This is a genomic window from Streptomyces clavuligerus (assembly GCF_005519465.1).
GTDB lineage: Bacteria > Actinomycetota > Actinomycetes > Streptomycetales > Streptomycetaceae > Streptomyces > Streptomyces clavuligerus.
This window is the reverse complement of sequence record NZ_CP027858.1, coordinates 5,452,510-5,500,000: the sequence shown is the minus strand read 5'-3', so window position 1 is coordinate 5,500,000 and position 47,491 is coordinate 5,452,510. Positions and strand designations below refer to the sequence as shown.

Sequence of the window (47,491 nt, the reverse complement as noted above, 5' to 3'; positions counted from 1 at the left end):
GGGGCACGCGGCAGCAGCTCCCCTTCTACCAGGAGATCGAGTTCTACCCCCCGTCCCAGTACCGGGGGCTGAACCAGGTGGAGCTGACGTTCGTGGCGGACGCCCAGGAGATGGACGTCGTGCTGGAGATGGACAAGCGGGGCGGCCTCTTCAGCGAGGGCAGCGACTCGTTCAAGTCCTTCACGGTCCGGCACCACGACATCGCGTCGACCGACTGGGCCGCCTATCTGAACCAGTGGCTCGCCGAAGTCGGCGGGCGGCGGAACTGGCTGTAGCCCGGAGCCATAGGGTCAGGTCCGGCCGGGCCCATGGGGTTCTCCTGGGGTCCGGTGGGCAGGACTGGCCAGCGAACCGGAGGTTTCGACACGTGACCGAGCTGAAGAGAGCGCCGCTTCCGCACGACTTCCACCCGGAGGTGCCCTCGTTCACCGTGGTGAGCGCGGACATCGCACCCGGGTCGGTGCTGAAGGACGCCCAGGTCCACGCCGAGGGGAACACCTCGCCGCAGCTGCGGTGGGAGGGGTTCCCGGCCGGGACCAAGAGCTTCGCCGTGACCTGCTTCGACCCGGACGCGCCCACGGGCAGCGGCTTCTGGCACTGGGTGCTCTTCGACATCCCGGTGTCGGTGACCGAACTGCCCGCGGGTGCGGGCAGCGAGTCGTTCGCGGGGCTGCCCGCGGGTGCCGTGCACGCCCGTAACGACTACGGCTCGAAGGACTTCGGCGGTGCCGCCCCGCCGGCCGGGGAGAACCACCGCTATGTGTTCACCGTGTACGCGGTGGACAGCGAGAAGCTGGGGCCGGACGCGGACGCCTCCCCCGCCGTCGTCGGGTTCCATCTGCGCTTCCACACCCTCGGCCGCGCCCAGTTGATCGGTGAGTACACGGGGCCGTCCGGGGGCTGAGCCGGGGCGCCACCCCTTCGTTTGTTGTTTGCCCTGCTGTGGTCTTGGAGAGATCAGAGCAGGGCAGTTTTTTGTCTGCGGCCCATGCTCGACCATCCGGAGCGGTGCGGATATTGCGTTGTCCATCGTGACGCGCCCGGCCAGAGTTGATCCACAGCCCGCCAGGGGGCGGGCCAGGCAGACGGAGGTGGGCGACATGCGGGACACGCTGGTACTGAACGCGAGCTTCGAACCCCTGTCGACGGTGTCGCTGCACCGTGCGGTGATCCTCGTGCTTCAGGACAAGGCCGTTGTCGAGCAGGCCCACCCCGGACTCCGTATGCGTGCCGCCGCCGTCGATCTTCCGGTACCTCAGGTGATCCGGCTGTGCCGGTATGTCCGGGTGCCGTTCCGAAGACAGGCACCGTGGTCGCGGCGGGGGGTGCTGGCGCGGGACCAGCACCGGTGCGCGTACTGCGGCAGGCGCGCGACGACCGTGGACCATGTGGTGCCGCGGTCGCACGGGGGCGCGGACAGCTGGCTGAACACGGTGGCCTCCTGTGCGGAGGACAACCACCGCAAGGCGGACCGTACCCCGGAGCAGGCCGGGATGCCGCTGCTGCGGCAGCCGTTCGTCCCGTCCCCGACCGACGCCATGCTGCTGGGGATGCGGGCCGGGGAGCGGTCCGCACTGCCGGAGTGGCTGGTCGCGCGGTCGGCGGCGTGAGGCGGGCCCGCTCCGGCGGGTGCGCACCGGATGTGGCAGCCCGTCTTCGCCGTGGCGGAGGCGGGCTCCGCCGTGCCGGGGCGGTCAGCCGAAGCGGAGCAGCAGGAGCTGGACGACGGCGACGGTGCCGACGGCGACGATGAGCGCGCGGAGCACCCGGGGGGAGAGTCCGCGGCCCCAGGTGGCGCCGATCTGGCCGCCGATGGTGGAGCCGACCGCGATCAGTGCGACGGCGGTCCAGTCGAGTTCGGCGGCGAAGACGAAGAACAGGGCGGCGACGCTGTTGACGACGGCGGCGAGGACGTTCTTGACGGCGTTGATCCGTTGCAGGGTGTCGTCTATCAGCATGCCCATGAGGGCGACGTAGATGATGCCCTGGGCGGCGGTGAAGTAGCCGCCGTAGACGCTGGAGAGCAGGATCGCGGCGAAGAGGAGGGGGCCGCCGTCGCGGTGGGCGGGGGCTCCGTCGCGTTCGCGGCGGCGCTGGACCGCGCGGGCGATGCGTGGCTGGAGGACGACCAGGACGAGGGCGAGGGCCACGAGGACCGGGACGATCGTCTCGAAGGCGTCCGGGGGGAGGGTCAGCAGCAGGGCTGCTCCGGCGACGCCGCCGCACGCGGCGGCGAGGGAGAGCCGCAGCACGCGGCGGCGTTGTCCGGCGAGTTCGGCGCGGTAGCCGATGGCTCCGCTGATGGAGCCGAAGACGAGTCCGAGGGAGTTGGAGACGGTGGCGGTGACCGGGGGGAGGCCGGTGGCGACGAGCACCGGGAAGGTGATCAGCGTGCCGGAGCCGACGATGGTGTTGATGGTGCCCGCGCCGATGCCTGCGGCGAAGACGGCGAGCATCTCCCAGATGGTCACAGTGGACGCCTCCATGATCGGTGCCGAGTGCACCGATCATGCCTGAAGGACGGGGGTTCAGCCGAGGGGGGGCTCTTCACGGCGCTCGATCTTGCCGCTGCCGCCGCTGTTGCCGGTGTTGAAGCCGGGGACGCCGCCGCCGAGGTTGCCGAAGGCTCCGGAGAGCCCCTTGAGGGCGTCGCCGATCTCGCTGGGGACGATCCAGAGCTTGTTGGCGTCGCCTTCGGCGATCTTCGGGAGCATCTGGAGGTACTGGTAGGAGAGCAGCTTCTGGTCCGGGTCCCCGGCGTGGATGGACTCGAAGACGGTGCGGATGGCCTGGGCCTCGCCCTCGGCGCGGAGCGCCGCGGCCTTGGCCTCACCCTCGGCGCGGAGGATCTGGGACTGCTTCTCGCCCTCGGCGGTGAGGATCGCGGCCTGGCGGGTGCCCTCGGCGGTGAGGATCGCGGCGCGCTTGTCGCGGTCGGCGCGCATCTGCTTCTCCATCGAGTCCTGGATGGAGGTGGGCGGCTCGATGGCCTTCAGCTCGACGCGGTTGACACGGATGCCCCACTTGCCGGTGGCCTCGTCGAGGACTCCGCGCAGCGCGGCGTTGATCTCCTCGCGCGAGGTGAGGGTGCGCTCCAGGTCCATGCCGCCGATGATGTTGCGGAGGGTGGTGACGGTGAGCTGCTCGATGGCCTGGATGTAGCTGGCGACCTCGTAGGTGGCGGCCCGGGCGTCGGTGACCTGGTAGTAGATGACGGTGTCGATGTTGACGACCAGGTTGTCCTGGGTGATCACCGGCTGGGGCGGGAAGGGGACGACCTGTTCGCGCAGGTCGATGCGGTTGCGGATGGAGTCGATGAACGGGACGACGATGTTCAGTCCCGCGTTGAGGGTGCGGGTGTAGCGCCCGAAGCGTTCGACGATGGCGGCGCTGGCCTGTGGGATGACCTGGATCGTTTTGATCAGGGCGATGAAGACCAGCACCACCAGAATGATCAGGACGATGATGATCGGTTGCATCGCGTTCCCTGTGCCCTTCGCCGGATGAGTCTGATGGCCGGATGAATCTGATGATCGAGTTTCCCAGACCGGGGGCGTCCGTGGGGGCACTTTCCGCAGGGTTGACTCGGATGGTGGTTGCTCACATGACGACCGCGGTGGCGCCGTCGATCTCCACGACGTCGACCTGCTGGCCCGCTTCGAAGGTCATCTCGCTGTCGAGGGTGCGGGCGGACCAGATCTCGCCCGCCAGCTTGATCCGGCCGCCGCTCGCGCTGACCCGTTCGACGACGACGGCCTGACGGCCCTTCAGCGCGTCGACACCACTGGTGAACTGGGGTCTGCCGGTGCGGTGGCGGTTGGCCAGCGGCCGGACGACGGCGATGAGGGCCACGGAGACCACCACGAAGACGATCACCTGGGCGACGATGCCGCCCCCGAGCGCCGCGACGACGGCTCCGGCGACCGCTCCCGCGGAGAGCATTCCGAACTCGGGCATCGCGGTGAGGACCAGCGGAATGCCCAGTCCGACCGCGCCGATCAGCCACCACACCCACGCGTCGATTTCCACATGGTCATGGTAGGTCCGACGGCCGGGTGAGGACAGGGGGCCGGAAGGGGCGGACCGGACTCCGCCGGCAGCGCGGAGGGGGCCGGGCCACCGCCCGTGGCCGCGGGCGGGCGGCACGGGCGGTACGGGCAGAGGGGCGGCGGCGCGGGGCGCGGCCGGGGGCCGGTCAGCCGAGCGGCAGGCCCTGGGCGGTCCAGCGGTCGCCGACCCGCTCGACGACCAGCGGGAGGCCGAAGCAGTGGGAGAGATTGCGGGAAGTCAGCTCCATCTCGACGGGGCCGGCCGCGAGCACCTTGCCCTGGCGGATCATCAGGACGTGGGTGAAGCCGGGCGGGATCTCCTCGACATGGTGGGTGACCATGATCATGGAGGGGGCGATCGGGTCCCGGGCGAGTCGGCCGAGACGGCGCACCAGGTCCTCGCGTCCGCCGAGGTCGAGTCCGGCGGCGGGCTCGTCCAGGAGGAGGAGTTCGGGGTCGGTCATCAGGGCGCGGGCGATCAGGGTGCGCTTGCGCTCGCCCTCGGAGAGGGTGCCGAACCGGCGGTCGAGGTAGTCGCTCATGCCGAGCCGGTCGAGGAAGGCACGGGCGCGCTCCTCGTCGACCGGGTCGTAGTCCTCGTTCCAGGTGGCGGTCATGCCGTAGGCGGCGGTGAGGACGGTCTGGAGGACGGTCTGGCGGCGGGGGAGCTTCTCCACCATGGCGATTCCGGCCATGCCGATGCGGGGGCGGAGGTCGAAGACATCGACGCCGCCCAGGCGTTCGCCGAGAATCCGTACGGTTCCGGTGCTCGGGAAGAGGTAGCTGGAGGCGAGGTTGAGCAAGGTGGTCTTGCCCGCGCCGTTGGGGCCGAGGATGACCCAGCGCTCCCCTTCCTTGACCGACCAGGAGACGTCGTCCACCAGAGCGCGTCCGTCGCGGACCACGGATACGTCCACCAGCTCCAGTACATCGCTCATGAGCGCGTTGTCTCCCCATGCAATCGTCTTGAGGTGTGCGAGGGGGGCGGCGGGTGCCTCCTGGGCACGGCCCCCAGGGAAAACCTACGCCACTGGCGGGGGCGCTCCGTCCCCCGGCCCGATCCTTAAGGTGGGCGCATGCTTTCGGAACCACGATCTGGACGGTTGGCCGCCTGGGGCAACGCTCTGCTGGCGGGGCTCGTGTCGCCCGATGACGCGGCGCTCACGATCACGGGGGGTGACGCGGTGCACCGGGTGGCACAGGTGCCGGGTGAGCCGGGGCCGGTGGGCCTCACCCTGGCGCTGGGGCGGCTGCGGGCGCTCGGTGTGCGGGGCTGGCGGGTGGCGCTGCCCGCGCCGGGGCATCCGCTGGGGCTGAGCGGTCCGCCGGAGTTCAACGCGCGGGCGCTGGATGCCGGGGAGGCGGTCGTCGGGTACGGGGCCCCGTACGGGCTGGTGCCCGAGGTGTCCGAGGCGGGGGCGGGGCCCGGTGCGGAGGACGTCCATGTGGAGGTCGTCTGGCACTGTCTGCCGGTCCGGGAGGCCCCGCCCGCGGACGTGCCCTCGCTCGGTGAGGCGGAGCGGGAGCTGGCGGAGGGGCTGCGGGAGGCGACGGAGGCGCTGACGCGGCTGGACGTGGCGGCGTCGGGGCCGGTGGCCGAGGCGGCGGTGGACGCGTACCGGGCGCGGGCGGAGCGGGGGCGCCAGGCGCTGGCGCCGGGGTATCCGCCGCGGGCGGTACGGGTGCTGGAGCTGGCGCAGCGGGTGGGGCTGCTGATCTCCGTGGCGCACGGGAGCGGTCACGGCGGTGCGGTGAGCGCGGCGGAGATGGCGGCGCGGGCGCAGGCGCTGCGGCCGGTGGAGCGGGTGGCGCGGCGGGCGCAGGTGGCCGCGTACAACGCCTGGGTGGAGGAGCGGGAGCGGGGGGCGTAGTTCCGCTCGGTGGGGGGTGTGCCCCCGGGGGTGAGGCCGGGCCCGTGCGCAGGGGGAGGCGGCCCGGCCTCACCGGGAGCGTCAGACGTTGGCGGCCTGGTTGGCGAAGGCCGGGTTCAGCACGCCGATGACGTTGACCGTGTTGCCCGACTTGTTGACGGGAACGTGGACGGGGACCTGGACCACGTTGCCCGAGACGATGCCCGGGGAGCCGACGGCCTCGGCGCCGGCGGCGGCGCCGCTGGCGGAGGCGGCACCGGCTCCGGCGGCGAGCAGGCTGCCCGTGATCATGGTGAGGGCGGCGGCCTTCTTCAGGTTCTTCACTTCGTCATTCCTCCTGGCTTCCGCTGCGGCGGTTCACCGCAGCACGCCCTGGAGAACGTCCGGCCGCCCGGGAGGATGCGCCATCCGGGTGACATACACCCGACAGTATGAATCTCGTATCGAACGGGAACCGGATCAAACGACTGTGGTCACCCGGTGAGACCGTGGCGCACGGCCCAGAGGGCGGCCTGGGTGCGGTCGGCGAGGTCCAGTTTCATCAGGATGTTCGAGACATGAGTCTTGACCGTCTTCTCCGAGAGCACCAGCGCCCGGGCGATCTCCCGGTTGGAGCGGCCGTCGGCGATCAGGCCCAGCACCTCGCGCTCGCGCTCGGTGAGGGTGCTGCCGCGGCCGGTGCCGCCGCCCTGCTCCTCCTGTGCGAGGAGGGCTCCGGCGACCTCGGGCTGGAGCAGCACATGGCCCGCGTGGACGGAGCGGATGGCGCCGGCCAGCGCCTCCGGGTCGATGTCCTTGTAGACGTAGCCGGACGCACCCGCGCGCAGGGCGGGGATCACCGTGCGCTGTTCGGTGAAGCTGGTGACGACGAGCACCCGGGCCGGGTTCGCCAGTTCGCGCAGCCGCCGCAGCGCCTCGATGCCGTCGGTGCCGGGCATCTTCACATCCATGAGGACGATGTCGGGCCGCAGCTCCTCGGCGCGGGCGACGCCCTCGGCGCCGTCCCCGGCCTCCCCGACGACCTCGATGTCGTCCTGGACCTCCAGGAAGGTGCGCAGCCCCCGGCGGACCACCTGGTGGTCGTCGACGAGCAGGACTCTGATCCGTGTGTCACCCACAGGGGACCTCCATGTCGATCGTGGTGCCCTCGCCGGGCGCCGAACGGACCCTGAGCCTGCCGCCGACGCCGCCGGCCCGGTCCCGCATGGAGACGAGGCCGAGGTGGCGGCCGGCCCGGCGGACCGCGCTCGGTTCAAAACCCTTGCCGTTGTCGCTGACGCTGAGCAGGACTCCCTGGGGGCGGCGGCTGAGGACGACGTCGACGCGGTCGGCGCCCGAGTGCCGCAGGGCGTTGTGCAGGGCCTCCTGGGCGACCCGGAGCAGGGCTTCCTCCTGGGAGGCGGGCAGGGCCTTGATGCCGCGGGCGTCGAAGGTGACCGTGGCGCTGTGGGCCCGGTCGAGGACCTGGATCTGGGTGCGCAGGGTGTGCACCAGGCCGTCCTCGTCGAGTGCGGCGGGGCGCAGCTCCACCACCGCGGCGCGCAGTTCGTCCGCGGCTTCGGCGGCGAGGGCGGCGACCTGTTGCAGTTCGCCCTTGGCCCGGCCGGGGTCGCGGTCCACGAGGGCGGCGGCGGCCTGGGCGGTGAGCCGCAGCGAGAACAGTTTCTGGCTGACGGCGTCGTGCAGCTCGTGGGCGAGGCGGGAGCGCTCCTCGGCGATGGTCAGCTCGCGGCTGCGCTCGTACAGCCGGGCGTTGGTGAGGGCGATGGCGGCGTGCTGGGCGAGGATCGAGAGGAGTTCCTCGTCGTCCTCGGTGAAGCCGCAGCCGCCCGTGGGGGCGGGGCAGCGCTTGTTGGCGAGGAAGAGGGCGCCGATGGTGTCGTCGCCGTCCTTGATCGGCAGGCCGAGGAAGTCGGACATGTCGGGGTGGGCCTCGGGCCAGCCCTCGAAGCGGGGGTCCTCGCGGACGTCGGCGAGCCGTTCGGTCCTGGCGTCGTGGAGCATCGCGGCGAGGATGCCGTGCTGCCGGGGCAGCGGGCCGATCGCCTTCCACTGGGCGTCGCTGACGCCGTCGACGACGAACTGGGCGAAGCCTCCGTGGTCGTCGGGGACGCCGAGCGCCGCGTACTCCGCGTCCAGCAGCTCCCGGGCGGACGCGACGATCGTCTTGAGGACGTCGCGGACCTGGAGGTGCCTGCTCATGGCGAGCAGCGCGGTGCTCACGGCGGCAAGGCCCGAGCTGGGTGAATGGCTCATGAAATCACCGTACCGGCGGGGTGTGACCGTCCGTATCGGGCCAGGGGCGGCGTGGTGGGTGCGGCCCGGGGACTAGGTCGAAGGGCCCGGTGGGTGGGGTCCCGGGGCGGACGCGGCGGGGGTGGCGCGTTTCTACGGTTGGGGGTGTCGGCTCCGCCTCCCCGGTCCGGCGGGCCCCGGGGAGGCGGAGGAAACGCGAGCACGCGGAAACGCGGGAACGCGAGCACGCGAGCACGCGAGCACGCGGAAACGCATGAAGAGGAGGCGGGCGGTATGCCGGTCGCGGTGATCACGGGTGGTTCGAAGGGGCTGGGGCGCGCGCTGGCGGCGGCGCTCGCGGAGCGTGGCTGGGATCTGGTGCTGGGCGCCAGGAGCGAGGGGGTGCTGCGGCGGGCGGCGGAGTTCGTGGGGGTGCACGGTACGCGGGTGGTGGCGGTCCCGGGCGATGTGCGCGACGCGGCGCACCGGGCCGCCCTGGTGGCGGCGGCGCGGGAGCTGGGCGGTCTCGATCTGCTGGTGAGCAATGCGAGCGTGCTGGGGGCGGAGCCGCTGGTGCGGCTGGACGCTCAGCCGCTGGAGGGGCTGCGGGAGGCGCTGGAGACCAATGTGGTGGCGGCGCTGGGGCTGGTGCAGGAGGCGCTGCCGCTGCTGCGGGAGGCCCCGGCGGGCACGGTGGTCGCGATCAGTTCGGACGCGGCGGCCGAGGCCTACGGGACCTGGGGCGGGTACGGGGCGTCGAAGGCGGCGCTCGACCAGCTCGCGGCGGTGCTGGCGGTCGAGGAGCCGGGGCTGCGGGTGTGGGCGGTGGACCCGGGTGACATGGACACCGATCTGTACAGGGCGGCGGTGCCCGACGTCAGTGAGTACCGGCCGGCGCCGGAGTCCGTCGTCCCCGGTTTTCTGCGGCTGCTGGACGAGCGGCCCGCGAGCGGGCGGTACACGGCTCCCGCCCTGCTGGGGACGGTGTAGTCGCCGGGAGCCGCCGGGAGGAACGGGGAGCCGCCGGGAGAAGCGGTACGGGGCCGTCTGGGCCCCTCCGGGGTCGGCGGCGCGGCGCGGGGGCGTCGGGAACCGGCCGGACGTGCGAGCGGGTGGGGAGAAGGGGTGCGGGTGAGGACGATGGCGGAGAGGGCCGACGCGCCGGTGGCGCTGCGGGTGCCCGACGAGTTGTCGGCAGGGGTGCCGGCGGAGGTGCGGGGTGCGGGGCGGGACGACGTCCGGCTGCTGGTCTCGCGCGGTGAGCGGGTCTCGCACCGGGTCTTCGGGGAGCTGCCGGGGCTGCTGCGGGCCGGGGACGTGCTGGTCGTCAATACGTCGCGGACGCTGCCCGCCGCCGTGAACGGGCGGGTGCAGGGCGAGCCGGTCGTCGTCCACTTCTCGACCCGGGGGGACGACGGCCGGTGGGCGGTGGAGCTGCGGACGCCCGACGGCCGGGGCAGCAGTCTGCCGAGGGCGGGCGGCCCGGTGGGCGCGGTGGTCCGGCTGCCCGGGGGTGAGCGGCTGGTGCAGGAGGCGCCGCTCTCCCCCGGCTCCGGGCGGCTGTGGTGGGCGTGGGTATCCACGCCGGTCCCGGAGCTGCTGGGGCGCTGCGGCAGGCCTATCCGGTACGGGTACACCGCCGGGGACCAGCCGCTCTCCGCGTATCAGACGGTGTTCGCGCGGCGCTCCCCCGACGGCTCGGGCTCGGCGGAGATGCCGAGTGCGGCGCGTCCCTTCACAGAGCGGACGGTGGCGGCGCTGGTGCGCCGGGGGGTGCAGTTCGCCCCGGTCGTCCTGCACACGGGGGTGGCGTCGGCGGAGGCGCACGAGCCTCCGTACCCGGAGCGCTTCGCGGTCCCGGCGGCGTCGGCGTGGCTGGTGAACGCGGCGCGCGCGGGCGGTGGCCGGATCTTGGCGGTGGGGACGACGGCGGTGCGGGCCCTGGAGTCCGCGACGGGGGCGGACGGCGTGGTGCGGGAGGCGTCGGGGTGGACCGATCTGGTGATCGGCCCGAAGCGGGGGGTGCGGGCCGTGGACGGGCTGCTGACCGGGCTGCACGAGCCCGCTGCGTCCCATCTGCTGATGCTGGAGGCCATCGCGGGCAGGCCCGCGCTGAGCCGTGCGTACGACGAGGCGCTGCGGGGGCTCTATCTCTGGCACGAGTTCGGGGACGTCCATCTCGTACTTCCGGATGACTATCCTTACTCATTGAATTGCTGGAGCAACGCATCGTAAGAGTGAAGTGGGGCCGATGTGAGCCCGCACATAGGACGCACATCACTTACGAAGCTGGTTAGTGGCAACATAAGGACCGCGTGAGCGGGGATGAAGCCCCGTTGAACCCTCCAGAGCTGCTCCCTGATCCACTATCCGGCTTCGTACGTCACATCTTTGCCAGGGCATTTTGCGGGCGCTAAGAATTGCCCGGTCGCCGCCCGCCGATGGAGCGCAGCGCCGCTCACGGCCTGATGCGACTTCCCGAAGCAAAGAGGTACGTCTGATGTCCGCGTCCAGCATTCGCAGCACCCGTATGACCAAGGCCCGCCGGGCCTCGATCGCCGGTATCGCCGCCGCAGGCGCCGCAGCCGTCACCCTGACGCTCGTGCCCACCAACGGCGCCACCGAGACCAAGGCCGCCGCCGAGGTCGCCCCGGTCGCCCTCCAGGGCGCCGCCGGAAAGCCCGCCCTGCTCCAGCTCGACTCCCAGAAGTCGGCCATCGAGACCCAGGTCGAGAACGCCGTCAAGGCGGACGCCGAGGTCAAGGCCGAGGCGCAGGCCAAGCTCGACGCCGCCGCCAAGAAGGCCGCCGAGGAGCGGGCCGCCGACGAGGCCCCGGCCAGCCGGACCGTCGCCGCCCGCACCGTGGCCGCCCCGGCCGCGCCCGCCGCCGTCTACCCGAACAACCTGGACGGCTGGATTCGTGAGGCACTGTCCATCATGAAGAAGGAAGGCATCCCGGGCAGCTACAACGGGCTGCACCGCAACATCATGCGGGAGTCCAGCGGCAACCCGATGGCCATCAACAACTGGGACATCAACGCCGTGAACGGCACGCCGTCGAAGGGTCTGCTCCAGGTCATCCAGCCGACCTTCAACGCGTACCACGTCTCGGGCACCCCGTTCGACCTGTACCACCCGGTCGCCAACATCGTGGCCGCGGCCAACTACGCCGCCGACCGCTACGGCTCGATCGACAACGTCTTCGGCGCCTACTGAGCCACGGCTGCTCGTCCCGCCCGCGCGGGAACGGCGCGCTGACGCGCACATCAGACGCGAAGGGCGGCCCGCCCCGGTGAATCCGGGGCGGGCCGCCCTTCGCTTCGTCGACGTCCCCGTCCTGCCGGGGGCGGGGGTCAGGAGCGCATGACCTCGGGCTCGTGGCGGCGCAGCAGCCGGGCCACGGCGACGCCGCAGACCGCTCCGAGCAGCAGCAGTACGGTGAGGTTGATCCCCCACTGCCCCGCCGTGTGCTCCCAGAGCGGGTCGAGGTCGCCCGGCCGGTCCCGGTCCCAGGGCGGCATCAGCCGGCCCAGGTCGAGTGTGGCCCCGGTGCCCGCGACGGCCCAGCGGGAGGGCATCAGCCAGGAGAGCTGTTCGAGTCCGGGGGTGGCGTACACCTTGAAGAGGACACCGGTGAAGACGATCTGGACGATCGCGAACATCACCAGCAGCGGCATGGTCTTCTCGGCCGTGCGCACCAGGGACGAGATCACCAGGCCCGCCATCATCGAGGTGAGGCCCAGGGCGATGATCACCACGCCCAGCTCCACGGCGGGCGGCAGCAGCAGCCCCTCGGCGGGCAGCTCACGCGGGAGGAGGCCGATGGCGCAGAGGACGACGCCCTGGAGGGCCGTGATCGCTCCGAGGACGATCACCTTGGAGAGGAGATAGGCCGAGCGGGAGAGGCCGGTGGCGCGTTCCCGTTCGTAGATCACCCGTTCCTTGATCAGCTCACGGACGGAGTTGGCCGCGCCGGAGAAGCACATACCGATGGCGAGGATCAGCAGGATCGTCCCGGCGTCGCTGTTGAACTCGTCCTTGCCGTCGTCCGGGGCGGTGAGCCCGTACGCGGCCGGGACCACGGCGCTGACCACGCCGAGCACGGCGGGCAGGATCAGCATCAGGGCCAGGAAGCCCCGGTCGGACGCGATGACGGAGACATAGCGGCGTATCAGGGTCCGGAGCTGGGAGCCCCAGCTCTGCGGCTTCGGCGGGCGGACCCGCCGGGCCGGGGGCGGGGGCACGGTCCGGGCGGCGTCGGCGACGGCGTCGATGTCCGCCGCGTACAGCTGGTAGTGCTGTGATCCGCGCCAGCGGCCCGACCAGTCGTAGTCGCGGTAGTTCTCGAACGCGGAGAACACATCGGCCCAGGTGGTGTAGCCGAAGAAGGTGAGCGCCTCGTCCGGGGGCCCGAAGTAGGCGACCGCGCCGCCGGGGGCCATGACCAGCACCCTGTCGCAGAGCTGGAGCTCGGCGACCGAGTGGGTGACCACGAGGACGGTGCGGCCGTCGTCGGCGAGCGAGCGCAGCAGCTGCATCACATCGCGGTCCATGCCCGGGTCGAGGCCGGAAGTGGGCTCGTCGAGGAAGAGCAGTGACGGCTTGGTCAGCAGCTCCAGCGCGACCGAGACCCGCTTGCGCTGGCCGCCGGAGAGGGAGGAGATCTTCTTGCCCTGGTGCGCGTCGAGCTTCAGCTCGCGCAGCACCTCGCCGATGCGGGCCTCGCGCTCGTCCTGGCCGGTGTCGCCGGGGAAACGCAGCTCGGCCGCGTACCTCAGCGCCTTCCGTACGGTCAGCTCCTTGTGCAGGATGTCGTCCTGCGGGACCAGGCCGATACGGCGGCGCAACTCGGCGAACTGCTTGTAGAGGCTGCGGCTGTCGTAGAGGACATCGCCCTCGTCGGCGGGCCGGTAGCCGGTGAGGGCCTTCAGCAGGGTGGACTTGCCGGAGCCCGAGGGGCCGATGACCCCGACGAGGGACTTCTCGGGGACGCCGAAGGAGACATCGCGCAGGATCTGTCGGCCGCCGTCGACGGTGACGGTGAGATGGCGGGCGGAGAAGGTGATCTCGCCCGTGTCGATGAACTCCTCCAGCCGTTCGCCGACGATCCGGAACGTGGAGTGCCCGACGCCGACGATGTCGCCCGGGCCGATGACCGCGGTGGCGGAGGCGGCGATGGGCCGGCCGTTGACATAGGTGCCGTTGTGGGAGCCGAGGTCACGGATCTGGAAGCGGCCGTCGGGGGTGGCCGTGAACTCGGCGTGGTGCCGGGAGACCTGGAGGTCGGCGACGACGAGTTCGTTCTCCAGCGCCCGGCCGATGCGCATGACACGGCCGAGGGAGAGCCGGTGGAACGTGGTGGGGCCGCGTTCGGCCGGGACGGGACCGGTGCCCGGCTGCTGCGGGGACCGCTCGTACGAGGGGGAGGACTGCTGAGGCGCGTAGGGCTGCGGGATCCCGTGCTGCTGGTGGGACTCGTACGGCGGGTGAGACTCATGCTGCTGAAGCGGCTGCGGCTGGTAGTCGTACTGCTGCTCGTACGACTCCTGCGACGGGTACGACGCCTGGGCGGCCGGGCGGGCGGCGGGGGTGCCCACCGGGCCGGAGAGGTTGATCCGGGGGCCGTCGTTGGCGTTGCCCACATGAACGGCGGAGCCGGGGCCCAGCTCCATCCGGTGGATACGGCGTCCCTCGGCATAGGTGCCGTTGGTGCTGCCGTGGTCCTCGATGACCCAGCTCCGGCCGTCCCAGCCGATGGTCGCGTGCCGCCAGGAGACCCTGGCGTCCTCCAGGACCAGATCTCCCTGCGGGTCCCGCCCCAGGGTGTACGACCGCGCCGGATCGAGCGCCCAGGTCCTGCCGTTCAATTCCAGTACGAGTTCCCGCACTCCGTGCCCCACTAGTTGCTCCCCCGAGTGACTCCCGTGACGGGGATTCTAGGGATGGTGAACATCGGGAGGAACTATTTCAGGCTCGGCGACATCCCTGGTACCCGGGCCGCGGAGGCGATCCGTCACCCGGTGGACGCGGTGGCTCCGGAGCGCGCCGGGGCCGCCGACCCGCCCCCGGCACCCGCGGCCGGGCGCCGGTCCGGCAGGCCCCCGGGCAGGGCTTATACCGACACCGGCCCGTCACCCGATCCGGTGTATCCGGCGTTTCCGCAGGTGGAAGCGGTGGTGGTGGATATCCGGCCGTTCGGGTCGCACAGGTGTCCGCCTGTCGGGACGATGCGTCTCGCCGTAACATTCGCCGGTTACGGTGGAGAAACCATGAGCGCTTCGCAGAACTCCGACGTCCGTACTCTCCTTGTGAAGATCTTCGGGAAGGACCGTCCCGGGATCACCGCCGGGCTCTTCGACACCCTCGCGGCCTACTCCGTCGACGTCGTCGACATCGAGCAGGTCGTCTCCCGTGGGCGCCTGGTCCTGTGCGCCCTGGTCACCGCACCCACCGTGGCCGGGGCCGACGAGGGGGAGCTGCGGGCCACCGTGCACAGCTGGGCCGACTCCCTCAAGCTCCAGGCCGAGATCATCTCCGGGACCGGCGACAACCGTCCGCGCGGCATCGGCCGCTCCCATGTCACGGTGCTCGGGCACCCCCTCACCGCCGAGGCCACGGCGGCCATAACCGCGAGGATCACCTCGCTGGGCGGCAATATCGACCGGATGTTCCGGCTGGCCAAGTATCCGGTGACGGCCGTGGAGTTCGCGGTCTCCGGAGCGGAGACGGAGGCACTGCGCACGGCGCTGGCCACCGAGTCCGCCGAGGTCGGCGTCGATGTGGCCGTGGTCTCCGCCGGGCTGCACCGCCGGGCGCAGCGGCTGGTCGTGATGGACGTGGACTCGACCCTGATCCAGGACGAGGTCATCGAGCTGTTCGCCGCGCACGCCGGGTGCGAGGACGAGGTCGCGAAGATCACCGCGGCGGCGATGCGGGGTGAGCTGGACTTCGAGCAGTCCCTGCACGCCCGGGTGGCGCTGCTGGAGGGTCTGGACGCCTCCGTCGTGGACAAGGTCCGCTCCGAGGTGCGGATGACGCCGGGCGCGCGCACCCTGATCCGCACACTGAAGCGGCTCGGCTTCCAGGTGGGCGTGGTATCGGGCGGCTTCACCCAGGTCACCGATGATCTGATGGAACGGCTCGGGCTGGACTTCGCCTCGGCGAACACGCTGGAGATAGTCGATGGGAAGCTCACCGGCCGGGTGACCGGGGAGATCGTGGACCGGGCGGGCAAGGCGCGGCTGCTGCGCCGGTTCGCCGCCGAGGCGGGCGTTCCGCTGGCGCAGACGGTGGCCATCGGCGACGGCGCGAACGATCTCGACATGCTGAACGCGGCCGGTCTGGGGGTGGCCTTCAACGCCAAGCCCGTGGTTCGCGAGGCGGCGCACACGGCGGTGAACGTGCCCTTCCTCGACACGGTGCTCTATCTGCTGGGCATCACCCGGGAAGAGGTGGAGGCGGCGGACGGCGCGGACGCCGAGCACTGACCGGCCCCTTTCCTCCCGTCTCCCTCCGCTCCGCTGCTGCCCCGGCCGGGCCGGGACGTCCCGGTGGATGTCCCGGCCCGGCCCCGTCGGCGGGAGTCCGTCGTGCCGGGGCGGCTCCGTCGTGCGGAGGCCTCACCGCCGTACAGCGGTCTTCGCCGTACAGCGGTCCCCCTCGTGCGGAGGTCCCCCTCGTGCAGAGGGCTCAGTCGTGCGGAGAGCTCAGTCGTGCGGGGTCCAGAAGCCGGTGAGCCTGCCGACTCCGTGCTCCACGGCCTTCCAGGAGCCGGTGAACTCGATCACCGCGAAGGCGGAGGTGGGGAATCCGCTGCGGCTCATCCGGGCGAGCAGATCGCCCTCGACCTCGCCCGCGAGTGCGTCGGCGGTGCCGTGCACCCCGGGGTTGTGCCCGATGACCAGCAACTCGCGCACATCGTCCGGGGTCTCGTTGAGCAGCGCGATGATCTCGCCGAGCGATGCCTCGTACAGCCGGTCCTCGTAGACCGTACGGGGACGCTGGGGCAGTTCGGAGACGGCGAGCTTCCAGGTCTCGCGGGTCCTGCTCGCGGTGGAGCACAGGGCCTGGTCGAAGGAGAACCCCGAACGGGCGAGCATCCGGCCCACCGCGGGGGCGTCCTTGCGGCCCCGCTCGGCCAGCGGACGGTCATGGTCGGACGTATCGGACCAGTCGGCCTTCGCATGGCGGAGGAGAACGATCCTGCGGGCGTGGGAGGGGCCGGAGGCTGTCCCCCCGGACGGTGTGGCGACGCTCATGTCCCCCAGCTTCGCATGAAACCCGCCAGCGGGCGCGGGGTGTTGAGGGGCGGGGCCATCAGGAGATCAGCAGCCGGTGCAGGTACTCGACGAGCAGGCGGACGGCCGATCCCTCCTGTGCCGTCCCGGCCTCGGCCGGGTCCGCCATCAGCCCCAGCAGAACGGTGAACGCGAGTATCGGCAGGGCCAGCGACCACCAGCTCAGACGGGCGCCGGAACGCCCCGTCCCGGCGGGAACGGCGGAAGGGGTCCGGGCCGGCATGGTCGCCTCCGTCAGCGGTGGTCCGTGGGGTGTGCGTGCGATGTCTCGACGCTACGGGCCACCGGCGGGTGGGCCCATCCGGTAGACCACCCACATCCCCCTGAGTCCAGCCCCCTAGGGGACGGTGGTGCCAACCCCACCCCCGGCCCCGGGGCGCGGGCCGGTCAGGAGGGTGAGGCGATGGTCGCGATGATCCCGACCACGACAAAGAAGCCGATCATGATGCCGAAGATGAGCAGAAGCTTCTTCTGGCCGTTCTGGGGGTGCGGGTCGAGCAGGGGCATGGCCTCAGTGTCGCATCCCGCTCTCGTCCTCGATCGTCCGGTCCCGGCCCGCGAGGACCCCGCAGACGATCTGCGGGACGAGCAGCCCGGCCATGAGGCCCACCGGCAGCCCCCAGCCGCCGCTGTGCTGATAGAGGACGCCCACCAGCAGCGGCCCGGGAATGGAGATCAGATAGCCGGTGGACTGGGCGAAGGCCGAGAGCCGCACCACTCCGGCGCTGCTGCGCGACCGCATGCCGATCATGGTGAGCGCGAGCGGGAAGGCGCAGTTGGAGATGCCCAGCAGCACCGCCCAGAGCCAGGCTCCCGCCGCCGGGGCGAGCGCGAGTCCCGCGTAACCGGTGAGCCCGGCCAGCCCGAGGACGACGACGATGGGGCCCTGGTTCCGCAGCCGGGCGGCCAGCCGGGGGATGACGAAGGCGAGCGGCACGCCCATGGCCATCGTCACCGCGAGCAGCACCCCGGCCGTGGTGGCCGGGACCCCGGCGTCACGGAAGATCTGCGGCATCCAGCCCATGGTGATGTACGCGCCGGTGGCCTGGAGGCCGAAGAAGCAGGCGAGCGCCCAGGCGGTGGGGCTGCGGACCACGCTCGGCGCGGCCGGGGCGCCGTCCGCGGGTCCGTCCCCGGCCCGCTGAACGGGGACGGGAGCGGGAGCGGGGGCCGACGTCGGGGTCCGGTCGCGGAGGAGCAGCGCCAGCCACGGCAGCACGGCGACGGTGGCGAGCAGCGCCCACACCCCGAGGCCGAGCCGCCAGCCGCCGCCCAGGGCGTCGGTGACGGGCACGGTCACGGCGGCGGCGAGGGAGGTGCCGAGCGCCAGGGCCATGGAGTAGAGCCCGGTCATCGGGCCGACACGGTCGGGGAAGTACCGCTTGACGATCACGGGCATCAGGACGTTGCCGACGGCGATGCCCATCAGGGCGAGCGCGCTGGCGGCGAGGAATCCGGCGGTGCCCCCGGCGAAGGGGCGCAGGGCCAGTCCCGCGGTGACGGCGGCCATGCCGCCGAGGACGACGGCGGCGGGGCCGAAGCGGCGGGCGAGCCGGGGCGCGGCGAGTCCGAAGACGGCGAAGCAGAGCGGGGGGACGGAGGTGAGGAGTCCGGCGACGGTCCCGCTCATGTGGAGGCCGTCGCGGACCTCCTCCAGCAGGGCGCCGAGGCTGGTGATGGCCGGGCGGAGGTTGAGCGCGGCCAGGACGATGCCCGCGAGGACGAGACGGGTGGTCCAGCCGCCCGGCCCCGCCGCCGCGCGGGACGCGAACCGGGACGCGAGCCGCCGGGACGGGCGCTGCCGGGGCGGGTACGCGAGCGGTCCGGAGCGGCCACCGGTGTCGGCGCCGTCGCCGTCGCCGGAGCGGGCACCGGAGCGGTCGCCGCCGGTGCGGATGGGGCCCGGGGCCGACGCGCCGGGCCGTATCTCGGGCCGTATCTCGGAAGGCATGGAGCCCATCATAGAATCATTGGATGATTATCTCTCCAGGGTCGGGAGCCAGGAGAGCCGGAGACAGGAGAGCGATGCCGCTGACCTCCCCCCGCCGTTCGGGGCTGACCGATCAGGTGATCGCCCAGCTCAGGAATCAGATCACCGCGGGCGCATGGCCCGTGGGCTCACGCATCCCGACCGAACCGGAGCTGGTGGAGCAGCTCGGTGTGGCACGGAACACGGTCCGTGAGGCGGTCCGCGCCCTCGCCCACAACGGTCTGCTCGACATCCGCCAGGGCTCCGGCACCTATGTAAGGGCCACCAGTGAGCTGGCCGGGGTGATGCACCGGCGCTTCGCGGACGCCGCTCCCCGCGATGTGGCCGAGGTCCGCTCCACCCTGGAGTCCTCCGCCGCCCGGCTCGCGGCCGAGCGGCGCACGGAACGGGATCTGCGCCAGCTCGACACGCTGCTCGCACGGCGGGAGGAGTCCTGGGCGACAGGCGACGCGGAGCGGTTCGTCGCCGCCGACGCGGCCTTCCACCAGGCCGTGGTGGCGGCTTCGCACAACGAGGTGCTGATCGAGCTGTACGCGGACCTCGGCGATCTGCTGCGTGAGTGGCTGCGGGGCGACGTGGGCGGCGAGCTGCGCCCGGAGCACCACATGGACCACGCGCGGCTGGTGGCGGCGATCCGCGCGGGGGACGGGGACACCGCGGCGACGGAGGCGGCGGGCTACCCGTTCGCCTGTCCGCGCGGACGGCTGTCCGGGGCCGGGAGGGACGACGAGGCGGAGGGCGCGAGGGACGACGCAAAGGACACAGGGGGCCCGGACGGCACGGGCGAGGACGCGGCGGAGCCCGGCAGCGGCTGATGGCTGACCCAGACCGCCCGGATCTCCTTCCAGCAGCGGTCCGTGAGGGTCACCTCGTCCGCCGGGTGGACATCGGCGGGCGGACCGTCGACGTCGATGTCCCACCAGCGCTCGCACTCGATGTGCAGCCGCACCCGGTCGATGGCCGGAAAGGGGTTGTGGCAGTGCGCGCTGGCGCTCGACCCCTCGATCTCCGTCCAGCACTCGGCCTCGTACCGCGGGGGCTCCGGTTCCTGCGAGACGGCCTGCGGGGTGCCCCACCACAGCACCGTCGCCGCCGCCAGCACCGGGGCCGAACGCCGGATCATCACCATGAGCAGGTACCTCCTCGGCCGTACTGCGGCGGGCGAGCGCGCCGCGGCTGCACCACAAGGGGGGGTTGCCCCTCCAGCCTGGCCGGGCCGGACGCCGTCCGCGCGCCCGGGGGGCCGAAAAGGTGAACGCCCCGCACCCGGCCGAGCCGGGTGCGGGGCGTTTCCCTCGTTCGTCCCACCGCGTACGGCGGATCACCGCCTCCGGTGGATCACCGTGCGCGGCGGGCAGGTGCGCGGCGGGGAAGTACGGGTGTCAGCTGCCCATCATGTGGACGCCGCCGTCCACATGGACGATCTCACCGGTCGTCCGCGGGAAGAAGTCGGAGAGCAGGCCGACCACACCGCGGCCCGTGGGCTCCGGGTCGGACTGGTCCCAGCCGATCGGGGCGCGGTGGTTCCACACGTCCGACAGGTCCTCGAAGCCGGGGATGGACTTGGCGGCCATCGACTTCAGCGGCCCCGCCGAGATCAGGTTGCAGCGGATGCCCTTCGGGCCGAGGTCGCGCGCCAGATAGCGGTTGGTGCTCTCCAGCGCGGCCTTGGCCACGCCCATCCAGTCGTACTTCGGCCAGGCGAGCTGGGCGTCGAAGGTGAGCCCGACGATCGAGCCGCCGCGCTCCTCCATCAGCGGCAGACAGGCCGTCGCGAGCGACTTGTACGAGTACGCGGAGACATGCACCGCGGTCGACACGTCCTCCCACTCCGCCTTCAGGAAGGTGAAGGCGCCCTGGGGGCCGAAGGCGATCGAGTGGACGATGCCGTCGAGGCCGGTGTCGTCGCTGGAGTGCTCCCGGATACGGTCCGCGAGCGTGTCCAGATGCTCCTGGTTGGTGACGTCCAGCTCGATGACGGGCGCGGGCTTCGGCAGCCGCTTGGCGATCCGCTCGACGAGGGAGAGCCGGCCGAAGCCGGTGAGGATGACCTCGGCGCCCTCCTCCTGCGCCACCTTGGCGGCGTGGAACGCGATGGACGCGTCGGTGATGACGCCCGTGATCAGAATGCGCTTGCCGGCGAGGATTCCGCTCATATCGATCAGTGACCCATGCCCAATCCGCCGTCAACGGGAATGACGGCTCCAGTGATGTACGAGGCGTCGTCGGAGGCGAGGAAGCGCACGGTGGCGGCGATCTCCTCCGGCTGCGCATAGCGGCCGAGCGGCACCTGGGAGACGATCCCGGCGCGCTGCTCGTCGCTGAGCACCTTGGTCATATCGGTGTCGACAAAGCCGGGCGCGACGACATTGAAGGTGATGTTCCGTGAGCCGAGTTCACGGGCGAGGGACCGGGCGAAGCCGACCAGACCCGCCTTGGAGGCCGCGTAGTTGGCCTGGCCCGCCGAGCCCAGCAGGCCCACGACGGAGGAGATCAGGACGACACGGCCCTTCTTGGCGCGCAGCATCCCGCGGTTGGCCCGCTTGACGACGCGGAAGGTGCCGGTGAGGTTGGTGTCGAGGACGGAGACGAAGTCCTCCTCGGACATGCGCATCAGCAACTGGTCGCGGGTGACACCGGCGTTGGCGACCAGCACCTCCACCGGGCCGTGCGTCTCCTCGATCTCCTTGTACGCCTGCTCCACCTGCTCGGCGTCGGTGATGTCGCACCGTACGGCGAGGAAGCCCGCGGGGGGCTCACCGGAGCGGTAGGTGACGGCGACCTTGTCGCCGGCGTCGGCGAACGCGCGGGCGATGGCGAGGCCGATGCCCCGGTTTCCTCCGGTGACGAGAACCGAGCGGCTCAACGGATCACCCTTTCGATAGCAACGGTGGTACTACCGAAACTAGCGGTCGAGCCGGGTTCCGGGGGAATCGGGCACTGACAGCAGCGTCAGCGCGTCACTGTGGGGTCTCTACAGAAAGCGAGGTCCCGGCACAGGGGTGGCCGAAGTCGCCCGCCCGGGGGTCGCGGCCCCGGAGACGGGGGGCGGCGGCGCCGCCGCGGACCGGCACGCGCATGATTCACTGCGGATCTGTAGTCGCGCCCGGCCGGAAGGGGAGGGCCCTGTGCCCCATGACATCGATCAGACATTCCTCGCGCTGCCGTTGCGCGCACTCGCCGACGCCGCGCTGGCCCGGGCCCGGGCGCTCGGCGCCGACCACGCCGACTTCCGGTTCGAACGGGTGCGCAGCGCGTCCTGGCGGCTGCGGGACGCCAAGCCCGCGGGGTCCTCGGACACCACGGACCTCGGTTACGCGGTACGGGTCGTGCACGGCGGGGCGTGGGGCTTCGCGTCCGGTGTCGATCTGACCATGGACGCGGCGGCCCGGGTCGCGGGCCAGGCCGTCGCCATGGCCAGGCTCTCCGCGAAGGTGATCGCCGCGGCGGGCTCCGACGAGCGGGTGGAGCTGGCGGACGAGCCCGTGCACGCGGACCGGACCTGGGTCTCCTCGTACCGGATCAACCCGTTCGACGTGGCCGACGAGGAGAAGTCCGCGCTGCTCGCCGAGTGGAGCGCGGGGCTGCTGGCGGCGGACGGGGTCGCGCATGTGGACGCCTCGCTGCTGACGGTGCAGGAGAACAAGTTCTACGCCGACACGGCGGGGACCGTCACCACCCAGCAGCGGGTGCGGCTGCATCCGGAGCTGACCGCGGTGGCGGTGGACGAGACGACGGGCGAGTTCGACTCCATGCGCACGCTGGCGCCGCCCGCGGGCCGGGGCTGGGAGTATCTGACCGGCACCGGCTGGGACTGGGCGGGCGAGCTGGAGCGGATTCCGCAGCTGCTGGCCGAGAAGATGCGCGCGCCGAGTGTGGAGGCGGGCCTCTACGACCTGGTGGTGGACCCGTCGAACCTCTGGCTCACCATCCATGAGTCGATCGGCCACGCCACGGAGCTGGACCGGGCGCTGGGCTACGAGGCGGCGTACGCGGGCACCTCGTTCGCCACGTTCGACAAGCTGGGGACGTTGGAGTACGGCTCCCCGGTGATGAATGTGACCGGGGACCGCACCGCCGAGCACGGTCTCGCGACGATCGGCTACGACGACGAGGGGGTCGAGGCGCAGTCCTGGGACCTGGTGAAGGACGGGGTGCTGGTCGGCTATCAGCTCGACCGGCGGATCGCGCGGCTGACGGATCTGGGCCGGTCGAACGGGTGCGCCTACGCGGACTCCCCCGCCCATGTGCCGGTGCAGCGGATGGCGAACGTCTCGCTCCAGCCGGCTCCCGGGGGGCTGTCGACGGAGGATCTGATCGGCGGTGTCGAGCGCGGGATCTATGTGGTCGGGGACCGTTCCTGGTCCATCGACATGCAGCGGTACAACTTCCAGTTCACCGGGCAGCGGTTCTTCCGGATCGAGAACGGGCGGCTGGCGGGCCAGCTCCGGGATGTGGCCTACCAGGCGACGACGACGGAGTTCTGGGGCTCGATGGAGCAGGTGGGCGGCCCGCAGACCTATGTCCTGGGCGGCGCGTTCAACTGCGGCAAGGCCCAGCCGGGCCAGGTCGCGGCGGTCTCGCACGGCTGCCCGTCCGCGCTCTTCCGGGGCGTGAACATCCTCAACACGACGCAGGAGGCGGGTCGATGAGCACCGCGCAGCGCAGGGCCGCCGGGCAGCACGGGACCACCGGGGAGGCCGGTCGATGAGCCGCAGCAGCAAGCCCCACGAGATCGTCGAGCGCGCGCTCGGGCTCTCGTCGGCCGACGGCTGTGTCGTCATCGCCGACGAGCACTCCTCCGCCAACCTCCGCTGGGCGGGCAACGCGCTGACCACCAACGGGGTGACCCGGGGGCGCACCCTCACGGTCATCGCGACGGTCGACGGGGCCGAGGGCACGGCCTCGGGTGTGGTGTCCCGTTCGGGGGTGACGTCCGACGAGCTGGAGACGCTGGTACGGGCCGCCGAGCACGCGGCGCGGACCTCGCACCCGGCGGAGGACGCCCAGCCGCTGGTGGCCGGGCGGGCGGCCGACCCCGGTTTCACCGAGGGCCCGGCGGAGACCTCGTCGTCGGTCTTCGCGGAGTTCGCCCCGGCGCTGGGCGAGGCGTTCGCCCGGGCCCGGTCCGGGGGGCGGGAGCTGTACGGCTTCGCCAACCACGAGATGACCTCCACCTATCTCGGCACCTCCACGGGGCTGCGGCTGCGGCACGACCAGCCGAACGGGACGCTGGAGCTGAACGCCAAATCGCCGGACATGTCGCGTTCGGCCTGGACCGGGCGGACCACCCGGGACTTCCGGGACGTGGACCCCGGGGCCCTGGACACGGAGCTGGCGCAGCGGCTGGCCTGGGCGAAGCGGCGGGTGGAGCTGCCCGCGGGGCGCTATGAGACGCTGCTGCCGCCGACCGCCGTGGCCGATCTGCTGATCTACCAGCTCTGGTCGTCGACGGCGCGGGACGCGGCCGAGGGCCGTACGGTCTTCTCCCGCCCCGGCGGCGGCACCCGGGTCGGCGAGACGCTCTCCCCGCTGCCGCTGACGCTCCGCAGCGATCCGCACGAGCCCGGTCTGGAGTCCGCGCCCTTCGTGATCGCGCACTCCTCGGGCGACTCCGCCTCCGTCTTCGACAACGGTCTGCCGCTGCCGCGGACGGACTGGGTCCGGGACGGGAAGCTGGAGCACCTGGTGACCACGCGGCACAGCGCGGGTCTGACCGGGCTGCCAGTGGCCCCCGGGACGGGGAATCTGATCCTGGACGGCGGGGACGGGCGCTCCCTGGCGGAGATGGTCGCGGCGACGGAGCGCGGGCTGCTGCTGACCTGCCTCTGGTACATCCGGGAGGTCGACCCGGCGACCCTGCTGCTGACGGGGCTGACCAGGGACGGTGTCTATCTGGTGGAGAACGGGGAGGTGACGGGGGCGGTGAACAACTTCCGCTTCAACGAGTCACCGGTGGATCTGCTCTCCCGGGCCGCGGAGGCGGGCCGTACCGAGCGGACCCTGCCCCGGGAGTGGGGCGACTGGTTCACCCGGGCCGCGATGCCCGCGCTGCGGGTGCCCGATTTCAATATGAGTTCGATCAGCCAGGGCGTATAACCTCGGGGGTGTACGAAACCCGTACACCCCGTTCGACCCGCCGATACCACCGGCCGGTCCCTCCGACACCACCGAGGAGCATGAGAGACGTGACGGACATCGTCGATGAGTTGCAGTGGCGCGGGCTGATCGCCCAGTCCACTGACGAGGACGCACTGCGCAAGGCGTTCGCGGACGGTCCGGTCACCTTCTATTGCGGCTTCGACCCGACCGCGCCCAGTCTGCATCTCGGCAATCTGGTGCAGATCCTCACCATGCGCCGGATTCAGCTCGCGGGCAACCGTCCGCTGGGCCTCGTCGGCGGGGCGACCGGCCTGATCGGCGACCCCAAGCCGAACGCCGAGCGCACCCTGAACGCGCCGGAGACGGTCGCGGAGTGGGTGGGCCGGCTGCGGGCGCAGATCGAGCGGTTCCTCGACTTCGAGGGCCCGTACGCGGCGCGGATGGTCAACAACCTGGACTGGACCTCCGGTCTCTCGGCGATCGACTTCCTCCGGGACGTCGGCAAGTACTTCCGGGTCAACAAGATGATCGCGAAGGAGGCGGTCGCCCGGCGGCTGAACTCGGACGCGGGCATCAGCTACACCGAGTTCAGCTACCAGATCCTCCAGGGCATGGACTACCTGGAGCTGTACCGGCGCCATGGCTGCACCCTCCAGACCGGCGGCAGCGACCAGTGGGGCAATCTCACCGCGGGCACCGATCTGATCCACCGGGTCGAGCCGGAGGCCGGGGTGCACGCGCTGGCGACGCCGCTGATCACCAAGGCGGACGGCACCAAGTTCGGCAAGACCGAGTCGGGCACGGTGTGGCTGGACGCCGAGCGGACCTCGCCGTACGCGTTCTACCAGTTCTGGCTGAACGCGGACGACCGGGATGTCGCGAAGTTCCTGCGGATCTTCAGCTTCCGGTCCCGCGCGGAGATCGAGGAGCTGGAGCGGCAGACCGAGGAGCGTCCGCAGGCGCGGGCCGCCCAGCGGGCGCTGGCCCAGGAGCTGACCACGCTGGTGCACGGCGCCGAGCAGTGCGCGGCGGCGGAGTACGCCGCGAAGGCGCTGTTCGGGCAGGGCGAGCTGGGCGAGCTGGACGAGCCCACGCTGCGGGCGGCGCTCGGTGAGCTGCCGCGGGCCTCGGTCGAGGAGCTGGCCCCGGTGGTGGACCTCTTCGCCGAGGCGGGTCTCGCGGCGAGCAAGTCCGCGGCCCGCCGCACGGTGAAGGAGGGCGGCGCCTACGTGAACAACGTCAAGGTCACCACAGAGGACGCGGTCCCCTCCCCCGGTGATCTGCTGCACGGGCGCTGGCTGGTGCTGCGCCGCGGCAAGAAGAACCTGGCCGCGATCGAGGTCACGGGCGCCGCGGGCACCACGGGAGGCTGAGCACGACCGGCGCCCCCGGAACGCCGTCGCGGTGCCGGGCCTCATGCCGAGGCCCGGCACCGTGCGAGACCGGGCGCCGTGGCAGGCCGGGGCGGGGTGGTCGATGCGACCGCCCCGCCCCGGCCGTCCGCCCGCTGTCCGCCGGACGCGCCCGCCGTCACCGCGCGGGCGCGCCGCCCGCCCCGGGCGTCCACTCAGGCGCGCTGTCTACCCTTCATCGCGATCCAGGCACGGTCGCCGAGGAAGACCAGGATGACCGCGGCGACGAGCTGGAAGGCGTGGCGGCTCCAGTCGATGCCCGGGGTCTCGGCGACCCCGAGGCCCGCCGCGAGCCAGTTGCCGAGGACCGCGCCACCGATACCGCAGATGGTGGCGAGCCACAGGGGAAGGTGCTGCTTTCCGGGCAGAATCAACTTCGCGATCAGGCCCAGCACAAATCCCACGATGATCGCCCACAACCAGCCCATGGCTGCCTCCTCGTACGGCTCCGTGAGAGCGGTTACGCCGTCAGTGTCGGCCCATCCGCCATACGGCGCATGTCGGACGCGTCCGTACGCGTATCGGCCGACTCGACAGAAGCGGTCCGCGACGGCCCCCGGCCTCGTCGGCCGCCGGTGCGCGGCGTACCGTGGACCCTGTCAGGACCGGGAGTGTCCGGCGGAACAAGCAGGTGGTGGAGTGATGCGGAAGCTGGCCAAACCGGAGGTCTTCCGGATCACCGGAGCCCGTCAGGGGCTGGCCGAGGACGTACGCGGACGACAGCGCCGCTATGTGATCTCGATGCTGGTCCGGACCCTGTCCGTGGTGCTCGCCGCCGCACTGTGGAACGTGGAGCGCCATGTGGCGGTCGTCGCCCTGGTGCTCGGGGTGCTGCTCCCCTATATCGCGGTGGTCATCGCCAACGCGGGCCGGGAGACGACTCCTTCACTGCCGTCGACGTATGTGTCGGCACCGGTCCGGCCGATGATCGAGCCCTTGGAGGAGGAGCCGGGGACGGCCCGGACGGATCAGCCGGACCGCGAAAAAGCCGAGACGCAATACTGACGTTCCGGTGCACCGCACACCGTGACCCATGACATACTTCGTACGCGCTCCGCATCCCCCGTCGGAGCTGTGGACCGACGCCGGGCAGCTCCCCCCGTGGCTGCCCGGCGTCGTCTTGTACCGCCTTGTACGGCCTTGTGGCGCGCTCTCGCGCGCAGTGGAGCACTGACACCGTGAACCCCGAGTCCCCGATCTGTTCCGCCAAGGGCTGCCGTGCGGCGGCGATTTGGGTTCTGGCCTGGAACAACCCCAAGGTGCACACGCCGGAGCGGCGGAAGACCTGGCTCGCCTGCGAGGAACACCGGGCGTCCCTCTCCGACTTCCTCGACATCCGCGGTTTCCTGAAGGACGTCGTGACGCTGGAGGAGTGGCAGGCGCGGCCGTAGGCTCCGCCCCGCGCACCCCGGGCCCGGACGCCCCGGCCGTCAGCCGCCGATCGCCGACATCGGCCGGTCCGGCTGGAGGAACGACGGGTCGTCCAGGCCCGAGCCCGGCTTCTTGCCCCGCATCGCCGCCCGCCACAGCTCGGCGATCTCCTCGTCGTCGGCGCCGGAGCGCAGCGCCGTCCGCAGATCCGTCTCCTCCCGGGCGAACAGGCAGTTGCGTATCTGGCCGTCGGCGGTGAGCCGGGTGCGGTCGCAGGCGGCGCAGAACGGCCGGGTGACGGAGGCGATCACGCCGACCCGGTGGGGCCCGCCGTCGACGAGCCAGCGCTCGGCGGGGGCCGCTCCACGGGCCTCTGCGCCCTCGGGGGTGAGGGTGAAACGGGTGCGCAGGGACCGCAGCACATCCGCCGCGGTGATCATTCCCTCGCGCCGCCAGCCGTGCTGGGCGTCCAGCGGCATCTGCTCGATGAAGCGCAGCTCGTACCCCCCGTCGATGGCCCAGGACAGCAGCTCGGGGGCCTCGTCCTCGTTGAGCCCGGGCATCAGCACGGTATTGATCTTGACGGGGGTCAGCCCGGCGGCGCGGGCGGCTTCGAGGCCGCGCAGCACGTCGTGATGGCGGTCCCGGCGGGTGAGCCGCTGGAAGACCTCGGGCCGCAGGGTGTCGAGGGAGACATTGACGCGGTCGAGCCCGGCGGCGCGCAGCGCGGCGGCGGTGCGGGCGAGCCCGATGGCGTTGGTGGTGAGGGAGAGCCGGGGGCGGGGGGTGAGCGCGGCACAGCGCTCCACGATGCCGGTGAGGCCGGGGCGGAGCAGCGGCTCCCCGCCGGTGAAGCGGACCTCGGTGACGCCGAGACGGGTGACGGCCAGCCCGATCAGCCGGACGATCTCGTCGTCGGTGAGCAGCTCGGGCCTGGTGAGCCACTGGAGCCCTTCTTCGGGCATGCAGTAGGAGCAGCGGAGATTGCACCGGTCGGTGAGCGAGACACGCAGGTCTGTGGCGACCCGGCCGTAGGTGTCGACGAGCACCGCGGCCCCCTTCCCCTCGTCACCCGGCGGGCTGCTTCCCGGCCGGGGATCTTTGCTTCGAGCCTACGCCAGCCCACTGACAGCCCGGGTCGCGGCGGTACCGCCGGTGGCCCGGAAGGAGCGGTGCCGGCAGACCGGGCGAACCGGGAAGGCGCGGGAGCGGGAGGACGGGCGGGGAAGGGGGAGGGGGCCGTCGGTCAGTGGACGGCGGTGCTGCCGCCGGTGCCGACGCCGGTGAGGGACTTGACCTCCAGCTCCGCGTACTTGCCCCGGTCCGGCTTCTCCTTGGAGAGGACGGAGCCGAGCCAGCCGAGGAAGAAGCCCAGCGGGATGGAGACAAGGCCGGGGTTCTCCAGCGGGAACCAGTAGAAGTCGAGGTCCTTGAACATCGAGGTGGGCTTCCCGGAGACGACCGGGGAGAAGAGGACCAGGACCACGGAGGCCGTCAGACCGCCGTAGATGGACCAGAGCGCGCCCTGGGTGGTGAAGCGCTTCCAGAAGAGGCTGTAGAGGATGGTGGGCAGATTGGCGGACGCGGCGACGGCGAAGGCCAGGGCGACGAGTCCGGCGACATTCAGATCGCGGGCGAGCGCGCCGAGGGCGATGGATACGACACCGATGGCGACGGTGGCCCAGCGGGCGGCCCGCATCTCCTCCTTCTCGGTGGCCTTCCCCCTTCTGATGACATTGGCGTAGATGTCATGCGCGAAGGACGAGGACGAGGCGAGGGTGAGGCCCGCGACCACCGCGAGGATGGTGGCGAAGGCGACGGCGGAGATCACCGCGAGCAGGATCGCGCCACCCGTGGAATCAGTCCCTCCGATGTGCAGGGCGAGCAGGGGCGCCGCGGTGTTGCCCGCCTTGTTGGACGCGGTGATCTCCTCGGGTCCGACCACGGCCGCGGCGCCGAAGCCGAGGGCGATCGTCATGAGGTAGAACGCGCCGATGATGCCGATGGCCCAGTTGACGGACTTCCGGGCGGCCTTGGCGGTGGGCACGGTGTAGAAGCGGATCAGGATGTGCGGGAGGCCCGCGGTGCCGAGCACCAGGGCGATGCCGAGCGAGATGAAGTCCAGCTTGGAGGTCTCGGTGGCGCCGTACTTGAGCCCGGGCTCCAGGAAGGCCGCGCCCTTGCCGCTCTTCTCGGCCGCGGTGCCGAGCAGCTCCGAGATATTGAAGTTGAACTTCAGCAGCACCATGAAGGTGATGAGGAGGGTACCGGCGATGAGCAGCACCGCCTTGACCATCTGCACCCAGGTGGTGCCCTTCATCCCGCCGATGGTGACGTAGAGGATCATCAGCACGCCGACCAGGGCGACGATGAGGACCTTGCCGCTGTCGCTGGTGATGCCGAGGAGGAGGGAGACCAGCACACCGGCGCCCGCCATCTGCGCCAGCAGATAGAAGATGGAGACGACGATGGTGGAGGTCCCGGCGGCGGTGCGGACGGGCCGCTGGCGCATCCGGTAGGCGAGGACGTCGCCCATGGTGAACCGGCCGGAGTTGCGAAGGGGTTCGGCGACCAGCAGCAGCGCCACCAGCCAGGCGACGAGGAAGCCGATGGAGTAGAGGAAGCCGTCGTAGCCGAAGATGGCGATGGCTCCGGCGATGCCGAGGAAGGACGCCGCCGACATGTAGTCGCCCGAGATCGCCAGACCGTTCTGGAAGCCGGTGAACTGGCCTCCACCCGCGTAGAAGTCGGCGGCGCTCTTGGTCTGCCGGCCCGCCCAGATCGTGATGCCGAGGGTGGCCACGACAAAGGCCGCGAACAGGGTGATGATCAGGGGCCGGTGCTCCGTGGTGGCGCTCTCGGCGGCGAGGTGCCCGGCGGCCTCCCAAGCCGCCGGGAGGTCCGTCGCCGTCAGGTGCTCCGCCGCGAACTGGAGGGTGGTGCTCACTGGTTCGCCTCCATCCGGGCCTTGATGGCCTCACCCTTGGGGTCGAGCTCGACCGCCGCGTGCCGTGAGTAGAACCAGGCGATGAGGAAGGTCGTGGCGAACTGTGCGAGACCGAGGACGAGGGCCACGTTGATGTTGCCGGCGACCTGGGTCCCCATGAACGCGCCGGCGTAGTTCGAGAGCAGGACGTACAGCAGGTACCAGGCGATGAACGCGACGGTCAGCGGGAACGCGAAGGATCGGTAGGCGCGGCGCAGTTCGCCGAACTCCGCGCTCTGCTGCACCGCCATGAACTCTTCGGTCGTGGGGTGCGCGCGATGGGTGTCCGCCTCCCTCAGGGGCGGCGGCGGTGCTTCGGAAGCCACGGAATCTCCTCGTGACGCGGGAGCGGAGGGGATGGACAAGTCGGGACCTCGTTTGGCTGGTTTCAGTGGGGCGGATTGATGTTGCTCCACCTCCTGACAACGGCACGGGGAGCACGCCGGGTCGGTTCAACATCAGCCTTTTTTCTTCACGGCCGACGGATCTTGTTCAGATTTTCCGTTCGTACACATTGCCGATGATCACGATGGCCGCTAGCTTCGCTGGTCATGTACGCGCTACGCGCCACACGCGCGCGAGCGGCAAGCACCGATGATGTGGAGATCCCATGGCTCTTGCGGGAACCGGACGGCAGCGCGCACTCGCTCTGCCTGTCGGTCTGGCGCTGACCGCCTCGCTCGGCTTCCTCACCCCGGCGGCGGCGACCGCGGCGCCCGCCGAGGCCGTAGCCGCCCCGGTGACATCCACCGTGGGACCGAAGCTGTCCTATGTGGTGAATGTGAAGGGTGGGCCGTATACCGCGAAGACGGTGAAGAAGGCGATAGCCAACGCCGGCGGCTCCATCGTGATCGCCTACGACCAGATAGGCGTGATCGTCGTCCACTCGCAGAACCCGGATTTCGCCACGGCGATCCGCCGGGTCGACGGTGTCGTCTCCGCCGGTGCCACGCGGACGGCGCCGATCGCCCCGGCCGCCGACACCGCCATCGACTCGCAGCGCCCGCTGACCTCCGCGGAGGCCGAGGCCGCCGCCGCGCGGGCCGGTGAGGGCGAGGACCCGCTGGCCCCGCTGCTGTGGGGACTTCCGGCGATCAAGGCCGACCAGGCCCACAAGAAGACCCTGGGCAGCAAGAGGGTCACGGTCGCCGTGATCGACACCGGTGTCGACGACACCCACCCCGACCTCCAGGCCAACTTCGACCGGCGGTCCTCGGCGAACTGCGTCAGCGGCAAGCCGGACACCACCGAGGGGGCCTGGCGCCCCGCCCCGGGCGAGAGCCCCCACGGCACGCATGTCGCGGGCACCATCGCCGCCGCGAAGAACGACATCGGCGTCGTCGGCGTCGCCCCGGGCGTCAAGGTCTCCGGCATCAAGGTCTCCACCCCGGCCGGCTTCTTCTACACGGAGGCGGTCGTCTGCGCCTTCATCTGGGCCGCCGAGAAGGGCGCCGAGGTCACCAACAGCAGCTTCTACGTGGACCCGTGGCTGTTCAACTGCAAGAACGACCCGGACCAGCTCGCCCTGGTGGAGGCCGTGCAGCGGGCCACCCGCTACGCCGAGCGCAAGGGCTCGGTCAATGTCGCGGCGGCCGGCAACAGCTCCATGGACCTGGCGTCCGCGCAGCTGACCGACGTCAGCAGCCCGAACGACTCCACCCCCGGCACCCGCTCCATCGACCCCAGTGAGTGCCTGGACATCCCGACCCAGCTCCCCGGTGTCGTCACCACCTCCTCGCTGGGCGCGAAGGGGCTGAAGTCCTCGTTCTCCAACCACGGCAACGGCGTGGTCGACATCTCCGCGCCGGGCGGCGACCGCACGGCCTTCCAGAAGCCGGACGCCCCGGCGGCCGACGGCCGGATTCTCTCCACCGGCATGAACGGCGAGTACATCTACATGGCCGGCACCTCGATGGCGTCGCCGCACGTCGCGGGCGTCGCCGCGCTCGTCAAGTCGAAGCACCCGTACGCCTCCCCGGCCGCGGTGAAGGCCCTGCTGTACGCACAGGCCGACGACCGTGAGTGCACCAACCCGTACGACATCAACAACGACGGCAAGATCGACGCCGTCTGCGAGGGCGACAAGGCCAAGAACGGCTTCTACGGCACCGGTGTCGTGGACGCGCTGGACGCGGTGCGGCGCTGAACCGGCGGCCGCCCGAGCGGTGGCACCGGTCCGGTGAACACCTGACCGGTGGCGGCCGGAACGGCGGACGCTGAACGAGAACAGGACGAAGGGGGCCGGGCACTCGCCCGGCCCCCTTCGCCGTCCGTGTCACCCGGTACGGGCGGCCCCCGCGGCGGTGTCGGCGCGGGCCAGCACCCCGAGGGTGAGCAGCAGTTGGCCCACCCCGTACAGCAGCATGATCCAGACATCCGGGACCGGCGGCTGCGACCAGTCGGCCACCTCGGTGGCGATGATCAGGTCCGAGACCAGAAACAGCCCCCCGCCCACCGCCGCCAGTCGTCCGACACCGCAGGAGCGCCATGCCATGGCGGTGAGGAGCAATGCATATCCGGCCACCGGGATACGGAGGTCCGCGGGGAGGTCGGGCCAGAGCAGCACCACGGCCGTGCCGAGGGCGAGCGCGTACAGCGGGGAGGACGGCCGGGGCGTGCGGCAGCGCCCGAACAGCGTCAGGTAGCAGAGGTGCCCCAGGGCGAACGAGCCCATGCCGACCAGGAAGGCCCACTCGGCCTCCGAGAGCAGGAAGAGATCGCCGCCCCAGCCGAAGAGCAGCGCGGCGACCAGCAGCCGGGGCCCGCCCCTGACCACCGTGTAAGCCACGAGCAGCGGCATCAGCAGCGGCTTGAAGAGCAGATGGCCCGTCCCGGAGCCCGCGGCGAGCGATCCGAGGTCGGCGAGGAGGGCGAGGCCGAAGGCGGCGAGCAGCGCCCGGCTCGGGGTGTCCCGGGGGAGGGCGATCCGCCAGGGGGCGCGGGTGCCGGTGCCGGTGTCGGGTGCGGCGGTCATATGGAATGTCCTGTTTCCGTGGTGGGGACGGGGAGGGCACGCGGCGGGGGTGCGGAGTCCGGGGGCGGCGGCTGCGGCTGCGGCTGCGGCTGCGGCGCGGCGGAACGTTCCGTCAGGGGGGTGGCGCGCGGCTGCCGTCCGGGGCCCCGGAACAGATGTCCCGCGCACTCGCGCCAGTTGTCCGCGGCCCGCAGATCGCGGGCGATGGCCAGGTACTCATGGGTGGCGACCCGCAGCGGGTTGTAGGTGTCGATGTTCTTGGTGAGGCCGAAGACGGGCCGCTCGGCCTCGGCCGCGAAGGTGCCGAAGAGCCGGTCCCAGACGATGAGGACACCGCCGAAGTTGCGGTCCAGGTAGCCGCCCTGGGAGGCGTGGTGGACCCGGTGGTGGGAGGGGGTGTTCAGCAGGTACTCGACGGGGCGCGGCAGCCTGCCGATCCGTTCGGTGTGCACCCAGAACTGGTAGACGAGGTTGACGGACACACAGAAGGCCACGGCCGCCGGGTGGACCCCGAGGGCGACCATCGGCAGATAGAAGAACCCGGAGGTGACACCGGTCCAGGGCTGGCGCAGCGCGGTGGTGAGGTTGAACCTCCGGCTGGAGTGGTGGACCACGTGGGAGGCCCAGAGGAGCCGTACGACGTGGTGGGAGCGGTGGTACCAGTAGTAGAGGAAGTCCTGCGCGAGCAGCATCGGCACAACGGTCCACCACAGGAAGGGGACCCGGGCCGGGGTGAGCTGATGGACCGCCGTGCAGGAGGCGACGACGGGGATCTTCCACAGCAGGTCGAAGCCGAGGCTGCCGACGCCCATCGCGATGCTCGTGGCCGCGTCCTTGGCCTCGTAGCCCGCGGCGCGGTCGTCGGGACGGAGCCGGGAGACGGTCCACTCCACCAGGGTGAGCAGGGCGAAAGCAGGTATCGACCACAGCACGACATCGGGGGGATTCGGCATGGGGGCACGGTAAGGGCGGCGGTCGGGGCGGGGCTAGACGGTGTTACTTACAAGTATGCGAGACGGGTTGTCAGCAAGTCTTGGCGACTTCCTCCAACACCGCGGGCCGGGGCTAGACCCCGACGTTGCCGAGGAGGGAGCCCGCCGCGTAGGTCACCCCCATCGCCACCGCTCCCCCGCCCACGGTGCGGGCCACGGCCCGCCCGGCGGGCGCCGCTCCCAGCCGGGAGCTCCACCAGCCGGTGCAGGCGAGGGCGAGCAGCACCGATCCGACGGTGACCGCGAGCCGGGCCGGGGCGGGCGGCAGCACGATCGCCAGCAGCGGCAGCAGCGCGCCCGCCGTGAAGGCGAGGAAGCTGGCGCCCGCCGCGTGCCAGGGCTCGGCGAGGGCGTCGGGGTCGATCCCCAGCTCGACCCGGGCATGGGCGCGCAGGGCGTCCCGCTCGCTGAGCTGGACGGCGGCCTCCCGGGCGACGTCCCGGCTGAGCCCCCGTCCGGTCAGTAGGTCGGTCAGCTCGTCGAGTTCGGCGTCGGGCTGCTCCCGCAGTTCCCGCTTCTCCAGGGCGAGCGCCGCCCGTTCCGTGTCGCGCTGGGTGGAGACGGAGACATACTCACCGGCCGCCATGGACAGGGAGCCCGCGAGCAGTCCGCTCAGCCCGGCGGTGAGCAGGGCGAAGCGGTCGTCGGTTGCCCCGGCGACGCCGACGACCAGGCCCGCCGTGGAGACGATGCCGTCGTTGGCGCCGAGGACGGCCGCGCGGAGCCAGTTGAGCCGGGCGCCGAGGGCGGCGCCATGGGCTGCGTCGGACGCATGGGTCACCCGGGGGGGGTCCCATCCCGCGGGCCGCCCGCGGCGGAGCGACCCGCCCGGAGGAACCCGCGGAAGCTGACGCCGGGTCGGTGGCGGGCGCATCGGGACCGGCCCGCCGACCGCCGGGCACACCGGCGCGCAAAGGGCGTACGGGGCGGGCGGATCGGGTGCTGTCAGTGAGGGGCCGTATTCTCTGTGACCATGCCCGACGACAGCACGACAGCAGCGACGACGTGGCCGTCCGCCTATCCGCGGGGGTACGCGGTCGTCGACGTGGAGACCACCGGCCTCGCCCGCGACGACCGGATAGTCTCCGCTGCCGTGTACCGGCTGGACGCCCGGGGCGAGGTGGAGGACCACTGGTACACGCTGGTCAACCCGGAGCGGGATCCGGGCCCGGTGTGGATACACGGTCTGACGTCCGACGTCCTCGCGGGGGCGCCGCTCTTCCAGGACATCGCCGACGAGTTCTCGCAGCGCCTCGACGGCCGGGTACTCGTCGCGCACAACGCCATGTTCGACTGGTCCATGATCGCCAGGGAGTACGCACGGGCCCGCCGCACCGCGCCCACCCGGCAGCGGCTGTGCACCATCGCGCTCGCCAAGGAGCTGCGGCTGCCGCTGCCCAACCACAAGCTGGAGTCCCTGGCCGCGCACTTCGGTGTGGTCCAGCGGCAGGCGCACCACGCGCTGGACGACGCCCGGGTGCTGGCGGAGGCGTTCCGGCCCAGTCTGCACACGGCGGCGCGGGACGGGGTGCGGCTGCCGCTGCTGGAGTGTCTGCCGCTGACGGAGTGGTCGGACTCCCCCGCCGTGGCCCGGATCGGCTATCAGCCGGGTCACGGCCGGACGGGGGCGGGCTCCTCCTACGGCCGGTACGGGGCGGGCTCCTGGCGCCCCTCGCGCAAACGCCCCCCGTGCCCCTATCCCAACCCGGGGCGGTACGAGCCGGGGAAGCCGCTGAAGCAGGGGATGCGGGTGGCGTTCTCGGGGGACACCTCCGTCGACCGGGAGCTGCTGGAGGACCGGGCGTTCGAGGCGGGGCTGCACATCTCCACCAGCGTCTCCCGGCTGACGAGCCTGCTGGTCACCAACGATCCGCACGCCCCGACCTCCAAGACCGGCCGGGCGACCGCGTACGGCACCCCGATCGTGGACGAGGCCGCCTTCACCCAGCTCCTGCGGGACGTGGCGGCGGCCGACTGAGCGCCGGGCCGGGACGGTGCGCAGGGGCCTCCGGGCCCGGTGGACGGCCGGTCGGCGCAGACGGGTGACGGGCGGGCGTGCCGTCCGCCGGTTCCGCGGCCCCGCGCCGCACGCTGAGGCGCATGGCACTTTGCGAGGTCTGCGGAAACGACTACAGCATGTCGTTCGAGGTGCACGCCCAGGGCGCGGTGCATGTCTTCGACTGCTTCGCCTGCGCGATCCACTGCATGGCGCCGGTCTGCGAGCACTGCGAGGTCCAGGTGATCGGCCAGGGCGTCGAGGTCCAGGGGCACTGGTACTGCGGTGCCCACTGCGCCCGCGCGGAGGGACGGGTGGGAGTCGTCGACCGGGCCTGAGCCCGCCGGTCCGACCCGTCCGGGTCCGGTCCCGCCCGGCGGACCCCGCAGCCGGGGCGGACGGCCCGGGGACGCGGTGGGCGGGCCCCGCCACCGGCCGCGCCGGGGGCAGGAGGTACGGTCGACGCCGTGTACCGCTTTCTGTTGACCCGCCAGTGGGTGATCCTCACCCTCGTCGGCCTCGCGCTCGTCCCGACCATGATCGAGCTGGGCTTCTGGCAGTACCACCGCCATGAGCGCCGGGTGGAGCAGAACGGGCTGATCCAGCGGAACCTGGAGGCGGAGCCGGTCCCGGTGACGGAGCTGACCTCCCCGGGGCACTCCGTCCCCCGCTCCGACTACTGGCGCAAGGTCACCGCCACCGGTACGTACGACACCCGGGGCGAGGTCGTCGTCCGCCGCCGTACCAATGTGGACGACAAGGTCGGCGTCCATGTCCTGACCCCGCTGGTCCTCCCCGACGGCCGCGCGGTCCTCGTCAACCGGGGCTGGGTCCCGGCCCCCACGGACCAGCACGCGTACCCCGCCGTACCGCCCCCGCCGAAGGGCGAGGTCACGATCACGGGCCGGCTGAAGGCGGACGAGACGACCGGCAGCAGCGGCATCAAGGACCTCTCCGGGCTGCCGCCCCGCCAGATCATGCTGATCAACAGCGAGCAGCGGGCCGAGGCGCTGGACCGCGCGGTCCTGGGCGGCTATGTGGAGCTGATCCCCGCGAAGACCTCGGCGACCCTGCCCGAGCCGATCCCGAAGCCGGACCACGACTCGATCGGCGCGCACATGGCGTACGCGGTCCAGTGGTGGCTCTTCACCGCCGGTGTCCCGATCGGCTGGGTCATCCTCGTCCGCCGCGAGGTGCGCGACCGGCGCGCCGCCCGCGCGGCCGAGGCCGCGGCCGGCGGGAGCGGCGGACCCGGCGGGAGCAGCGAGGACAGCGGGGACAGCGAGGACAGCGGGAGCACGGAGCGGGCCTCGCAGGAGCCCGCGACCGCCTGACGCGTCGCGGCCCCAGCGGTCCGGCGGGCCGCCCGGGGAACTGCGCGCGCGACGGCCGGGCCCCGATCGTCCGACGGCCCTGATCGTCTGACAGGGGGACCCGGCTGATATTCCCCCACCCGCCCCGGGAATGCGCCACAGCATGACCCTGCGCATCGAGGACTACGCCCTCATCGGCGATCTCCAGACGGCGGCCCTGGTCGGCCGGGACGGCTCCGTCGACTGGCTCTGCCTGCCCCGTTTCGACTCGGCGGCCTGCTTCGCCGCGATCCTCGGCGACCACGAGAACGGGCACTGGCGGATCGCCCCGAAGGGCGCGGGCGTGTGCACCCGGCGGGCGTACATCGGGGACTCCCTCGTCCTGGAGTCGGTGTGGGAGACCCCCGACGGCACGGTCAAGGTCATCGACTTCATGCCGCAGCGCGACGAGGCCCCCGACGTGATGCGGATCGTGGAGGGCGTCACCGGCACCGTCCAGGTGGAGAGTGTGCTGCGGCTGCGCTTCGACTACGGCTCGGTGGTGCCCTGGATGCGCCGCACCAACGGCCACCGGGTGGCGGTCGCCGGGCCCGACGCGGTGTGGCTGCGCAGCGAACCCCGGGTCAAGACCTGGGGCCAGGACTTCAGCACCGTGTCCTCCTTCCCGGTCGGCCCCGGCGAGCGGGTGGCGTTCACCCTCACCTGGTATCTCTCGCACCACCACCGGCCCACCCTCGTCGACCCGTACGAGGCGCTGGAGTGCAGTCTGCGGGACTGGTCCGCGTGGGCGAACCGGTGCAGCACCTCGGGCCCGTACCGGGACGCCGTCGTCCGCTCGCTCATCACCCTGAAGGCCCTCACCTTCAAACCCACCGGCGGCATCGTCGCCGCGCCCACCACCTCGCTGCCCGAGGCGCTGGGCGGGGTACGGAACTGGGACTACCGCTTCTGCTGGCTGCGGGACTCGACGCTCACCCTGGACGCCCTGCTGGACGCCGGGTACCAGGACGAGGCGACGGCCTGGCGGAACTGGCTGCTGCGCGCGGTGGCGGGCGACCCGGCGGACCTCCAGATCATGTACGGGCTCGGCGGGGAGCGGCGGCTCCCGGAGACCGTGCTCCCCTGGCTCTCCGGATACGCCGACTCCTCCCCCGTGCGCACCGGGAACGCGGCCGTCGACCAGCTCCAGCTCGATGTCTACGGCGAGGTCGTCGACTCCTTCTTCCTGGCCCGGCAGGCGGGTATCCCCTCCGAGCGGCACGCCTGGTTCCTCCAGCTCAGCCTGCTCGGCTTCCTGGAGACGAAGTGGCGGGAGCCGGACGAGGGGCTGTGGGAGGTCCGGGGACAGCGGCGGCACTTCGTCCACTCCAAGGTGATGGCGTGGGTGGCGGCGGACCGCGCCGTCCGCACCCTGGAGGGCGACCCCTCGCTCCGCGGCGACGTGGACCGCTGGCGGACCATGCGGGACGCCGTCCACGAGGACGTCTGCGAGAAGGGGTACGACCCCGTGCGCAATACGTTCACCCAGTACTACGGCTCCGCCGAACTGGACGCGGCGACCCTGCTGATCCCCCGGACCGGGTTCCTGCCGCCGGACGACCCCCGGGTGGTCGGCACGGTCGACGCGGTCCGGGAGGGGCTCGGCACACCGGGCGGGCTCATCCGCCGCTACAGCACCGGGGGCGGGACGGTGGACGGTCTGCCGGGGGACGAGGGCGCCTTTCTCGCCTGCTCGTTCTGGCTGGCGGACGCGTTGCGGATGACCGGCAGGAGCGAGGAGGCCCGGGATCTGTTCGAGCGGCTGCTGACCCTCCGCAACGATGTGGGGCTGCTCGCCGAGGAGTACGACACGACGGCCGGGCGCCAGCTCGGCAACTTCCCCCAGGCGTTCAGCCATATCGCCCTCGTCACGACGGCCCTCGCGCTGGGACGGGAGATGCGGGCAGGATAAGTCCATGGATCTTGGACTGAAGGACCGCGTCCTCGTGGTGACGGGCGCCTCGCGGGGGCTGGGCAACGCCTCGGCGCGGGCGCTGGTCGCCGAGGGCGCGAAGGTCGTCATCACCGGGCGCGACGAGCGGACCGTGCTGGACGCGGCGGCGGAACTGGGCCCGGACGCCGTGGGCATCGCGCTGGACAACGCCGACCCGGAGGGCGCGGAGCGGCTCGTCAACGCCGCCCGGGCGCACTTCGGGCGGTTCGACGGGGTGCTGATCAGCGTGGGCGGGCCCCCGCCCGGGTCCGCCGCGGACAACACGGACGAGCAGTGGCGGGCCGCGTTCGACTCGGTGTTCCTGGGCGCGGTGCGCACGGCCCGCACGGCCGCCGCGGCGCTCGGCGAGGGCGGGGTGATCGGATTCGTGCTCTCCAGCTCGGTCCATGAGCCCGTCCCCGGGCTGACGATCTCCAACGGGCTGCGCCCGGGGCTCGCGGGCTTCGCCAAGTCGCTCGCGGACGAGCTGGGGCCGCGGGGCATCCGGGTGGTGGGGCTGCTGCCCGCCCGGATCGACACCGACCGGGTACGGGAACTCGACGCGCTCTCGGGGGACGCGGAGGCGGCCCGGGCGGCGAACGAGGCGCGCATCCCGCTGCGGCGGTACGGCACCCCGGAGGAGTTCGGCCGGGTGGCGGCGTTCGTCCTGTCGCCCGCCGCGTCCTATCTGACGGGTGTGATGCTGCCGGTCGACGGGGGGACGCGGCGCGGCTTCTGAGCCGGTGCCGCCGCCGGGCCCGGCGGAGGGGCGTGCCGGGGGTCAGTTCACCCGGCGGGCGCCGTGCCGGGCGGCGCGCAGCCGTGCCTCGGCGGGCAGTTCGACGAGCCCGGCCGAGGCGCGGGCGTGCTCCACCGCCCCGGAGGCGAGCCGGGTCAGGGTCTCCTCCGGTGAGGCGTGGGGCTCCAGGAGGAGTCCGACCCCGGCCCGCGGCTCCCGGCGGCGGCCGGTGAGCCGGACCCGGGCCCGGGCGACCCCCGGCAGCGACTCCGCCTCCGCCTGGAGCACCCGCTCCAGCGCCCGGCCCCGGATCAGTCCGTCCCCGCCGTCGTCGCCCGCCACCCGGAGTTCGGCGAGTCGGCCCCGCCGGAGCTGCGCGAGCAGCAGCCAGAGCGCCAGCAGCACGAGCACCGCGAGAACGGCGGCGACGGTGGGCCACCACCAGCTCTCGTCGCGCCACCGCTCCCGGTCCGCCGTGGAGAGCGGCACATCGCGGGGGCCGTGCCAGGGCCACCAGGACGGGACGTCGAGGCCCGCGCCCGCGGCGAGCGCCGCGCCCGCGCCGCAGACCAGCACCGCGCCCGCCAGGCCGAGCACCACACGGTTGACGGCTCTCAGCATCGTGCCTCTCCCCGCACTCGTGTCACCTCAGGTCTTCCGCACGGGCGGCCGGGAGACCCGTACGGACCGCGACAACTCCTTGACCAGGCCGAGTTCGGCGACGGCCGCGTCAAGGGCGCTGTCGAGGTCGGCGCGGACCTCGTCGAGGTCACGGAAGTGGGCCAGGGCCCGGACCCTGGCCCGGGACCGGCCCACCCGGACCCGTACCGACCGCACTCCGGGCACCTCCATCGCACGGTCCCGCAGCACCAGGGCGGCGGCCGTCCGCTCCAGGCCCGCCCGGACGGGGCCGCCGTCGCGCCGCATGGTGAGCAGCCGGCGCAACCCGGGGGTGACGGCGAGGACGATCAGCCAGAGCCCGACGGCGGCGAGGACCGCCGCGCCCGTCAGCACCCAGGGTTCGTCGAGCCGCCGCCGGGCGAGCTGGGCCACGGCCACGCGCCGCCACTCCATCGCCGGGCGGCCCGCCCGGACGGCGGCGATGTCGTACAGCAGCACTCCCGCGCCGCCGAGGACGACGGCGGCGAGCAGCGCGGCGGGGAGGCGGCGCACCGACCAGAATCTGCCGGTTCCGGTCCGGCGGTTGCGGACGAGGAAGGGGTCGGGCCGCTCGGTGCTGGGCGGTGGCGGCGCGGTCGGCGCCCCGGGCTGTGCCGTCGGCCGCTGCTGCGGGGTCATCGGGTCCTCCGCCGCGCGGTGCCGCGGGTCTCGGCCGAGTGCAGCCGTTCCACCAGGACGGAGACCTCCGGGACGGTCATCCCGGCCAGGGTCTCGACGCGTTCGGTGACACGGCGGCGGACGGCGCCGCACTGGAGGCCGATGTCGGACGGGTAGTCGAGTTCGAGGCTGACCCGGACCCGGGCGGCGCCCCGCCGTACGGCCACGGAGGCATGCGGGGACCGGCCGCCCTCGGGCACGGCGCCGATCGCCTCCCGGGCCGCCTGTGCGGCGATCTTCGCGACGACGCGGTCCGCGATGACGGTCGCGCCCCGGTCGCCCGCGCCGATCCGCCCGCCGGTGGTGCCGCCGTCCGGACCGCCGTCGACGATGCCGCCGTACCCGCCGTCCGGACCGCCGTCGGCGGTGGCGGCTCCCGCCCCCGGGGTCACCGGGGCCGGTCGCCGCGCTCGCGGGTCCGGAAGAACTCTCCGGGCGCGAGATCGCCGTCGAGGAAGCGGCCTGCCACGAAGCCGACCGCTCCCAGGGCGGCGACCAGCAGAAAGGCGCCGAAGCCACCGAAGTACCCGGCGAAGCCGAGGCCCATTCCGGCCAGTAGTCCGGCCACAGCCATGTTCATCTCAGCTCAGCTCCTCACTCCCTGGGCCGCCGGTCACTGAAGTCGTGGTTCCGGTTCGTCGTCCTCCTCGTCGGGCAGCTTCACATCGGTGACCGCGATGTTCACCTCGACGACCTCCAGGCCGGTCATCCGCTCCACGGCGGAGACCACGTTCTCGCGCACCGCGCGGGCCACCTCGGAGATCGAGACGCCGTAGTCGACGACGATCTCCAGGTCCAGCGCGGTCTGTACCTCGCCGACCTCGGCCTTGACGCCCCGGGTGACGCTCGTCCGGCCGCCGGGGACGCGGTCGCGGACGGCCCCCAGGGTGCGGGAGAGTCCGCTGCCCATGGTGTGGACGCCGACGACATCGCGGGCGGCGAGCCCGGCGATCTTCTCGACGACCCCGTCGGAGATGGTCGTACGGCCCCGGACGCCGGGGTCCTTGCCCCCGGACCTGCCGCCCGTGCCCTGGAGTTCCCTACCGGTGCTGTCCGTCATCCCGTCGATCCTTTCGGCCGTCGCCCGCCGTTTGGAAAACACCCCCTTGCCCACATTAAGCGCGGTTGTCCGCTTGCGCGCCGGGGATGCGGCAGGCTGGGGCCATGACCACTGCTGACGCGGTACGGAGATGGCTCGGCCCCGGCAGACTGCTGGCGCTGGGCGGGGCGGAGGACGGGGTCTGGATCACCGAGCGGGCGGCCCGGGCCGTGCTGGAGCGGGCGGGCGCGGGGGTCACCGGGGTGGTGCCGGGTCCGCTGCGGCTGGATCTGGCGGACCCGGAGGCGGCGGCCCGCCCCCGGGTGCCGCCCCCGCCGGGCGCACTGCCGCCCGGTCCGCTGCGGATCACGGCGGAGTGCACAGCGACGACCTGGTCACGGCCGCTGCCGGAGCTGGCGGCCGGACTGCGCGAGGCGCTGCTGACCGCCGCGACGGACGTGCTCGATCTGCCCGTGACGGATACGGATATCCGGGTGACGGGGCTGGCCGACCCGGCCCCGGCCGGGGGGACCGGGCCGGTGCGCGCCCCTGTGGAGCCGTCCGTTCCACGGACGGAGCCGGACGGTCCGGCGGCCCGTGCCGCGGCCGCCGTCCCCGGCGTGGACGGTCTGACCGCCACCCTGGGCCCCGCCGTCACGATCGCCCCGGACCGGGCCCGGCTGGAGATCGCCGTCGCCCGGGGCCACCGCCCCCTCACCGTGGCCCGTGCGGTCCGCTCGGCCGTCTCGCCGGAACTGCCCGGGGACCTCCCGGTGGCGGTCCTGATCACCGCCGTCACCGTCTGAGAGCGCTCCGGCGCGCGACACCTCGCGGAGAACACGGCGGACCGGGTCCCCCGGGTCGGCTGTCGGCCCCGGGGGGACGCGCTGGACGAAGGTCGGCGGTGGTGGCCCTCCCGGCAGACGCGGTGGACCAGGTCCTGAGGTGGCCACGCGGTACGTCGCGGTGGAGGCAGGTCCGGCCGCGGCTGTGCGGCACGCCCCGAGCCGCCGCCGTCCCCGTCCCCGGAGGACCCGACCGCCCTCGCAGCCCGCCAGATCCGCGCGGTGGCCGTGCGACGGCGCCCCGGGGTCCGGAGAAGGCGACGGACCGCGCGGGGCCGTGCGGCGTGCTCCGGCGACGCACCGGATCCGGCGGTGAGCGCGGGGCTCGTCGGCGGCGGGGCGGCCGGATCGGGGCGCGGCACCGGGTCCGGGGGACGTGACCGGCGGGTGGGTCAGTCGCCGAGGCCCGCGAGGTCCCGGAGGCGGCGGGTCTGGGACGCGCGTTCGGCCGCGCGCTGGTCCTCGTAGGAACGGGTCGCCGCGCCGCGCAGCAGGGTCTTGGTCTCGACGACCGCGTCCCGGGGTGCGACGAGCAGCGCGGCGACGAGGTCACGTACCGCCGCGTCCAGTTCCGCCCCGGGAACCACGAGCTGGGCGAGGCCGATCCGTTCGGCCTCGTCGGCGTGGACGGAGCGTCCCGTCGCGCAGATCTCCAGCGCCCGGGCGTAACCGGCCAGCGAGACCAGTGGATGGGTACCGGTCAGATCGGGGACGAGGCCGAGCGCGGTCTCGCGCATGGCGAACTGCGCGTCCTGCGCCACGATCCGCAGATCGCAGGCGAGCGCGAGTTGGAAACCGGCGCCGATGGCATGTCCCTGGACGGCCGCGACACTGATGATGTCGTTCCGCCGCCACCAGGTGAACGCCTCCTGGTACTCGGAGATCACGGCGTCGAGCGCCGTGTCGGACATCCGTGCCAGTTCCAGGAAGGACGGCTCGCCCGTAAAGCCCTCGGGCGTGAAAGCCTGCCGGTCGAGCCCGGCGGAGAAGGACATGCCCTCCGCGCGCAGCACGACCACCCGTACGCTGCCCGGCAGCGACCGACCCGCCTGCGTCAGCGCCCGCCACAGGGCGGGGGACTGCGCATTGCGCTTGGCCGGGTTGGTCAGGGTCACCGTGGCGACCATGTCCTCCACGGTGAGCCGTACGCCGTCCTGGTCCAGCACGACATCGTGCGCGGAGCCGGGCGAAGTCATGGGGCGCCTCCGGTTCGGGGGTGATCGGTGCAGTCGCAGACTAGCTAAGCGACTGCACAGTAACCACCCGTCCCCGGGGACTTGTCCGCCATGGCCGAGCCCCCGCCACCGTACGGCGAGGTCCACAGGACCCGCACCGCCGGAAGCGGCGACTGCCGGAGCGTCCACCCGGCCCGCTGTCGGGCCGGCCGGGTGAGCACTCGACAACCGGACAGAGCCCGGCCGCCGGCCGCTCAGGCCGAGGCGGCCTTCTTGCCCCGTGTGGCTCCACCGCGTCCTCGCAGTGTGACTCCGGACTCACTCAGCATCCGATGGACGAACCCGTAGGACCGGCCGGTTTCCTCGGCCAGCGCCCGGATGCTCGCACCGGAGTCATATTTCTTCTTCAGGTCTGCCGCGAGCTTGTCGCGCGCGGCGCCGGTCACCCGGCTGCCCTTCTTCAGAGTCTCGGCCACCCGTGCCTCCTCATGGGAAGTGCGCTCTGGACTTCTCATGATCACCCCTTGCGCCCTTCCTGGCCACCCATTCGGCAAGGTCCATAAGACGACCTTCATCAGTCCCTATACGGCCCGGGCACCCCGAAAGGTTCATTCCGTGTTCGAGACGTCCGTCACAGAAGCGGGTCGTCCCGACAAGTGGGCAGGTCAGAGTAGGTACGTTCCGAAGCATGCCGACGGGGGCACCACCGGGAGCGCCCGGTGGCCCGCGGGCGGCGCCCCGACGGATGGATGAGACACGCTCACTCAGATGATGGATCACCCGTGAGCCGAATGATCCATAGGCAGTGGATCAGTGCGCTGGCCGGGGTCGGCACCCCGCGTCCCGGGCCCGTACGGGCTCCGGTGCCGGTCCCGGACCGGCACCGGAACGGCGTCCGGTCAGGCCAGGGCCACCAGGTCCGCGTAGTCCGCGCCCCACAGGTCCTCGACGCCGTCCGGCAGCAGAATGATCCGCTCCGGTTCCAGCGCCTCCACCGCGCCCTCGTCATGGGTGACCAGGATGACCGCGCCCTTGTAGGTGCGCAGCGCGCCCAGGATCTCCTCGCGGCTGGCGGGGTCGAGGTTGTTGGTGGGCTCGTCGAGCAGCAGCACATTGGCCGAGGAGACGACCAGGGTGGCCAGGGCGAGCCGGGTCTTCTCGCCGCCGGAGAGCACACCGGCGGGCTTGTCGACGTCGTCGCCGGAGAACAGGAACGAGCCGAGCGTCTTGCGGATCTCCACCAGGTCCAGGTCCGGGGCGGAGGAGCGCATGTTCTCCAGGACCGTGCGGCCCGGGTCCAGGGTCTCGTGCTCCTGGGCGTAGTAGCCGAGCTTGAGGCCGTGGCCGGGGGCGACCTCGCCGGTGTCGGGCTGCTCCACGCCCGCGAGCAGCCGCAGCAGGGTGGTCTTGCCCGCGCCGTTCAGACCGAGGATGACGACCCGGGAGCCCTTGTCGATGGCGAGGTCGACATCGGTGAAGATCTCCAGCGAGCCGTAGGACTTGGACAGGCCCTCCGCGCGCAGCGGGGTCCGGCCGCAGGGCGCGGGCTCGGGGAAGCGCAGCTTGGCGACCTTGTCGGAGGCGCGCTCGGCCTCCAGCCCGGCGAGCAGCCGCTCGGCGCGGCGGGCCATGTTCTGCGCGGCGACGGTCTTGGTGGCCTTGGCCCGCATCTTGTCGGCCTGGGCGTTGAGCGCGGCGGCCTTCTTCTCGGCGTTCTGCCGCTCCCGCTTGCGGCGCTTCTCGTCGGCCTCGCGCTGCTGCTGGTAGAGCTTCCAGCCCATGTTGTAGATGTCGATGGTGGAGCGGTTGGCGTCCAGGTAGAAGACCTTGTTGACGACGGTCTCGACGAGGTCGACGTCGTGGGAGATGACGATGAAGCCGCCGCGGTAGGTCTTGAGGTAGTCGCGCAGCCAGACGATCGAGTCGGCGTCGAGGTGGTTGGTGGGCTCGTCCAGGAGGAGGGTGTCGGCGTCCGAGAAGAGGATGCGCGCCAGCTCGACCCGGCGGCGCTGGCCGCCGGAGAGCGTGTGCAGGGGCTGGCCGAGCACGCGGTCGGGGAGTCCGAGCGCGGCGGCGATGGTGGCGGCCTCGGCCTCGGCGGCGTATCCGCCCTTGGTGAGGAACTCCGTCTCCAGGCGCTCGTACTTCTTCATCGCCTTCTCGCGGGTGGCGCCCTGGCCGTTCGCCATCCGGTCCTCGTTCTCCCGCATCTTGCGGAGGACGCTGTCGAGTCCGCGGGCGGAGAGGATGCGGTCGCGCGCGAGGGTGTCGAGGTCGCCGGTGCGCGGGTCCTGCGGGAGGTAGCCCACCTCGCCGGAGCGGGCGATGGTGCCGGAGGCGGGGATGCCCTCACCCGCGAGGCACTTGGTGAGGGTGGTCTTGCCCGCGCCGTTGCGGCCGACGAGGCCGATGCGGTCGCCCTTGGCGACACGGAAGGACGCGGACTCGATGAGGATGCGGGCACCGGCACGCAGCTCGATACCGGAAGCGGTGATCACGGACAGACTCCAGGGCGGATCGGACGGCGGAGGGACGGGCGGAGGGGGCGTCGACGCCGTCTAATGCACAGGGAGAAAGGCCATACGGCCAGTCTAACGGGGGGCTGCAAGTGCTTTTGCGGGCTCGGTGGCGCGGCCCGGGGGCCGGCGGGCGGCCGAAACCGCCGCGGCCTGCGCGGACGGTGCGCGGGGAGGCGTCGCCGGGGGCGGACGCCCAAAGGAGACGCGGGTCACATCGGAGGAACGGGCTCCGGGGTACGGCCCGGTCCGGCGGGGGTGCGGCGCGGCCCCGCCGG

General features: G+C 72.2%; 50 protein-coding genes (1 of these 50 cut by a window edge). 21 read left to right on the top strand and 29 right to left on the bottom strand.

Annotated features, from left to right (window positions below):
* From CRV15_RS23215 to CRV15_RS23205, 3 genes are all read left to right on the top strand, one after another.
* Nucleotides 1-275 carry the end of a sporulation protein gene (locus CRV15_RS23215; RefSeq protein ID WP_003957881.1) on the top strand. Its footprint begins 508 nt before the window's first position, so only the last 275 of its 783 coding nucleotides appear in the window; its start codon lies beyond the left edge, outside the window; the stop codon is at nucleotides 273-275.
* A gap of 92 nt (nucleotides 276-367) precedes the next feature.
* Nucleotides 368-904, top strand: a complete 537-nt coding sequence (locus CRV15_RS23210; RefSeq protein ID WP_003957882.1) for a YbhB/YbcL family Raf kinase inhibitor-like protein — start codon at nucleotides 368-370, stop codon at nucleotides 902-904.
* A gap of 196 nt (nucleotides 905-1,100) precedes the next feature.
* Nucleotides 1,101-1,610 carry an HNH endonuclease gene (locus tag CRV15_RS23205; RefSeq protein ID WP_003957883.1) on the top strand — a complete coding sequence of 170 codons (510 nt, stop codon included), beginning with the start codon at nucleotides 1,101-1,103 and terminating at the stop codon, nucleotides 1,608-1,610.
* 84 nt (nucleotides 1,611-1,694) lie between these two features.
* Here the strand turns inward: CRV15_RS23205 and CRV15_RS23200 are convergent, their stop codons facing one another.
* The 4 genes from CRV15_RS23200 to CRV15_RS23185 all read right to left on the bottom strand — a co-directional run bounded on the left by CRV15_RS23200 (nucleotide 1,695) and on the right by CRV15_RS23185 (nucleotide 4,987).
* Nucleotides 1,695-2,471, bottom strand: coding sequence for a sulfite exporter TauE/SafE family protein (locus tag CRV15_RS23200; protein ID WP_009995682.1), 777 nt, complete (start codon nucleotides 2,469-2,471; stop codon nucleotides 1,695-1,697).
* 57 nt (nucleotides 2,472-2,528) lie between these two features.
* On the bottom strand, nucleotides 2,529-3,479 hold the full coding sequence (locus CRV15_RS23195) for an SPFH domain-containing protein (RefSeq protein ID WP_003957885.1): 951 nt from the start codon (nucleotides 3,477-3,479) through the stop codon (nucleotides 2,529-2,531).
* 121 nt (nucleotides 3,480-3,600) lie between these two features.
* Complete coding sequence (locus tag CRV15_RS23190) at nucleotides 3,601-4,029, bottom strand: NfeD family protein (RefSeq protein ID WP_003957886.1); 429 nt, start codon at nucleotides 4,027-4,029, stop codon at nucleotides 3,601-3,603.
* Nucleotides 4,030-4,195: 166 nt separating this feature from the next.
* On the bottom strand, nucleotides 4,196-4,987 hold the full coding sequence (locus tag CRV15_RS23185) for an ABC transporter ATP-binding protein (RefSeq protein WP_003957887.1): 792 nt from the start codon (nucleotides 4,985-4,987) through the stop codon (nucleotides 4,196-4,198).
* 138 nt (nucleotides 4,988-5,125) lie between these two features.
* Here CRV15_RS23185 and CRV15_RS23180 point away from each other — a divergent pair, with 138 nt between their 5' ends.
* Complete coding sequence (locus tag CRV15_RS23180; protein ID WP_003959968.1) at nucleotides 5,126-5,920, top strand: hypothetical protein; 795 nt, start codon at nucleotides 5,126-5,128, stop codon at nucleotides 5,918-5,920.
* A gap of 81 nt (nucleotides 5,921-6,001) precedes the next feature.
* On the opposite strand, the gene CRV15_RS23175 is transcribed toward CRV15_RS23180, so the two are convergent.
* From CRV15_RS23175 to CRV15_RS23165, 3 genes are all read right to left on the bottom strand, one after another.
* Nucleotides 6,002-6,244, bottom strand: coding sequence for a chaplin (locus CRV15_RS23175; RefSeq protein WP_003957889.1), 243 nt, complete (start codon nucleotides 6,242-6,244; stop codon nucleotides 6,002-6,004).
* Between the two features lie 149 nt (nucleotides 6,245-6,393).
* Complete coding sequence (locus tag CRV15_RS23170) at nucleotides 6,394-7,038, bottom strand: response regulator (protein WP_003957890.1); 645 nt, start codon at nucleotides 7,036-7,038, stop codon at nucleotides 6,394-6,396.
* The gene (locus tag CRV15_RS23165) at nucleotides 7,031-8,176 is read right to left on the bottom strand and encodes a GAF domain-containing sensor histidine kinase (protein ID WP_003957891.1); all 1,146 of its coding nucleotides are present in this window, start codon (nucleotides 8,174-8,176) and stop codon (nucleotides 7,031-7,033) included. The genes CRV15_RS23170 and CRV15_RS23165 overlap by 8 nt, the downstream gene beginning before the upstream one ends.
* A 273-nt stretch (nucleotides 8,177-8,449) precedes the next feature.
* On the opposite strand from CRV15_RS23165, the gene CRV15_RS23160 reads away from it, so the two are divergent.
* From CRV15_RS23160 to CRV15_RS23150, 3 genes are all read left to right on the top strand, one after another.
* Nucleotides 8,450-9,145 (top strand): SDR family NAD(P)-dependent oxidoreductase, encoded by a 696-nt coding sequence (locus CRV15_RS23160; RefSeq protein WP_003957892.1) that lies wholly within the window; start codon nucleotides 8,450-8,452, stop codon nucleotides 9,143-9,145.
* Nucleotides 9,146-9,295: 150 nt separating this feature from the next.
* Complete coding sequence (locus tag CRV15_RS23155; protein WP_009995692.1) at nucleotides 9,296-10,390, top strand: S-adenosylmethionine:tRNA ribosyltransferase-isomerase; 1,095 nt, start codon at nucleotides 9,296-9,298, stop codon at nucleotides 10,388-10,390.
* A 265-nt stretch (nucleotides 10,391-10,655) separates the two neighbouring features.
* A complete protein-coding gene (locus CRV15_RS23150; protein ID WP_003959969.1) occupies nucleotides 10,656-11,372 on the top strand; it encodes a transglycosylase SLT domain-containing protein in 717 nt (238 codons plus the stop codon).
* Nucleotides 11,373-11,509: 137 nt separating this feature from the next.
* Here the strand turns inward: CRV15_RS23150 and CRV15_RS23145 are convergent, their stop codons facing one another.
* Complete coding sequence (locus tag CRV15_RS23145; RefSeq protein ID WP_003957895.1) at nucleotides 11,510-14,056, bottom strand: ABC transporter ATP-binding protein/permease; 2,547 nt, start codon at nucleotides 14,054-14,056, stop codon at nucleotides 11,510-11,512.
* A 369-nt stretch (nucleotides 14,057-14,425) separates the two neighbouring features.
* Here CRV15_RS23145 and serB point away from each other — a divergent pair, with 369 nt between their 5' ends.
* Nucleotides 14,426-15,643, top strand: a complete 1,218-nt coding sequence (gene serB / locus CRV15_RS23140; protein WP_009995695.1) for a phosphoserine phosphatase SerB — start codon at nucleotides 14,426-14,428, stop codon at nucleotides 15,641-15,643.
* Between the two features lie 219 nt (nucleotides 15,644-15,862).
* On the opposite strand, the gene CRV15_RS23135 is transcribed toward serB, so the two are convergent.
* The 4 genes from CRV15_RS23135 to CRV15_RS23125 form a co-directional block, all read right to left on the bottom strand.
* Nucleotides 15,863-16,414 (bottom strand): SixA phosphatase family protein, encoded by a 552-nt coding sequence (locus CRV15_RS23135; RefSeq protein WP_003957897.1) that lies wholly within the window; start codon nucleotides 16,412-16,414, stop codon nucleotides 15,863-15,865.
* Between the two features lie 58 nt (nucleotides 16,415-16,472).
* On the bottom strand, nucleotides 16,473-16,676 hold the full coding sequence (locus CRV15_RS23130) for a hypothetical protein (RefSeq protein WP_003957898.1): 204 nt from the start codon (nucleotides 16,674-16,676) through the stop codon (nucleotides 16,473-16,475).
* Between the two features lie 164 nt (nucleotides 16,677-16,840).
* Complete coding sequence (locus tag CRV15_RS37465) at nucleotides 16,841-16,960, bottom strand: SGM_5486 family transporter-associated protein (protein ID WP_003957899.1); 120 nt, start codon at nucleotides 16,958-16,960, stop codon at nucleotides 16,841-16,843.
* 4 nt (nucleotides 16,961-16,964) lie between these two features.
* On the bottom strand, nucleotides 16,965-18,413 hold the full coding sequence (locus CRV15_RS23125; RefSeq protein ID WP_009995698.1) for a CynX/NimT family MFS transporter: 1,449 nt from the start codon (nucleotides 18,411-18,413) through the stop codon (nucleotides 16,965-16,967).
* Nucleotides 18,414-18,478: 65 nt separating this feature from the next.
* Between CRV15_RS23125 and CRV15_RS23120 the strand changes: the two genes are divergently transcribed.
* Nucleotides 18,479-19,258: a FadR/GntR family transcriptional regulator gene (locus CRV15_RS23120; protein ID WP_003957901.1), complete on the top strand. Its 780-nt coding sequence runs from the start codon at nucleotides 18,479-18,481 to the stop codon at nucleotides 19,256-19,258.
* Nucleotides 19,259-19,825: 567 nt separating this feature from the next.
* Here the strand turns inward: CRV15_RS23120 and fabI are convergent.
* Entirely contained in the window at nucleotides 19,826-20,599 is a 774-nt protein-coding gene (fabI, locus tag CRV15_RS23110; protein ID WP_003957903.1) for an enoyl-ACP reductase FabI, read from the bottom strand.
* A 5-nt stretch (nucleotides 20,600-20,604) separates the two neighbouring features.
* A complete protein-coding gene (gene fabG, locus CRV15_RS23105) occupies nucleotides 20,605-21,309 on the bottom strand; it encodes a 3-oxoacyl-[acyl-carrier-protein] reductase (RefSeq protein ID WP_003957904.1) in 705 nt (234 codons plus the stop codon).
* Between the two features lie 262 nt (nucleotides 21,310-21,571).
* Here fabG and CRV15_RS23100 point away from each other — a divergent pair, with 262 nt between their 5' ends.
* The 3 genes from CRV15_RS23100 to tyrS all read left to right on the top strand — a co-directional run bounded on the left by CRV15_RS23100 (nucleotide 21,572) and on the right by tyrS (nucleotide 25,918).
* Nucleotides 21,572-23,095 (top strand): TldD/PmbA family protein, encoded by a 1,524-nt coding sequence (locus CRV15_RS23100; RefSeq protein WP_003957905.1) that lies wholly within the window; start codon nucleotides 21,572-21,574, stop codon nucleotides 23,093-23,095.
* Nucleotides 23,096-23,150: 55 nt separating this feature from the next.
* The gene (locus CRV15_RS23095; RefSeq protein ID WP_003959975.1) at nucleotides 23,151-24,542 is read left to right on the top strand and encodes a TldD/PmbA family protein; all 1,392 of its coding nucleotides are present in this window, start codon (nucleotides 23,151-23,153) and stop codon (nucleotides 24,540-24,542) included.
* An 89-nt stretch (nucleotides 24,543-24,631) separates the two neighbouring features.
* Complete coding sequence (tyrS, locus tag CRV15_RS23090; protein WP_009995700.1) at nucleotides 24,632-25,918, top strand: tyrosine--tRNA ligase; 1,287 nt, start codon at nucleotides 24,632-24,634, stop codon at nucleotides 25,916-25,918.
* A 194-nt stretch (nucleotides 25,919-26,112) separates the two neighbouring features.
* Here the strand turns inward: tyrS and CRV15_RS23085 are convergent, their stop codons facing one another.
* Nucleotides 26,113-26,385, bottom strand: a complete 273-nt coding sequence (locus CRV15_RS23085; protein WP_003959977.1) for a GlsB/YeaQ/YmgE family stress response membrane protein — start codon at nucleotides 26,383-26,385, stop codon at nucleotides 26,113-26,115.
* Between the two features lie 214 nt (nucleotides 26,386-26,599).
* Here CRV15_RS23085 and CRV15_RS23080 point away from each other — a divergent pair, with 214 nt between their 5' ends.
* Entirely contained in the window at nucleotides 26,600-26,962 is a 363-nt protein-coding gene (locus CRV15_RS23080; RefSeq protein ID WP_009995702.1) for a DUF3099 domain-containing protein, read from the top strand.
* Nucleotides 26,963-27,135: 173 nt separating this feature from the next.
* A complete protein-coding gene (locus CRV15_RS23075) occupies nucleotides 27,136-27,348 on the top strand; it encodes a hypothetical protein (protein WP_009995704.1) in 213 nt (70 codons plus the stop codon).
* A 39-nt stretch (nucleotides 27,349-27,387) separates the two neighbouring features.
* On the opposite strand, the gene moaA is transcribed toward CRV15_RS23075, so the two are convergent.
* From moaA to CRV15_RS23060, 3 genes are all read right to left on the bottom strand, one after another.
* On the bottom strand, nucleotides 27,388-28,377 hold the full coding sequence (gene moaA / locus CRV15_RS23070) for a GTP 3',8-cyclase MoaA (protein ID WP_003959980.1): 990 nt from the start codon (nucleotides 28,375-28,377) through the stop codon (nucleotides 27,388-27,390).
* A gap of 197 nt (nucleotides 28,378-28,574) precedes the next feature.
* Complete coding sequence (locus CRV15_RS23065) at nucleotides 28,575-30,242, bottom strand: solute symporter family protein (RefSeq protein ID WP_029182870.1); 1,668 nt, start codon at nucleotides 30,240-30,242, stop codon at nucleotides 28,575-28,577.
* Between the two features lie 29 nt (nucleotides 30,243-30,271).
* Nucleotides 30,272-30,640, bottom strand: a complete 369-nt coding sequence (locus CRV15_RS23060) for a DUF485 domain-containing protein (RefSeq protein WP_003959983.1) — start codon at nucleotides 30,638-30,640, stop codon at nucleotides 30,272-30,274.
* Between the two features lie 284 nt (nucleotides 30,641-30,924).
* On the opposite strand from CRV15_RS23060, the gene CRV15_RS23055 reads away from it, so the two are divergent.
* On the top strand, nucleotides 30,925-32,460 hold the full coding sequence (locus CRV15_RS23055; protein WP_003959984.1) for a S8 family peptidase: 1,536 nt from the start codon (nucleotides 30,925-30,927) through the stop codon (nucleotides 32,458-32,460).
* 129 nt (nucleotides 32,461-32,589) lie between these two features.
* Here the strand turns inward: CRV15_RS23055 and CRV15_RS23050 are convergent, their stop codons facing one another.
* The 3 genes from CRV15_RS23050 to CRV15_RS23040 form a co-directional block, all read right to left on the bottom strand.
* A complete protein-coding gene (locus CRV15_RS23050; RefSeq protein ID WP_003959985.1) occupies nucleotides 32,590-33,288 on the bottom strand; it encodes a lysoplasmalogenase in 699 nt (232 codons plus the stop codon).
* Nucleotides 33,285-34,241, bottom strand: a complete 957-nt coding sequence (locus CRV15_RS23045) for a sterol desaturase family protein (protein ID WP_003959986.1) — start codon at nucleotides 34,239-34,241, stop codon at nucleotides 33,285-33,287. Before CRV15_RS23045 ends, CRV15_RS23050 begins: the two co-directional genes overlap by 4 nt.
* A gap of 112 nt (nucleotides 34,242-34,353) precedes the next feature.
* Nucleotides 34,354-35,061 (bottom strand): VIT1/CCC1 transporter family protein, encoded by a 708-nt coding sequence (locus tag CRV15_RS23040; RefSeq protein WP_009995708.1) that lies wholly within the window; start codon nucleotides 35,059-35,061, stop codon nucleotides 34,354-34,356.
* A 192-nt stretch (nucleotides 35,062-35,253) separates the two neighbouring features.
* On the opposite strand from CRV15_RS23040, the gene CRV15_RS23035 reads away from it, so the two are divergent.
* The 5 genes from CRV15_RS23035 to CRV15_RS23015 all read left to right on the top strand — a co-directional run bounded on the left by CRV15_RS23035 (nucleotide 35,254) and on the right by CRV15_RS23015 (nucleotide 40,300).
* The gene (locus CRV15_RS23035; RefSeq protein WP_003959988.1) at nucleotides 35,254-36,258 is read left to right on the top strand and encodes a DEDDh family exonuclease; all 1,005 of its coding nucleotides are present in this window, start codon (nucleotides 35,254-35,256) and stop codon (nucleotides 36,256-36,258) included.
* A 122-nt stretch (nucleotides 36,259-36,380) separates the two neighbouring features.
* Nucleotides 36,381-36,614 carry a hypothetical protein gene (locus tag CRV15_RS23030; protein WP_078564423.1) on the top strand — a complete coding sequence of 78 codons (234 nt, stop codon included), beginning with the start codon at nucleotides 36,381-36,383 and terminating at the stop codon, nucleotides 36,612-36,614.
* Nucleotides 36,615-36,743: 129 nt separating this feature from the next.
* Nucleotides 36,744-37,610 carry an SURF1 family cytochrome oxidase biogenesis protein gene (locus tag CRV15_RS23025; RefSeq protein ID WP_003959990.1) on the top strand — a complete coding sequence of 289 codons (867 nt, stop codon included), beginning with the start codon at nucleotides 36,744-36,746 and terminating at the stop codon, nucleotides 37,608-37,610.
* Nucleotides 37,611-37,752: 142 nt separating this feature from the next.
* Nucleotides 37,753-39,540: a glycoside hydrolase family 15 protein gene (locus CRV15_RS23020; RefSeq protein ID WP_009995711.1), complete on the top strand. Its 1,788-nt coding sequence runs from the start codon at nucleotides 37,753-37,755 to the stop codon at nucleotides 39,538-39,540.
* Between the two features lie 4 nt (nucleotides 39,541-39,544).
* Nucleotides 39,545-40,300, top strand: a complete 756-nt coding sequence (locus tag CRV15_RS23015; protein ID WP_003959992.1) for an SDR family oxidoreductase — start codon at nucleotides 39,545-39,547, stop codon at nucleotides 40,298-40,300.
* Between the two features lie 42 nt (nucleotides 40,301-40,342).
* Here CRV15_RS23015 and amaP read toward each other — a convergent pair whose 3' ends face one another.
* Genes amaP through CRV15_RS22990 form a run of 5 tightly spaced genes read right to left on the bottom strand, consistent with a single transcriptional unit; the run spans nucleotide 40,343 to nucleotide 42,698 of the window.
* Entirely contained in the window at nucleotides 40,343-40,921 is a 579-nt protein-coding gene (gene amaP / locus CRV15_RS23010; RefSeq protein WP_003959993.1) for an alkaline shock response membrane anchor protein AmaP, read from the bottom strand.
* A gap of 27 nt (nucleotides 40,922-40,948) precedes the next feature.
* A complete protein-coding gene (locus CRV15_RS23005; protein ID WP_003959994.1) occupies nucleotides 40,949-41,599 on the bottom strand; it encodes a DUF6286 domain-containing protein in 651 nt (216 codons plus the stop codon).
* Nucleotides 41,596-41,970 (bottom strand): Asp23/Gls24 family envelope stress response protein, encoded by a 375-nt coding sequence (locus tag CRV15_RS23000; RefSeq protein ID WP_044972354.1) that lies wholly within the window; start codon nucleotides 41,968-41,970, stop codon nucleotides 41,596-41,598. Before CRV15_RS23000 ends, CRV15_RS23005 begins: the two co-directional genes overlap by 4 nt.
* Before the next feature lie 56 nt (nucleotides 41,971-42,026).
* Nucleotides 42,027-42,218 (bottom strand): hypothetical protein, encoded by a 192-nt coding sequence (locus tag CRV15_RS22995; protein WP_009995715.1) that lies wholly within the window; start codon nucleotides 42,216-42,218, stop codon nucleotides 42,027-42,029.
* A gap of 33 nt (nucleotides 42,219-42,251) precedes the next feature.
* Nucleotides 42,252-42,698, bottom strand: a complete 447-nt coding sequence (locus tag CRV15_RS22990; RefSeq protein ID WP_009995716.1) for an Asp23/Gls24 family envelope stress response protein — start codon at nucleotides 42,696-42,698, stop codon at nucleotides 42,252-42,254.
* A gap of 104 nt (nucleotides 42,699-42,802) precedes the next feature.
* Here CRV15_RS22990 and CRV15_RS22985 point away from each other — a divergent pair, with 104 nt between their 5' ends.
* Entirely contained in the window at nucleotides 42,803-43,483 is a 681-nt protein-coding gene (locus CRV15_RS22985) for a hypothetical protein (RefSeq protein WP_009995718.1), read from the top strand.
* Nucleotides 43,484-43,914: 431 nt separating this feature from the next.
* Here CRV15_RS22985 and CRV15_RS22980 read toward each other — a convergent pair whose 3' ends face one another.
* The 3 genes from CRV15_RS22980 to CRV15_RS22970 all read right to left on the bottom strand — a co-directional run bounded on the left by CRV15_RS22980 (nucleotide 43,915) and on the right by CRV15_RS22970 (nucleotide 47,195).
* On the bottom strand, nucleotides 43,915-44,718 hold the full coding sequence (locus tag CRV15_RS22980; protein WP_003959998.1) for an enoyl-CoA hydratase/isomerase family protein: 804 nt from the start codon (nucleotides 44,716-44,718) through the stop codon (nucleotides 43,915-43,917).
* 233 nt (nucleotides 44,719-44,951) lie between these two features.
* Complete coding sequence (locus CRV15_RS22975) at nucleotides 44,952-45,173, bottom strand: helix-turn-helix domain-containing protein (protein ID WP_006123601.1); 222 nt, start codon at nucleotides 45,171-45,173, stop codon at nucleotides 44,952-44,954.
* A 423-nt stretch (nucleotides 45,174-45,596) separates the two neighbouring features.
* Nucleotides 45,597-47,195 carry an ABC-F family ATP-binding cassette domain-containing protein gene (locus CRV15_RS22970; protein WP_003960001.1) on the bottom strand — a complete coding sequence of 533 codons (1,599 nt, stop codon included), beginning with the start codon at nucleotides 47,193-47,195 and terminating at the stop codon, nucleotides 45,597-45,599.
* Nucleotides 47,196-47,491: the final 296 nt, after the last annotated feature.

What these genes read in the sequence shown, in the direction of transcription:
- CRV15_RS23205 (WP_003957883.1), top strand. Translation starts at nt 1,101, where the DNA reads ATGCGGGACACGCTGGTACTGAACGCGAGCTTCGAACCCCTGTCGACG.
- CRV15_RS23195 (WP_003957885.1), bottom strand. Translation starts at nt 3,479, where the DNA reads ATGCAACCGATCATCATCGTCCTGATCATTCTGGTGGTGCTGGTCTTC.
- CRV15_RS23185 (WP_003957887.1), bottom strand. Translation starts at nt 4,987, where the DNA reads ATGAGCGATGTACTGGAGCTGGTGGACGTATCCGTGGTCCGCGACGGA.
- CRV15_RS23180 (WP_003959968.1), top strand. Translation starts at nt 5,126, where the DNA reads ATGCTTTCGGAACCACGATCTGGACGGTTGGCCGCCTGGGGCAACGCT.
- CRV15_RS23165 (WP_003957891.1), bottom strand. Translation starts at nt 8,176, where the DNA reads ATGAGCCATTCACCCAGCTCGGGCCTTGCCGCCGTGAGCACCGCGCTG.
- CRV15_RS23160 (WP_003957892.1), top strand. Translation starts at nt 8,450, where the DNA reads ATGCCGGTCGCGGTGATCACGGGTGGTTCGAAGGGGCTGGGGCGCGCG.
- CRV15_RS23155 (WP_009995692.1), top strand. Translation starts at nt 9,296, where the DNA reads ATGGCGGAGAGGGCCGACGCGCCGGTGGCGCTGCGGGTGCCCGACGAG.
- CRV15_RS23150 (WP_003959969.1), top strand. Translation starts at nt 10,656, where the DNA reads ATGTCCGCGTCCAGCATTCGCAGCACCCGTATGACCAAGGCCCGCCGG.
- serB (WP_009995695.1), top strand. Translation starts at nt 14,426, where the DNA reads ATGAGCGCTTCGCAGAACTCCGACGTCCGTACTCTCCTTGTGAAGATC.
- CRV15_RS23135 (WP_003957897.1), bottom strand. Translation starts at nt 16,414, where the DNA reads ATGAGCGTCGCCACACCGTCCGGGGGGACAGCCTCCGGCCCCTCCCAC.
- CRV15_RS23130 (WP_003957898.1), bottom strand. Translation starts at nt 16,676, where the DNA reads ATGCCGGCCCGGACCCCTTCCGCCGTTCCCGCCGGGACGGGGCGTTCC.
- CRV15_RS37465 (WP_003957899.1), bottom strand. Translation starts at nt 16,960, where the DNA reads ATGCCCCTGCTCGACCCGCACCCCCAGAACGGCCAGAAGAAGCTTCTG.
- CRV15_RS23125 (WP_009995698.1), bottom strand. Translation starts at nt 18,413, where the DNA reads ATGGGCTCCATGCCTTCCGAGATACGGCCCGAGATACGGCCCGGCGCG.
- CRV15_RS23120 (WP_003957901.1), top strand. Translation starts at nt 18,479, where the DNA reads ATGCCGCTGACCTCCCCCCGCCGTTCGGGGCTGACCGATCAGGTGATC.
- fabI (WP_003957903.1), bottom strand. Translation starts at nt 20,599, where the DNA reads ATGAGCGGAATCCTCGCCGGCAAGCGCATTCTGATCACGGGCGTCATC.
- CRV15_RS23095 (WP_003959975.1), top strand. Translation starts at nt 23,151, where the DNA reads ATGAGCCGCAGCAGCAAGCCCCACGAGATCGTCGAGCGCGCGCTCGGG.
- CRV15_RS23085 (WP_003959977.1), bottom strand. Translation starts at nt 26,385, where the DNA reads ATGGGCTGGTTGTGGGCGATCATCGTGGGATTTGTGCTGGGCCTGATC.
- CRV15_RS23080 (WP_009995702.1), top strand. Translation starts at nt 26,600, where the DNA reads ATGCGGAAGCTGGCCAAACCGGAGGTCTTCCGGATCACCGGAGCCCGT.
- CRV15_RS23055 (WP_003959984.1), top strand. Translation starts at nt 30,925, where the DNA reads ATGGCTCTTGCGGGAACCGGACGGCAGCGCGCACTCGCTCTGCCTGTC.
- CRV15_RS23050 (WP_003959985.1), bottom strand. Translation starts at nt 33,288, where the DNA reads ATGACCGCCGCACCCGACACCGGCACCGGCACCCGCGCCCCCTGGCGG.
- CRV15_RS23045 (WP_003959986.1), bottom strand. Translation starts at nt 34,241, where the DNA reads ATGCCGAATCCCCCCGATGTCGTGCTGTGGTCGATACCTGCTTTCGCC.
- CRV15_RS23035 (WP_003959988.1), top strand. Translation starts at nt 35,254, where the DNA reads ATGCCCGACGACAGCACGACAGCAGCGACGACGTGGCCGTCCGCCTAT.
- CRV15_RS23030 (WP_078564423.1), top strand. Translation starts at nt 36,381, where the DNA reads ATGGCACTTTGCGAGGTCTGCGGAAACGACTACAGCATGTCGTTCGAG.
- CRV15_RS23020 (WP_009995711.1), top strand. Translation starts at nt 37,753, where the DNA reads ATGACCCTGCGCATCGAGGACTACGCCCTCATCGGCGATCTCCAGACG.
- CRV15_RS23015 (WP_003959992.1), top strand. Translation starts at nt 39,545, where the DNA reads ATGGATCTTGGACTGAAGGACCGCGTCCTCGTGGTGACGGGCGCCTCG.
- amaP (WP_003959993.1), bottom strand. Translation starts at nt 40,921, where the DNA reads ATGCTGAGAGCCGTCAACCGTGTGGTGCTCGGCCTGGCGGGCGCGGTG.
- CRV15_RS23005 (WP_003959994.1), bottom strand. Translation starts at nt 41,599, where the DNA reads ATGACCCCGCAGCAGCGGCCGACGGCACAGCCCGGGGCGCCGACCGCG.
- CRV15_RS22995 (WP_009995715.1), bottom strand. Translation starts at nt 42,218, where the DNA reads ATGAACATGGCTGTGGCCGGACTACTGGCCGGAATGGGCCTCGGCTTC.
- CRV15_RS22990 (WP_009995716.1), bottom strand. Translation starts at nt 42,698, where the DNA reads ATGACGGACAGCACCGGTAGGGAACTCCAGGGCACGGGCGGCAGGTCC.
- CRV15_RS22985 (WP_009995718.1), top strand. Translation starts at nt 42,803, where the DNA reads ATGACCACTGCTGACGCGGTACGGAGATGGCTCGGCCCCGGCAGACTG.
- CRV15_RS22980 (WP_003959998.1), bottom strand. Translation starts at nt 44,718, where the DNA reads ATGACTTCGCCCGGCTCCGCGCACGATGTCGTGCTGGACCAGGACGGC.